This window comes from Methanoregula sp., from assembly GCF_049690535.1.
Taxonomy (GTDB): Archaea; Halobacteriota; Methanomicrobia; order Methanomicrobiales; family Methanospirillaceae; genus Methanoregula.
Genome location: NZ_JBAVMX010000111.1, coordinates 1 through 53354 on the forward strand (window position 1 = coordinate 1; position 53354 = coordinate 53354).

General features: G+C 57.0%; 64 protein-coding genes. 24 read left to right on the forward strand and 40 right to left on the reverse strand.

The genetic code is table 11. From position 1 onward, the window contains the following. Nucleotides 1-347: 347 nt before the first annotated feature. The 3 genes from WCE46_RS08140 (at nucleotide 348) to WCE46_RS08150 (ending at nucleotide 3013) form a co-directional block, all read left to right on the forward strand. Nucleotides 348-1532 carry a M24 family metallopeptidase gene (locus WCE46_RS08140; RefSeq protein WP_424733366.1) on the forward strand — a complete coding sequence of 395 codons (1185 nt, stop codon included), beginning with the start codon at nucleotides 348-350 and terminating at the stop codon, nucleotides 1530-1532. Between the two features lie 67 nt (nucleotides 1533-1599). Then, nucleotides 1600-2310 (forward strand): sugar phosphate isomerase/epimerase family protein, encoded by a 711-nt coding sequence (locus tag WCE46_RS08145; RefSeq protein ID WP_424733196.1) that lies wholly within the window; start codon nucleotides 1600-1602, stop codon nucleotides 2308-2310. Nucleotides 2311-2506: 196 nt separating this feature from the next. Then, nucleotides 2507-3013, forward strand: a complete 507-nt coding sequence (locus WCE46_RS08150) for a hypothetical protein (RefSeq protein ID WP_424733197.1) — start codon at nucleotides 2507-2509, stop codon at nucleotides 3011-3013. 33 nt (nucleotides 3014-3046) lie between these two features. On the opposite strand, the gene WCE46_RS08155 is transcribed toward WCE46_RS08150, so the two are convergent. The 3 genes from WCE46_RS08155 to WCE46_RS08165 form a co-directional block, all read right to left on the reverse strand. Continuing rightward, nucleotides 3047-3886, reverse strand: a complete 840-nt coding sequence (locus WCE46_RS08155) for a methyltransferase domain-containing protein (protein ID WP_424733198.1) — start codon at nucleotides 3884-3886, stop codon at nucleotides 3047-3049. A 266-nt stretch (nucleotides 3887-4152) separates the two neighbouring features. Further along, entirely contained in the window at nucleotides 4153-4755 is a 603-nt protein-coding gene (locus WCE46_RS08160) for an RPA family protein (RefSeq protein ID WP_424733199.1), read from the reverse strand. Beyond that, a complete protein-coding gene (locus WCE46_RS08165; protein ID WP_424733201.1) occupies nucleotides 4752-6008 on the reverse strand; it encodes a nucleotide-binding protein in 1257 nt (418 codons plus the stop codon). Before WCE46_RS08165 ends, WCE46_RS08160 begins: the two co-directional genes overlap by 4 nt. 134 nt (nucleotides 6009-6142) lie before the next feature. Between WCE46_RS08165 and WCE46_RS08170 the strand changes: the two genes are divergently transcribed. Then, on the forward strand, nucleotides 6143-6337 hold the full coding sequence (locus WCE46_RS08170; protein ID WP_424733202.1) for a DUF1858 domain-containing protein: 195 nt from the start codon (nucleotides 6143-6145) through the stop codon (nucleotides 6335-6337). Nucleotide 6338: 1 nt separating this feature from the next. Here the strand turns inward: WCE46_RS08170 and WCE46_RS08175 are convergent, their stop codons facing one another. From WCE46_RS08175 to WCE46_RS08190, 4 genes are all read right to left on the reverse strand, one after another. Continuing rightward, entirely contained in the window at nucleotides 6339-7220 is an 882-nt protein-coding gene (locus tag WCE46_RS08175; RefSeq protein ID WP_424733203.1) for an adenosylcobinamide amidohydrolase, read from the reverse strand. After that, entirely contained in the window at nucleotides 7217-7579 is a 363-nt protein-coding gene (gene nrdD, locus WCE46_RS08180) for an anaerobic ribonucleoside-triphosphate reductase (protein WP_424733204.1), read from the reverse strand. The genes WCE46_RS08175 and nrdD overlap by 4 nt, the downstream gene beginning before the upstream one ends. A 115-nt stretch (nucleotides 7580-7694) precedes the next feature. Continuing rightward, nucleotides 7695-8342, reverse strand: a complete 648-nt coding sequence (gene pyrF, locus WCE46_RS08185) for an orotidine-5'-phosphate decarboxylase (RefSeq protein WP_424733205.1) — start codon at nucleotides 8340-8342, stop codon at nucleotides 7695-7697. Next, nucleotides 8335-9273, reverse strand: a complete 939-nt coding sequence (locus WCE46_RS08190) for a deoxyhypusine synthase (RefSeq protein ID WP_424733206.1) — start codon at nucleotides 9271-9273, stop codon at nucleotides 8335-8337. The genes pyrF and WCE46_RS08190 overlap by 8 nt, the downstream gene beginning before the upstream one ends. Before the next feature lie 166 nt (nucleotides 9274-9439). Here WCE46_RS08190 and WCE46_RS08195 point away from each other — a divergent pair, with 166 nt between their 5' ends. From WCE46_RS08195 to WCE46_RS08225, 7 genes are all read left to right on the forward strand, one after another. After that, nucleotides 9440-9949 (forward strand): hypothetical protein, encoded by a 510-nt coding sequence (locus WCE46_RS08195; RefSeq protein ID WP_424733207.1) that lies wholly within the window; start codon nucleotides 9440-9442, stop codon nucleotides 9947-9949. A gap of 57 nt (nucleotides 9950-10006) precedes the next feature. Then, on the forward strand, nucleotides 10007-10408 hold the full coding sequence (locus WCE46_RS08200; protein WP_424733208.1) for a hypothetical protein: 402 nt from the start codon (nucleotides 10007-10009) through the stop codon (nucleotides 10406-10408). Nucleotides 10409-10411: 3 nt separating this feature from the next. Further along, nucleotides 10412-10729: a hypothetical protein gene (locus tag WCE46_RS08205; RefSeq protein ID WP_424733209.1), complete on the forward strand. Its 318-nt coding sequence runs from the start codon at nucleotides 10412-10414 to the stop codon at nucleotides 10727-10729. Next, the gene (locus tag WCE46_RS08210; protein ID WP_424733210.1) at nucleotides 10726-10947 is read left to right on the forward strand and encodes a hypothetical protein; all 222 of its coding nucleotides are present in this window, start codon (nucleotides 10726-10728) and stop codon (nucleotides 10945-10947) included. The genes WCE46_RS08205 and WCE46_RS08210 overlap by 4 nt, the downstream gene beginning before the upstream one ends. A 1-nt stretch (nucleotide 10948) precedes the next feature. Continuing rightward, a complete protein-coding gene (locus WCE46_RS08215; RefSeq protein ID WP_424733211.1) occupies nucleotides 10949-11305 on the forward strand; it encodes a hypothetical protein in 357 nt (118 codons plus the stop codon). Nucleotides 11306-11348: 43 nt separating this feature from the next. Then, nucleotides 11349-11558, forward strand: coding sequence for a hypothetical protein (locus tag WCE46_RS08220; RefSeq protein ID WP_424733212.1), 210 nt, complete (start codon nucleotides 11349-11351; stop codon nucleotides 11556-11558). A 144-nt stretch (nucleotides 11559-11702) separates the two neighbouring features. Beyond that, nucleotides 11703-12365 carry a VTT domain-containing protein gene (locus tag WCE46_RS08225; protein WP_424733213.1) on the forward strand — a complete coding sequence of 221 codons (663 nt, stop codon included), beginning with the start codon at nucleotides 11703-11705 and terminating at the stop codon, nucleotides 12363-12365. Between the two features lie 103 nt (nucleotides 12366-12468). Here WCE46_RS08225 and WCE46_RS08230 read toward each other — a convergent pair whose 3' ends face one another. Continuing rightward, on the reverse strand, nucleotides 12469-13029 hold the full coding sequence (locus WCE46_RS08230; protein WP_424733214.1) for a hypothetical protein: 561 nt from the start codon (nucleotides 13027-13029) through the stop codon (nucleotides 12469-12471). Nucleotides 13030-13160: 131 nt separating this feature from the next. Here WCE46_RS08230 and WCE46_RS08235 point away from each other — a divergent pair, with 131 nt between their 5' ends. Both WCE46_RS08235 and WCE46_RS08240 read left to right on the forward strand, forming a co-directional pair. Further along, nucleotides 13161-14606, forward strand: coding sequence for an MFS transporter (locus tag WCE46_RS08235; RefSeq protein WP_424733215.1), 1446 nt, complete (start codon nucleotides 13161-13163; stop codon nucleotides 14604-14606). Between the two features lie 119 nt (nucleotides 14607-14725). Beyond that, nucleotides 14726-17107 carry an Eco57I restriction-modification methylase domain-containing protein gene (locus WCE46_RS08240; protein WP_424733216.1) on the forward strand — a complete coding sequence of 794 codons (2382 nt, stop codon included), beginning with the start codon at nucleotides 14726-14728 and terminating at the stop codon, nucleotides 17105-17107. Between the two features lie 226 nt (nucleotides 17108-17333). Here WCE46_RS08240 and WCE46_RS08245 read toward each other — a convergent pair whose 3' ends face one another. Further along, nucleotides 17334-17792, reverse strand: coding sequence for a hypothetical protein (locus WCE46_RS08245; RefSeq protein ID WP_424733217.1), 459 nt, complete (start codon nucleotides 17790-17792; stop codon nucleotides 17334-17336). A 141-nt stretch (nucleotides 17793-17933) separates the two neighbouring features. Then, a complete protein-coding gene (locus WCE46_RS08250; protein ID WP_424733218.1) occupies nucleotides 17934-19160 on the reverse strand; it encodes a TiaS agmantine-binding domain-containing protein in 1227 nt (408 codons plus the stop codon). Nucleotides 19161-19203: 43 nt separating this feature from the next. Between WCE46_RS08250 and WCE46_RS08255 the strand changes: the two genes are divergently transcribed. Continuing rightward, nucleotides 19204-20127: a transcriptional regulator gene (locus WCE46_RS08255; RefSeq protein ID WP_424733219.1), complete on the forward strand. Its 924-nt coding sequence runs from the start codon at nucleotides 19204-19206 to the stop codon at nucleotides 20125-20127. 65 nt (nucleotides 20128-20192) lie between these two features. Next, nucleotides 20193-21851 carry a thermosome subunit alpha gene (thsA, locus tag WCE46_RS08260; protein ID WP_424733220.1) on the forward strand — a complete coding sequence of 553 codons (1659 nt, stop codon included), beginning with the start codon at nucleotides 20193-20195 and terminating at the stop codon, nucleotides 21849-21851. Nucleotides 21852-22192: 341 nt separating this feature from the next. Here thsA and WCE46_RS08265 read toward each other — a convergent pair whose 3' ends face one another. Further along, the gene (locus tag WCE46_RS08265; protein WP_424733221.1) at nucleotides 22193-22756 is read right to left on the reverse strand and encodes a cupredoxin domain-containing protein; all 564 of its coding nucleotides are present in this window, start codon (nucleotides 22754-22756) and stop codon (nucleotides 22193-22195) included. Between the two features lie 197 nt (nucleotides 22757-22953). Here WCE46_RS08265 and WCE46_RS08270 point away from each other — a divergent pair, with 197 nt between their 5' ends. Then, the gene (locus tag WCE46_RS08270) at nucleotides 22954-23358 is read left to right on the forward strand and encodes a hypothetical protein (RefSeq protein ID WP_424733222.1); all 405 of its coding nucleotides are present in this window, start codon (nucleotides 22954-22956) and stop codon (nucleotides 23356-23358) included. Nucleotides 23359-23385: 27 nt separating this feature from the next. On the opposite strand, the gene WCE46_RS08275 is transcribed toward WCE46_RS08270, so the two are convergent. The 6 genes from WCE46_RS08275 to WCE46_RS08300 all read right to left on the reverse strand — a co-directional run bounded on the left by WCE46_RS08275 (nucleotide 23386) and on the right by WCE46_RS08300 (nucleotide 28133). Beyond that, nucleotides 23386-24108 carry a hypothetical protein gene (locus WCE46_RS08275; RefSeq protein ID WP_424733223.1) on the reverse strand — a complete coding sequence of 241 codons (723 nt, stop codon included), beginning with the start codon at nucleotides 24106-24108 and terminating at the stop codon, nucleotides 23386-23388. A 172-nt stretch (nucleotides 24109-24280) separates the two neighbouring features. Continuing rightward, entirely contained in the window at nucleotides 24281-24541 is a 261-nt protein-coding gene (locus tag WCE46_RS08280; RefSeq protein WP_424733224.1) for a 4Fe-4S binding protein, read from the reverse strand. Continuing rightward, nucleotides 24538-25065: a 2-oxoacid:acceptor oxidoreductase family protein gene (locus WCE46_RS08285; protein WP_424733225.1), complete on the reverse strand. Its 528-nt coding sequence runs from the start codon at nucleotides 25063-25065 to the stop codon at nucleotides 24538-24540. The genes WCE46_RS08280 and WCE46_RS08285 overlap by 4 nt, the downstream gene beginning before the upstream one ends. Beyond that, entirely contained in the window at nucleotides 25058-26170 is a 1113-nt protein-coding gene (locus WCE46_RS08290) for a transketolase C-terminal domain-containing protein (protein WP_424733226.1), read from the reverse strand. Before WCE46_RS08290 ends, WCE46_RS08285 begins: the two co-directional genes overlap by 8 nt. Then, nucleotides 26167-27045 carry a thiamine pyrophosphate-dependent enzyme gene (locus tag WCE46_RS08295; RefSeq protein ID WP_424733367.1) on the reverse strand — a complete coding sequence of 293 codons (879 nt, stop codon included), beginning with the start codon at nucleotides 27043-27045 and terminating at the stop codon, nucleotides 26167-26169. Before WCE46_RS08295 ends, WCE46_RS08290 begins: the two co-directional genes overlap by 4 nt. Nucleotides 27046-27488: 443 nt before the next feature. Beyond that, on the reverse strand, nucleotides 27489-28133 hold the full coding sequence (locus WCE46_RS08300; RefSeq protein WP_424733227.1) for a hypothetical protein: 645 nt from the start codon (nucleotides 28131-28133) through the stop codon (nucleotides 27489-27491). 338 nt (nucleotides 28134-28471) lie between these two features. Between WCE46_RS08300 and WCE46_RS08305 the strand changes: the two genes are divergently transcribed. The 3 genes from WCE46_RS08305 to WCE46_RS08315 all read left to right on the forward strand — a co-directional run bounded on the left by WCE46_RS08305 (nucleotide 28472) and on the right by WCE46_RS08315 (nucleotide 30970). Next, entirely contained in the window at nucleotides 28472-28957 is a 486-nt protein-coding gene (locus WCE46_RS08305; RefSeq protein ID WP_424733228.1) for a cation:proton antiporter regulatory subunit, read from the forward strand. Then, entirely contained in the window at nucleotides 28957-30102 is a 1146-nt protein-coding gene (locus WCE46_RS08310; RefSeq protein WP_424733229.1) for a cation:proton antiporter, read from the forward strand. Before WCE46_RS08305 ends, WCE46_RS08310 begins: the two co-directional genes overlap by 1 nt. Nucleotides 30103-30265: 163 nt before the next feature. Beyond that, entirely contained in the window at nucleotides 30266-30970 is a 705-nt protein-coding gene (locus tag WCE46_RS08315; RefSeq protein ID WP_424733230.1) for a DUF5714 domain-containing protein, read from the forward strand. On the opposite strand, the gene WCE46_RS08320 is transcribed toward WCE46_RS08315, so the two are convergent. The 5 genes from WCE46_RS08320 to WCE46_RS08340 form a co-directional block, all read right to left on the reverse strand. Then, nucleotides 30958-31398, reverse strand: a complete 441-nt coding sequence (locus WCE46_RS08320; RefSeq protein ID WP_424733231.1) for an adenylyltransferase/cytidyltransferase family protein — start codon at nucleotides 31396-31398, stop codon at nucleotides 30958-30960. The genes WCE46_RS08315 and WCE46_RS08320 overlap by 13 nt on opposite strands. Beyond that, nucleotides 31395-31766 (reverse strand): Mov34/MPN/PAD-1 family protein, encoded by a 372-nt coding sequence (locus WCE46_RS08325; RefSeq protein WP_424733232.1) that lies wholly within the window; start codon nucleotides 31764-31766, stop codon nucleotides 31395-31397. Before WCE46_RS08325 ends, WCE46_RS08320 begins: the two co-directional genes overlap by 4 nt. A gap of 160 nt (nucleotides 31767-31926) precedes the next feature. Continuing rightward, nucleotides 31927-32628: a hypothetical protein gene (locus WCE46_RS08330; RefSeq protein WP_424733233.1), complete on the reverse strand. Its 702-nt coding sequence runs from the start codon at nucleotides 32626-32628 to the stop codon at nucleotides 31927-31929. 622 nt (nucleotides 32629-33250) lie between these two features. Further along, nucleotides 33251-33532, reverse strand: a complete 282-nt coding sequence (locus WCE46_RS08335) for a peptidylprolyl isomerase (protein WP_424733234.1) — start codon at nucleotides 33530-33532, stop codon at nucleotides 33251-33253. Nucleotides 33533-33611: 79 nt separating this feature from the next. Next, nucleotides 33612-35024, reverse strand: a complete 1413-nt coding sequence (locus WCE46_RS08340) for a dihydropteroate synthase-like protein (RefSeq protein WP_424733235.1) — start codon at nucleotides 35022-35024, stop codon at nucleotides 33612-33614. A gap of 41 nt (nucleotides 35025-35065) precedes the next feature. Between WCE46_RS08340 and WCE46_RS08345 the strand changes: the two genes are divergently transcribed. Continuing rightward, entirely contained in the window at nucleotides 35066-35743 is a 678-nt protein-coding gene (locus WCE46_RS08345; protein WP_424733236.1) for a CehA/McbA family metallohydrolase, read from the forward strand. Continuing rightward, complete coding sequence (truA, locus tag WCE46_RS08350) at nucleotides 35698-36543, forward strand: tRNA pseudouridine(38-40) synthase TruA (protein ID WP_424733237.1); 846 nt, start codon at nucleotides 35698-35700, stop codon at nucleotides 36541-36543. Before WCE46_RS08345 ends, truA begins: the two co-directional genes overlap by 46 nt. A gap of 8 nt (nucleotides 36544-36551) precedes the next feature. Here truA and WCE46_RS08355 read toward each other — a convergent pair whose 3' ends face one another. From WCE46_RS08355 to hgcA, 4 genes are all read right to left on the reverse strand, one after another. Continuing rightward, complete coding sequence (locus tag WCE46_RS08355) at nucleotides 36552-37784, reverse strand: NAD(P)-dependent malic enzyme (protein ID WP_424733238.1); 1233 nt, start codon at nucleotides 37782-37784, stop codon at nucleotides 36552-36554. Nucleotides 37785-37865: 81 nt separating this feature from the next. Next, nucleotides 37866-38294: an arsenate reductase ArsC gene (locus WCE46_RS08360; protein ID WP_424733239.1), complete on the reverse strand. Its 429-nt coding sequence runs from the start codon at nucleotides 38292-38294 to the stop codon at nucleotides 37866-37868. An 84-nt stretch (nucleotides 38295-38378) separates the two neighbouring features. Continuing rightward, on the reverse strand, nucleotides 38379-38729 hold the full coding sequence (hgcB, locus tag WCE46_RS08365; protein WP_424733240.1) for a mercury methylation ferredoxin HgcB: 351 nt from the start codon (nucleotides 38727-38729) through the stop codon (nucleotides 38379-38381). Then, complete coding sequence (gene hgcA, locus WCE46_RS08370) at nucleotides 38729-39793, reverse strand: mercury methylation corrinoid protein HgcA (RefSeq protein WP_424733241.1); 1065 nt, start codon at nucleotides 39791-39793, stop codon at nucleotides 38729-38731. Before hgcA ends, hgcB begins: the two co-directional genes overlap by 1 nt. Before the next feature lie 82 nt (nucleotides 39794-39875). Here hgcA and WCE46_RS08375 point away from each other — a divergent pair, with 82 nt between their 5' ends. After that, nucleotides 39876-40256 carry an ArsR/SmtB family transcription factor gene (locus WCE46_RS08375; protein ID WP_424733242.1) on the forward strand — a complete coding sequence of 127 codons (381 nt, stop codon included), beginning with the start codon at nucleotides 39876-39878 and terminating at the stop codon, nucleotides 40254-40256. Here the strand turns inward: WCE46_RS08375 and WCE46_RS08380 are convergent, their stop codons facing one another. The 11 genes from WCE46_RS08380 to WCE46_RS08430 form a co-directional block, all read right to left on the reverse strand. Beyond that, entirely contained in the window at nucleotides 40257-40508 is a 252-nt protein-coding gene (locus WCE46_RS08380) for an NAC family transcription factor (RefSeq protein ID WP_424733243.1), read from the reverse strand. It abuts the gene before it with no gap. A gap of 3 nt (nucleotides 40509-40511) precedes the next feature. Next, on the reverse strand, nucleotides 40512-41891 hold the full coding sequence (locus WCE46_RS08385) for a cobyrinate a,c-diamide synthase (protein WP_424733244.1): 1380 nt from the start codon (nucleotides 41889-41891) through the stop codon (nucleotides 40512-40514). A 172-nt stretch (nucleotides 41892-42063) separates the two neighbouring features. Next, a complete protein-coding gene (locus tag WCE46_RS08390) occupies nucleotides 42064-42375 on the reverse strand; it encodes a DUF333 domain-containing protein (protein WP_424733245.1) in 312 nt (103 codons plus the stop codon). Nucleotides 42376-42453: 78 nt separating this feature from the next. Further along, nucleotides 42454-43251: a tryptophan synthase subunit alpha gene (gene trpA, locus WCE46_RS08395; protein ID WP_424733246.1), complete on the reverse strand. Its 798-nt coding sequence runs from the start codon at nucleotides 43249-43251 to the stop codon at nucleotides 42454-42456. After that, nucleotides 43248-44420, reverse strand: coding sequence for a tryptophan synthase subunit beta (gene trpB / locus WCE46_RS08400; RefSeq protein WP_424733247.1), 1173 nt, complete (start codon nucleotides 44418-44420; stop codon nucleotides 43248-43250). The genes trpA and trpB overlap by 4 nt, the downstream gene beginning before the upstream one ends. Next, nucleotides 44410-44997, reverse strand: a complete 588-nt coding sequence (locus WCE46_RS08405; RefSeq protein WP_424733248.1) for a phosphoribosylanthranilate isomerase — start codon at nucleotides 44995-44997, stop codon at nucleotides 44410-44412. Before WCE46_RS08405 ends, trpB begins: the two co-directional genes overlap by 11 nt. Continuing rightward, on the reverse strand, nucleotides 44988-45743 hold the full coding sequence (locus WCE46_RS08410; protein ID WP_424733249.1) for an indole-3-glycerol phosphate synthase TrpC: 756 nt from the start codon (nucleotides 45741-45743) through the stop codon (nucleotides 44988-44990). The genes WCE46_RS08405 and WCE46_RS08410 overlap by 10 nt, the downstream gene beginning before the upstream one ends. Beyond that, nucleotides 45740-46759 (reverse strand): anthranilate phosphoribosyltransferase, encoded by a 1020-nt coding sequence (gene trpD / locus WCE46_RS08415; RefSeq protein ID WP_424733250.1) that lies wholly within the window; start codon nucleotides 46757-46759, stop codon nucleotides 45740-45742. Before trpD ends, WCE46_RS08410 begins: the two co-directional genes overlap by 4 nt. Further along, nucleotides 46756-47355 carry an anthranilate synthase component II gene (locus tag WCE46_RS08420; protein ID WP_424733251.1) on the reverse strand — a complete coding sequence of 200 codons (600 nt, stop codon included), beginning with the start codon at nucleotides 47353-47355 and terminating at the stop codon, nucleotides 46756-46758. The genes trpD and WCE46_RS08420 overlap by 4 nt, the downstream gene beginning before the upstream one ends. Then, on the reverse strand, nucleotides 47352-48884 hold the full coding sequence (gene trpE / locus WCE46_RS08425) for an anthranilate synthase component I (RefSeq protein ID WP_424733252.1): 1533 nt from the start codon (nucleotides 48882-48884) through the stop codon (nucleotides 47352-47354). The genes WCE46_RS08420 and trpE overlap by 4 nt, the downstream gene beginning before the upstream one ends. Before the next feature lie 361 nt (nucleotides 48885-49245). Further along, the gene (locus WCE46_RS08430; RefSeq protein WP_424733253.1) at nucleotides 49246-49617 is read right to left on the reverse strand and encodes a hypothetical protein; all 372 of its coding nucleotides are present in this window, start codon (nucleotides 49615-49617) and stop codon (nucleotides 49246-49248) included. A 115-nt stretch (nucleotides 49618-49732) separates the two neighbouring features. Here WCE46_RS08430 and WCE46_RS08435 point away from each other — a divergent pair, with 115 nt between their 5' ends. After that, on the forward strand, nucleotides 49733-50332 hold the full coding sequence (locus WCE46_RS08435) for a hypothetical protein (RefSeq protein WP_424733254.1): 600 nt from the start codon (nucleotides 49733-49735) through the stop codon (nucleotides 50330-50332). A 74-nt stretch (nucleotides 50333-50406) separates the two neighbouring features. Here the strand turns inward: WCE46_RS08435 and WCE46_RS08440 are convergent, their stop codons facing one another. The 3 genes from WCE46_RS08440 to WCE46_RS08450 form a co-directional block, all read right to left on the reverse strand. Next, entirely contained in the window at nucleotides 50407-50640 is a 234-nt protein-coding gene (locus tag WCE46_RS08440) for a hypothetical protein (protein WP_424733255.1), read from the reverse strand. A gap of 99 nt (nucleotides 50641-50739) precedes the next feature. Beyond that, nucleotides 50740-50907: a CxxC-x17-CxxC domain-containing protein gene (locus tag WCE46_RS08445; protein WP_198324438.1), complete on the reverse strand. Its 168-nt coding sequence runs from the start codon at nucleotides 50905-50907 to the stop codon at nucleotides 50740-50742. 102 nt (nucleotides 50908-51009) lie between these two features. Further along, nucleotides 51010-52137, reverse strand: a complete 1128-nt coding sequence (locus WCE46_RS08450; protein WP_424733256.1) for a TIGR04084 family radical SAM/SPASM domain-containing protein — start codon at nucleotides 52135-52137, stop codon at nucleotides 51010-51012. Nucleotides 52138-52597: 460 nt separating this feature from the next. Between WCE46_RS08450 and WCE46_RS08455 the strand changes: the two genes are divergently transcribed. Further along, on the forward strand, nucleotides 52598-52813 hold the full coding sequence (locus tag WCE46_RS08455) for a hypothetical protein (RefSeq protein ID WP_424733257.1): 216 nt from the start codon (nucleotides 52598-52600) through the stop codon (nucleotides 52811-52813). Nucleotides 52814-53354: the final 541 nt, after the last annotated feature.

The following is a 53354-nucleotide window of genomic DNA, read 5'->3' on the forward strand; positions in this document are numbered from 1 at the left end:
TCTGCGAGATGCTGGATGATGAGTCCGGCTATGCCCTTCCCAAATCCGGTGCGAAAGCCTATGCAAAGAAGCACGGTCTGGTCTTCGTCGAAGGGCCCGAAGTGCTCGAACGGTGGGAAGCGGACAAGACCCGGAAATAACGTTTCCGCACTGGAACCAGGGCGAATAAAACTGTCCTCGCCCTGCCATATCTGTGAGCTGCCATGAGGTGGAGCACCCTCATATTTTTCCACCGCCCGTTTTTCTTTTTGTTCATTTTCCTTATTCTCTGATCGTATCCGCCCTCATTCCCGGGCCATTTTTCAGCATCGATAAATACCACGCTCGGCCATTATTATTGACATATGATGAGCGTCCCGTCCAGCGAACTTACCCGCCGCATGGCCCGGTTCCGGGACCGGATGAACCGTGACTGCCCGGACTGGGAGGTTGCGGGAATCACCGGTAAGGTCAACCTCTATTATTTCACCGGTACGATACAGGACGGCCTGCTTACGATCCCGCGGGACCGGGATGCGGTCTTCTGGGTCCGCCGCAGTTTTGAACGTGCAATCGCCGAATCGGCATTCACGGATATCAGGAAAATGTCCAGTTACCGGGACGCAGCGGCAGTCACCGGGAAAGTGAACAAACCCGTGTACCTGGAACTCGACGAGATCTCGCTTGCCCAGTACGGCCGGATGCAGAAACATTTCTCATTTTCCGGTGTGCAGCCGCTCGACGTACAGGTGGCGAAGGTCCGGTCGGTCAAAAGCCCGTATGAATTTTCCCTCATGGAAAAGGCGGGAAAGATCCACCGGCATGTACTGGAAGACTGCGTCCCGGATCTTCTCACGGAAGGCATCGACGAATTGACGCTCACTGCCGATCTCTATTCGGTGATGGTCCGGGAAGGCCACCAGGGGCTCATGCGTTTTGGGATGTTTAACGAGATGCTCCTTGGCCAGATTGGCTTTGGGACCAGTTCGATCGCGCCCATCTGCGTCGACACTCCCGGGGGAATTTCCGGCCTCTCCCCTGCAGTCCCGATGTCCGGGAGCCGTGAGAGAAAACTAAAGAAGGGCGATCTTGTCGTCATCGATATCGGCTGCGGTGTCGAAGGTTACCACACCGACAAGACGCTGTCGTATATGTTCGGGAAAGCAATTCCCGATGAGGCGATACGGGCCCACGAGCGGTGCGTTGAGATCCAGGATGAGATCGCCTCGTTCTTAAAACCGGGTGCGATTCCCTCCGGGATTTATTCCACGATCATGGCCGGGCTCGAGCCGGCATTCCGGGAAAATTTCATGGGCTATGGGCAGAATACGGTAAAATTCCTCGGCCACGGGATCGGCCTTGAGATCGATGAAAGCCCGGTCATCTCGAAAGGATTCGACGAGCCGCTCGAAGAGGGCATGGTCTTTGCCGTTGAGCCAAAGAAAGGGATCAAAGATGTCGGACTTGTCGGGATCGAGAACACGTTTGCCGTGACACCCGGGGGCGGCCGGTCACTGACCGGGACACACTGCGGGCTGCTGCCGGTGTATTGAGGCGGACGTGATCCGGTCCCTATTAAAATCCATATCTATTTATCCCGTCTCACGCTACCGCTCACATATGATCGGCATCTCGACCTACTGCCTCATTGAAGAGCCGCTTTCCGACGCGCTGGACCGGCTTTCAGGGCTCACCGATCGTATTGAGGTCATGGACGAAGGTCTCCATTTTGCAGAAAGCCCGGAGATCTTCGGGAGTTATTCCGCAGATTTTACTATCCATGCCCCGTTTCACGGCCTGAACATTGCCTGCGTCTTTGAGCCGATCCGAACAGCAAGTATTGGGGTGATAACCGATTGTTTTGCGGTAGCCGCAGAGATCGGTGCCCCCGTTGTCCTCCACCCTGGTTATTTTGCGTGGGAAAATGAACGGGAGCTGGCCGACCGGCAGTTCAGGAAATCGCTTGCCGAACTCACCGCTGCTGCACGCGAGTTCTCGGTTGAGTTCTCGTTCGAGAATATGGGGAGCATGAATTTTTTCAACCTGCGGACCCCGGACGATCTCGCGATCATCGGGGATTCAAAATTCACCCTCGACGTCGGGCATGCCAACCTCAATGGCTGCCTGCCGGGATTTCTCAAAACGCTGTTCAGTCACATGCACCTTCACGATAACACCGGAAAACAGGACTCTCACAGTACCGTGGGGGAAGGGAACATCGATTTTCATCAGGTAATTTCTGCGATGAAAAGGAAGAACGCAACCGCGATCATCGAAGTAAAATCGTTTGACGGCGCCGTGAAAAGTCTCCGGGCGCTCGAAGCACTCTGACGGGTTGCGTCTGGTTCCAGCCCAGGACGAATGGCCTCTCCCCCGGGACAGGGATCACGGAATCGGGATCTCGTGTGCCGGGCTGCTGCACCGTTTCTCCGCTGACCGGAGAAGTTGAAACAAATTTCTTGACAATCCCTCTTTTTCAAATTAAATTGAATAATGCTATTAATCCTCGAATATAATGCTGGAGCACATGGCACAGAGAACCAGTCCTCGTTGTGGTGCATCCATCGAAGCCAGCCGGACCGTCTGCTCGAATTGCCGGGCTGTCCTGAAGAAAAAGAATCCCCTGACCCCGTATCTCGTTATCGCCGGTCTTGTCGTGATCGTTGTTGTCGTGGTCGCGGTCGTCATGACGAGCCCGGTGTCCGGCCCGGGGACGGCGATCGCACCGGTTATTACGGTCCTGCCGACAAGTGCCGGTGAGTCAATCCCATCACAGCCGACCTGCACTATTGCGATCGCCGGCGCAAAAGTTCCCCCCTCATCCATACGGCTTGAGTTCATGACCAGCACGTGCAGCGCGGGGGAGGTCACCGGACTTAAGGTTTCTGTCAACGGGGTGCAGGCAGGGACGCTCGGCACCAGCCCGGGGGCAAGCGGGACATTTGCCGCCACTTCAGGCACCAATAATGTCGTCGTCACCGCACACTATGCGAACGGTGCTGAAGCGGTCGTGTACCAGAATGCCGCACTGTGAGGATAAAAAAACTTTTTTTAGGATTATGCCTTTTTAATCCGTCTTCCTTCCCCACACAAGATACGCCGTATACCCTGAAGTGAACGTACCCTCGTTTGCCCGGCGTTCGAGATCAGTTTTGATTGCCGCAATCTCCCCATCGCTGAAGTGCCCGGCCTCTTTCATCCGGCCGAGCAGGGCCGGGATATCGAACACTTTTTCCGCGAGAGCAAGATCGGTGAGCATGAGTGTCTTTGGCTCGGCATGAATATCAGAGAGCCCGGCGCGGCGGAAGATGCCGGCAAGATCCTTCCCGATCCGGCCCGAAGCAAAACTGTCGCTCCAGAACCGGGTGAGCCGGCCTGCAACTTTTGTGGCGCTCACCCCGATGGAAAGTGTGTCCCAGTCGTTGTCGAACGCGACGAGCGTCCCGCCGGGCGCTAAAATACGAGCCAGTTCCCGGATCACCTGTTCCGGATCCGGGATGTGCTGGAGTACCCGGTCGATCCGGCAGGCATCGAACACGCCGCTCCTGCACGGGATATGCGTGAGATCGCCCCGGAGCAGGAAACACCGGTCCCGGTGGGCGGCGATTCGTTCCGTTGCGGTAGAAAGAAGGGCCGCACTCGCATCGAGACCCAGGATACGTGTTGAGGGAGGCAGCAGCGGGGCAAGGGCACAGAGATCGTTTCCCGCACCGCAGCCGGCGTCGAGCACACGTTCCGGTTCTGTGCCGGCAATGATTCGGAAACTCTCCTCTTTTACTGCGTGGAAGAACGGGATGTCAGAAAGCAGGTCGAGGCACCGGGTGCAGGCCGTGGTATCGCCGGAGCGGTCAACGTCGCGGAAGCCGGTCGCGAGGTATTGCTGCGGGGATTTTTTCGGGGCTGGCATGGGATCAGGTATATTCCGGTTGGGTGGTGGAAGATGTAGGGTTTGTTGTGGGTTAGCACAGGACGGGTTTTAACTGAGGATGGAGGGACGGGGTGGTGGCCGGATAGTTTGAAAAAAATTGGAGGGTTCCCACCCCCTGATGGGGGTCGCTCGGCCGCCTCTTCGGGGCGGCGGGGTTAATCGCACCACAGGGAATGATGGGTAATACCTTCCCGATACACAATCCGGAATCATTCAATGAAAAAAAATTCGGTGATGAAAAAAATTTACATCTTAATCTGCGCCAGCGCATCGTAGGCAATCTTCCGGAACACCGACGGATCGACCGTGGGGTACTGCTCCTTTGCCTTGAGGATGTCCGGGCTCGTGCCGGTTGCGAATGCATCGATGCGGTCAAGCGTGCGGGCCGCGGTGTCCAGCGTCCAGATGTCACGGGTCTCTTTATCCACGACACTGATCGATTCGACCCTGACGGAAACGAGGGGTGCACTTGCAGGGTCTTTCTGGTAGATGGAAGCTTTCCCGATGACTGCGACAAACGCAGGCGTCTCGATCTTTGCGAGCTGCTGCATCGCCTCGGGCTGGTAACTCCCTGCCATGATAAAGAAGGTCCCGGTCGGGTCGATGACCCGGCCCCGGTAGAAGATGTTTTGTTCTCCCTGCCGGGTCTTCTCGGTCAGCGTGCCAACAATGAAGATCCGGTTGCTGCGTTCCCCGGTCGGGAGGAGCACGAACGTCGGGCTCTTCTCGTCCTCGCCGTCCTTGAACTGGTACCGGCATTCCCGGAGTTCGCTTGCAAAGACCCTCCGGGCCGGCTCGCGCTCGAAACTGCCGTCGCGTCTGCCCATGTCCGGTGCCGTGGCGCTCATGATACACCCCCGGCCCGGTTCAGGAGCTTTGCATGCTCCCCGCTCTCGAACTTCTGCCACTCGCAGGTATTGACCAGCAGCCGGTTATCGATCTCCCGGCCGGAGCAGACCACGTACCGGCCGAGCACCTTGTCCCGCATCTGCAAAAAGACCTCGTCCATCCCGAGCGGGTTGTTCTCCGCGATCTCCTTTGCCTGGTCAAGCGTCATGCCGGTCAGGGCTTCGACCACGTCGCGCTTCAACAGCATGTTATGCGTCTTCTCGCCGTCATCGAGCCAGCCCTTGATCCGCAGGTCGTAGACGAAGTTCGGCTGGATCTCGTGGATCGGGCAGTAGTTCTGCCGGGAGAGAGCACGGTTGCAACCCTCGACCGGGCAGCGCTTGATGATCCCGGAGCCGGGCGCGATATGCACGATGGCGCCCGTAACGGTCACATCGGTGCTGCCGCCGGCCGTGGCGATATCGCCTTCCTCCTGCATGATCGTCGCGCCCGTGATGTTGAGCGAGAGCCGATCGTTGAACTCGTCGGCTTGTGCGTAGAAGACGGAGTAGACCGAGCCTGGGACGAGTTTCTCCTTTCCCTGCTCTTTCCAGATAATGAACTTGATCGTTCCGGTCTCGTCACCCAGAAGACCGGACTGGAGCATGCGTTCGTGCGTTACGTCCCATTCCTGGATCACTTTCGCCCGCACGCTCGCGACGCCGGCCTTAAGATCTTTTACCGGGACCGGTGCAGGGATGAGCGGGTCGGTCTTCTCGATCTCTTTTATCGTGGTGCCCGAGTGGACCTTGAGGTTCGGGACACCCTTGTACTCGTCAACGACCGCGGATTCGAGTCGGTACCACTTGCCCTCCTCCATCTTCGGCGCGTTACTCTTCGCCCAGACCACAAACCGGATCCCGCCTGATTCGTCCGCGATGATCCCGCTCTGGGCAATAGCCGGGGATGCGGGCGCGGCAAGGGAGACTACTTTTCCCTCAAGGGTCACCCAGTCGCCGGGCTGTGCTGCGGCGATCGGCTTCTGCTCGGTTGCCCCGCCCGTGCCTCCGGCACTCCCGCCAAATCCCGTGGCGGGGGCGATATTGAATTCCTTTGCGAGTTCGTTTGACACGCTGCGCTCAGCCTCGGCAGGCTGGACGCCGAACTCATCGATGAGCCTGCGTAGCTTGCCCTCGACCTTCTGCCGGTCGATCTCATGTCCTGTTTTTGAAAACTTTCGGGAGATTCTTTCAGTAGCTTCGGAATAATCCATTTCTTACATCTCCAACGGTAGATCCATTGTTGCTGGGTATATAGCAGGTACCGTGCGCTGCGAAAGTAAAGAGACTTGCGGATTTGTCGCCGCGATGGTGAGGTTTATGACCCTGCACGGGAACTAAGTGTAGTATGGCTGAATTAACTGCAGACTCTACGATCTACGACCTTCTCCAGGCAAAACCCGAAGCGACCGAGGCACTCTTCAAGTTCGGTATGGGCTGTGTCGGCTGTGCAATTGCCCGCGGCGAGACCATCCGCGAAGCAGCGGAGGCACACGGCATTCCCCTCCCCGAGCTCCTGAACGCACTCGGGATCAAGGAATAAATTACTTTTTTTGTTTTGATTTCAGGCGCATAAGTTCTGCGAGCGGAGCATCGGGGTACTCTTTTAGGTAATCCGCGACCGCAGGCTCGTGCAGCAGGGTGCAGCCCGAACAGTTCCAGACCCGGCCGTTTGTGGAACTCGCTGACCATTCGCCGAGCTCTTCGTTCTTGCACGGGTAGAACGGACAGTAGCAGAAGTCACAAGCCTGCCCCGCGAAATGGCAGGGATAATACGGGCAGTTGTGGGGCAGCCATTCCACCCAGTGCTCCCCCTGGAACCGGCTGTAGATGAAAAACGCCGGATCCGTTATACCTCCGCTTTCGTAGCGGCGGAGGGCCTCGGGCACTCCCTTTAAGATCGCGTCCCGCACCCGCCGGCCCGGTTCCGTGATCCGGCCGGCGTACTTGTGTTGTGTCTCCCCTTCGCATGCGGCAATTACGGCATCGGTGGGCGTGCCGGAGACTCTGCCCGCGGCAAGCAGGGCTTCGGTCTTTGCCTCGGTCGCCACCATGATCGTTTCTAGGAGCGCCGGATCTTCCATCCCCTCGCTGCTGTACGCGATGATATTGATCGTCCCGGCTCTGCTCTCACCGGCCGGCTCCTGCCGTATACCGGCGGTCACAAAGACCGTGATAAAATCGTACTGGAGCACGCAGAGGTTCCGGATCGGGACTGCGGTCAAGAGCCCCAGCACATCGCTGCCGGCACCGGCTGCAGCAGCGATAAGGGCAATCTCTTTTTTCGGCTCCTCGTGGCCCCAGTCTGCCGGGACCGTGTGGTTAAAGAGGGTAGTGGCGTTACGGATACCGCCGGCAATACCGGTGCTTGCGGCGCGGAATGCACCGCGGATAAAAAGAGTATCAGACCCGGTATAATATCTCATGCAACGGAGTATCTGACCCGGTCTTTGAGTTCCTGCTGCTTACCGGCGTTCCACCCGGAGACGTCCTGCAGGTACCCGGTCACCCGGCTGATCTGGACGACATCGTGGGAGCCGCATTCAGGGCAGACGGGCTTGCCGCACAGGGGGCAGTACTCGATCCCGGAGATCATCTCATGGCTGCAGTGGCAGTTGTCGAGCGGGCACATGATCTCAAGTTTGGTCTCCCCGCAGTTCGGGCACGGGTTCTGGTCTACGATGAGATGGCAGGTGTGGCACTTGTATTTTCGCTCGGTTTCCGGAATATCGTCGAGTTTCTTGTATTTTTCTGTAATTTTCCGTTGCTCTGCACTCCAATCCATACTACTACATCGTGCAAGTCCTTAAAAAACTTTTAGGCCGTGCCCTGAAGGTTATATTGCATTCGCGGTACGTACTGGCGCGCACCGGTGGATCGGGTCTCAAAAAAGGATTTGTTTAGGCTTTCCTGTCCCTGCGGAGGTGCGCATAGGACTGCGCTGCGGCCGCAGGATCCGGGGCATCATAGATCGACCGGCCCACGATAATGCCGTCCACGAGTGTGGCGATGGCGTCTGCATCCCCGCCCTGTGTCCCGATCCCCGGCGAGAGGATCTTCTTATCCCCGATAAAGCCCCGCAGGACCCTGACCCGGTCCGGCCGGGTGGCCGGCGCGATGATCCCGTCGGCACCTGCGATGATCGCGTTTCCGGCGATCTGCTCCGGGATCCCCCCTGAGAAAAATTCCTTTCCTCCGGGGTGGCTCATCTCGGCGACCACGAAGCATTCACCCTTGTGCGCATGGGCGGAAGCGACGCAGGCTTTCATCGAGTCCATGCCGGTAAACCCGTGGCAGATGATCCCGCTAAACCCTGCAGCGAAGACCTGATCGCAGATGAGCGTGTCCGTGTTCGGGATATCCGCGACCTTGAAGTCGGCGATGAGCGGCAGGCCCTCTTTCTTGAGCTCGCCGGCGATCGAAAGGCCGGCCGAGAGCACGAGCGGGTACCCGATCTTGATCGCGTCAAGGTGCGGGGCGCAGGCATGGGCTACCGCGAGTGCTTTTTTCTTTTCCTTTATGTCCAGCGCGAGGATCAGGTCAGGCATGGCTGAGCCGCTCCATCACAGCCGCGACGAGGACCGGAAGCGTGATGGTCGCATCGGCGTACACGGTCACGGCCTTTGCCTCCTCGGTGATCTTGCCCCACGAGCGGGCTTCGTCCAAGGTCGCGCCCGAGAGCCCGCCAAGGTCAGGCCGGTCCCCGGTGAGCTGGATCGCGTAATCGAAGCCGTTTGGTGTCATGAGCATGCTCTGGAGGATGAAATTCTTCGGGACGCCGCCGCCCACGAGCAGGGCGCCGGCCTTTTTGGTCGCAAAGCAGGTGTCAAGGAGCGCCGGCATATCGGCAAATGCGTCCACGGTCACCTTGTTCGTCTGCGAGAAGAGCCAGTACTGGAGGCCGACCATCGAGTCCTGGATTGCCGGGCAGTAGACCGGGATCGCTTTCTGTGCGGCAGTCGCAAGGATGCCGGTTTTTAAGTGGAGCCCGATGTGGCGCAGGAGTCCGGAGATCGAGACCGTGGTTCCGGGTTCGAGTTCGCCGTACACGCTCTGCATGAATGTCTCGAAGTGCTCGAAGGCTTCATTCGGGAGATAGACATCGTAGATCCGGTTGATCTCATCGTGCCTGAGCTCGATGTCGTTGCAGAATGCGGTGCCGTGGAAGTGCCGGCAGCCGATTGCCTCGATGATATCGTGCGTGAGGTTTGCACCGGTCGAGACGAGGATGTCGATGTGGCCGTCCCTGATAAGATCGGAAACGATCCCGCCCATGCCGGCCGGCACCATCGCGCCGGCGAGCCCGAAGAATTTTGTCGTATCCTTATCTTTTAGCATCTGCTCGTAGATCTCTGCCGCATGGTAGAGCGAGCCGCCGTTGTACGCCCCGGCTTTTCCCATTGCATTGACCAGTTCGCCGACGGTCATCGCCGGTTTGAGGTGCATCTGGGTGACCGGTTCATCGCATTGATGTGTCATCGCTGTTTTTCCCCGTATGCTGCAAAAGTATTGGCGCTTTGGGCTGATAACAGTGTTTGGAAAAAATGCAGGATACTACCAAAAAAAGGAGGAAAATTGAGGAACAATGATGCATTTTGTGCCCATATCAGAAAGATATTTACCCTTTTAAGGTGGTTTATCGACTATGCAGGAAGTCCGGTTAACTATACGTAAGCGTGCGTTTCCAAGCGAGGGGCGGGTGCGTTTCAATGTCGCACACCTGCCCGCTCTGGGAATACAGGACGGGGAAAAAGTCGATCTCATCAATGAAGAAACAAAAAAATCCGTTACAACCTCCGTGATCGCCGATACCATGGTGCGGGAAGGACAGGTCCGCGTGAGCGAGGAGGACCTCAAGACGCTGGGGCTCAAGGACGACGATGAGGTTCTTGTCAAAAAATCACCGCTCCTCAAAGAAAAACTCTCGAAAGCCGCAGCAGAAGCAAACGTGTCGATTGCAAAAGGTGTTGTCAAACTTGACAAAGCGGTCAGAAAAACAGCCGGCGAAGTAAAGACTGGAGCCACAAAAACTGCGGATACCGTGAAAAAAGAAACAAAGAAAGCATCGGCAAATCTCGGGAAGGCGGCTTCAAAGACCGCGAAAAAAGTGAAAAAAACGGTGAAGAAGGCCACCGGATCCGAGGATGAACTCTGACATGATCTCTCTGTGTGAAGGATGGGACAACAACACCCGTTACGGGGTGATGTAACGTTGGCAGCTGACGCAGTTGTGGCACCGGTACCAGGAATCACCGACACCGTTCTTCTGGGAATTCTTATCGTTCTCGCTCTGGCGCTCGTGTACCTTATCGTCCGTGAGATCCGGATCATGAAGACGGCCAACCGCACGATCGAGCTCGAACTCGAAAAGGATAAACTCAAACTCCTCCAGCAGCACGAAGCGTCAAAAATGTTCCCGTTTACCCGGTTCTCTCCCGAACAAACGGCTGCGATCCGGCAGGTCGAAGATGAGAACACGGCCCTTGAAACCAATATCTTTGCCAGGGAAAACCTCCTTGAAAAGCAGTTGACCCGGCTTGAGAATATGGTGAAAACAAGAAAACTGGATCACCTCCTCAATCATGTCCAGGAACAGGAAAAGAAGGTGAAATAACAGATGTACCCGGTTATCAACCAGAACCCGGACCAGAATGCGACCGGGGAATCCTTCTGGGATCAGTTCTCGCATATCCCCGGGGCGATCGACTCCCGCATGCCGACGTTCGACAAATCGCTCGACGCGTATTTTGACCATAATTTTTCTGCCATTATCGAGGAATGGGACCTGGTGACCGAGGTCGATCTCGAACGGCTCGAAAACCGGCTGGCGCACGTGAGCGAGGAGATCGACCAGCTCTACGCAAAAAGAACGGCCATCGAAGCACGGGCACAACGGCTGGAAGACCTCGTCGCCTCCCTGGAGAAATCATTATGATCGGCATGAACTCGTATCTCAATGCCTACGTGGACCGCCGGATGAAATATATCGTTGAAGAATGGGATCTCGCAACAAAGGCAGATCTTGTGGATTTCACCAGCCGGCTTGCGGCACTGGAACAGGAGATCCCCCGGCTGAAATCCTTTGACAAGACCGCATCGGACAAACTGACCGGGCTCGAAACCCGGGCGGCTGAACTCAAAGGGAGGATCTGACATGGACCTCCTCACCTTTGTTCTCCTCGTCATCATCCTCTGTGTCGTCCTGTTCCTCGTGTATTATTTTTTCCGGGGCGCACAGGGGAATATTTCGCTTACCCGCCCGGTGGAGAGCCGGGTGGACGAGTACCTCGACCGCCGGTTCCAGAGCATGGTGGAGGAGTGGGAACTCGTTTCCCACCCGAGACTTGCGAGCTTTAAAGAGCAGAGTACACCGGAGATTGAGCAGAACGAAGACCGGCTTTCTGACCTGAAGAACTATGAGTCCGGCATGCAGACTCACCTGGCGTCACTGGAGGCGCGACTTGACTCTCTGGAAAAAGAACTGGCCCGGCGCGACAACCCAAAAAAGTAAGGAATCTCCCGGCCTTCGTGAGATCAAAAAAGAGATCTCGGTGATGCGAAAACAGGGGGAGCCTCCAGCGAAGGACCCCGGCAGTTTTGCGCAGTACATGTGCGATCTCTGCAACACGCCCCACCCGATATCCGAGCTCCGCCAGTGCGTGCTCTGCGGGCGCTGGGGGTGCGAGGCCTGCTGGAAGGATGAATATTATACCTGCAAATCCTGTGCCGGCCTCATCAAAATCCATCAGATTAAACGGGAATAACTCAAAAATCCCCGGGAACTTATTTTTTTATCAGCCTTTTGCCTCCCCGTTGTTTCGAGCGAGCACTTCCGGGATGCCTGCTGAAAAGTGTCGTTTGGGGAATCCCCAATCCATTTATCGCATCCGTTCCCATGATCTGATATCATGGTTCTCCCGTTCAATATTCTAGACGTGGTACTCCATTTTGACAAGTACCTCCCGGTGATCCTCCAGCAGTACGGGATGTGGACGTACGTGATCCTCTTTTTGATCCTGTTCTGCGAGACTGGTCTCGTGGTCATGCCCTACCTGCCCGGCGACTCCCTCCTTTTTGTCGCGGGCGCCGTTGCAGCTGTCGGGATGCTCAACATCTGGATCCTGCTCGGTACCCTGATTGTCGCCGTGATACTTGGGGATACGCTCAATTACTGGATCGGCTACACGTTTGAGATGAAAGTGCTTGAATGGAAATATTCCCTCGTAAAAAAAGAGCACCTCGATGAGACGCAGAAATATTTTGAGAAGTACGGTGGCTTTACCATCGTCATTGCACGGTTTATGCCTTTTATCCGGACCTTTGCACCGTTCCTTGCCGGTGTCGGGAAGATGCGGTATTCATGGTTCCTGGGCTACAATGTCCTTGGCGGCGTGATGTGGTCAAGCCTCTTCCTCCTTGTCGGGTACTTTGTGGGCAACCTCCCGATTGTGCAGGCAAACTTTACACTCATTACGTACGCGATCATTGCGGTCTCATTTGTGGCGCTCGCCTCGGTCTTCGTGAGTATCTATGTCGCGATGAAGAAGGGGAAGGAGAACAAGGGGGCATAGGCCCTGCCGTGTCCCGAAGATGAGTGCGGGTTGGGGTGTGGCCACCCGGTGTCATACCCGTTTCAACCGTGCTATAATATTTTTTTAGGGAATTTCTCGCTTCTTATTCCGCGGGCAGAACGCGGACGGGCATTTCCGCAATCTTCCGGTAAACCTTCGCGGTTTCGCTTTGTGTCCACCGGTCGAACACGAGCGACTGGAACGGCTGCCAGATGGTGACCCAGCAGAAGATAACAAGGATGTTCTCCACGACTTCTGCGAGGGCGTCTCCCTTGAACTGGGAGCAGACCGCGATGCCGGCAAACGACGGTATGCAGACTGCGGCAGTGAGCCGGATCTCCCGGAGGCCGACTCTCTGGATCAGTTTCATGTCCCGCTGCACCTCGTCTGCCCGGAGCCGGAAGTGCGACCTGACTGCGGAGATAATTGCGGTACTGCGTTCCTGTGTCAATTCCGACGCCGGTACCCTGATGACAAGGTCCGTGCACAGGCCGGCCCGGAATCCTTTCGGGACGGCAAGTAATGCGTGGAAGATTCGGTCTTCGGCCCGGTCCGAGAGATCGCGGCTTTCCTCCGGCGACGGGTCGTCCCCATCGAAGATCTGGGCAACGGACTTGAACGACGCCGTGCCGCTTGCGTCTTTTACATCGCTGGTGTGTGTCATGGCAGTGATCCCGTTTGTTTAGGATTTCTGTTGGAGCAGGACTGGATTAAAGTGTGTCCTTTCTCCCGGACTACAATCTGAAACAATTATCAGGGCAGGAGAGTATCACTCATACCACAGGAACAGGAATTATGGCTGAATGTTCACCCGACAGGAAGATGTCCACGAAGGATCTCCTGATTGTCATCGTGATCGCGCTCGGTTCGTTCATGGCCGGTCTCGATGCGACGATCGTCAATATCGCCCTTCCTGACATTGCAAAAGCACTCGATGTCTCGACCGTGACCGTCTCGTGGGTACTCAACGCGTACCTGATCATCCTCGTCAGTCTTCTCCTCGCCGCATCCAAACTCGGTGATATGAAGGGGTACCGGAATATTTTTCTTGGCGGCTTTGCCCTGTTTACCTTCGGCTCGGCGCTCTGCGGCCTCTCCCCAAATATTGATGTGCTGATCGTCTCGCGGATGATTCAGGCGGTGGGTGGAGCGGTCATCTCCGCTCTCGGTGCAGTCATGGTCACCTCCTACCTGTCCGCATCGGTCAGAGGCCAGGCCTTGGGGATCGTCGCGATGTTCACGATGCTCGGCGCCGCACTGGGGCCGGTGGTGGGAGGTTTTCTCACGAGCGCGTTCTCGTGGCAGTATATCTTCTACGTGAACCTGCCGGTCGGGATTATCGCGATCATTCTCGGGATGCGCATCCTGCCACAGCGTGACCCGGTCGCCCCGGGGGCGAAGCTCGATGTCCCCGGGGTCGCGCTCATCTTTGTCGCCCTTGGCACGCTGATTGTCGGTCTGACCACCATTCAGGGCAGCAGTGCAGTGGCCGGCCTCGCGGCACTTGTGCTCTCTGTGATATTCTGGGCGCTCTTTGTTGCATGGGAACGGAAAACAAAAGAGCCGTTGATCAAACTGAACCTCCTGTCCAACGACGCATTCACGCTCCAGAACGTGAATGTCATGCTGATCCAGATGGCGATGGCCGGCGTCATGGTCATCATGCCTTTTTACCTCGAGCTGGTCAAGCATATCGCAACCGACAATGCCGGGACGATCCTCTTGGCTCTCCCGGTCGGCATGATCATGACCGCGCCCATTGCAGGAAAATTCTCCGATGTGATCGGGACAAAAAAACCGATCATTTTCGGGTTTCTGGTCTGCGCCGTGGCGCTCCTTCTCCTCTCGACGCTGTCGGTCCGCACAAGCGTGGGCCATGTCTGCATCTACCTCTTCCTTCTTGGCGCCGGTACCGGTATCGCCTTCTCGCCGCTCAACAGCGCGGTGATGGGAGAATCCCCGGCGCAGGAATGGGGGATGTCATCCGGCCTTGTCAGGATGATGACCAACCTTGGCTCGTCCCTCGGTGTCGCTTCCGTGATGCTCGTTGCAACCGTTGTTGTCGGCCCGAAGCTGGCCGAGATTTCCGCCCACCAGCTGCCCTCTATGGATCTTGCCGGTGCCTTTGATGCCGCGTTCCTGTTCTGCATGGTGCTCGAAGTGATCGGGATCATCCTGATGCTCAAAGTCCCGGCAAAAGAGTCATCGGGGGAGCCTGAAGAGGCCATTATGGGATTCTGAGATCCGGCACCGGATTTTTGTCCCGGTGTCTGCCGGGCATTCTTTTTTGTTTTCCGCCCCGGATGTCTCATCCGTTCAGTCAACAACATTATTGTCCCGTTCGCGCCGAATACTACATCATGCGGTGTCCTGTTGCAGATCCGGGCAAAGAAACAGACACATCCGCTCTTCCCGATGCAGCGTCTGCCTTCTTTCACGACATTTGTGCATGGCGCGAACAGCTTGCCCGGAGCGTCGCCCGGAACAATATCGGGATGCATAGCGGCGAGATCTCGCTCGCGGTGCACCGTATCCTGTTCCGGCTCTGTCTCCTTGCCATCGCAGAAGACCGGCATCTCATCTCCCCCGGTAGCCTCAACCGGATCCTTGATGCAAAAGAGAGCGACATTCAACTGGCGGAATTTTTCGCAGATGCTAGCGATCTCTGGGCTGAGCCGGAGGGCTATTCGGAAACTCCCTCCCGACACAAACCCTCCGCCGGAAAACGTCCCACGATCGATGACCCGGTGATAAAAGCAATAACTGCCCGGCTCCTGTCCGCGGACCGGCCGTACGATTTTTCCCTGCTCTCCCTTGAGGAGTGCGCCGGGGTTTTCGACCAGTACCTTGCCCGCACAATCCGGCGGTCTGCCGCCCACCAGGTGATCATTGTCGACCGGCCGGATGCCGACGTCGGGCGCGTAATGCCATCTCCCGCACTCATGGATTACGCGGTGGAACAGACCCTTGCAGCTGCACGCGCCGGCCGGTCCAACGATGAGCCGCTTCCGCTGCGCATCATTGATCCCGCGTGCGGGGCCGGGGCATTTTTGGTCCGGGCATACCACGGGCTCATCCCGTCACCATCGGGCATGCAGTACACTTTTGTGGAGAGGACCGATCTTCTGCGGCACACCCTTCATGGCCTCGATATTGATCCCCATGCAGTCGCAGCCGCCCGGATGCTGCTTGCTCTTGCGGCCCTGGAAGGAGATGACGCCGGGACGCTGCCCGTTGGTTTTTTCCCGGTGTTTCGTGATCTTCTGCGGATCCTCTCCGATACGATACGGTGCGGGAACGCGCTTGTCGGACCTGAAATTGCAGACGATGAATCGTGGGCGTTCTGCCCGGCCCGGGAACGCCATGCCCTCCGGCTCTTCAACTGGCGGGAAGGCTTTTTTGAAATTCTCGCGCCTGGCGGTTTCGATGCGGTGATCAGCTGCCCACCCGAAAGCCCGGTGCCGGCGCGTGAATGTCTCCAGCAGTATGTCCAGCGGCATTTTGCCACCTGTGATCCCGGGGCCCGTCTCTCCGCATTTTTTATCGAAAAAGGCCTTTCACTCCTGCGGCCCCGGGGCGTGCTCGGGTACGTGATCGGCGATCGCTGGCTCCATGGGAAGTCCGGTTCACCCTTACGGGAACTGCTGCTCTGCAGGCAGATCGATGAGATCGTGATTACCGGTGATGCCGGTGACGGCACTTGTTTTCTTCGGCTTGAAAATTTTCCGTCATCGCATCCTTTCATCGTCCGGCTCACAGGGTCAACCCCGACTTCACCCGGGGACAGCCCGGGATTCCTGATTGACCAGCAGGTACTTTCGGTGGGGGGCTGGACGCTCCGCGACACGAGAAAGGAACAGTTGCTCGAAAAAATCTCCCGGGCTGGAATACCGCTTGAGGAGTACGTGCTCGGGGAGATCCGGTCCGGTATTGCGGTTGAACCAGCATTTGTCATCAGTGCAGCGCAACGAAAAGAACTGGTCCGTGCCGACCCGCGCTGCAAAACCCTGCTGCGTCCGTATGTTGCCGGGGAAATGATCGGGAATTACAGTGTTTCGTCTCCAGAACAGTACTGTATAGTTATCCCGCAGGGGTGGACCGACCGGCATCCCTCGGCCACCGGCCATGCGTGGCGGTGGCTGAAGAAGAGGTACCCGGGTATCACCCAGCACCTCAAAGAGCACGCGGAATCACTGAAAGACCGGCCATCGCAGGGAGATTACTGGCGGGAGGTTGCGAGCGAGTCTGACGCGTGGCAGGAAGAAAAAAACCGTATTATTTTTCCGGCCCGGATCTTCCCGCCCCATTTCACGCTCGGCAGCGACCGGACCGTGTTCGGCCGCAAGATTAGTCTCCTCCCATCCGGGAGCCAGTACCTGCTTGGTATTCTCAACAGCCGGCTCGCCGCGTTCGTGCTTTGCAATCTCGCCGAGGATGCGGGTGTACCCGCTGACATTCGGCTGGGGGATATCCTCAGCCGGTTCCCGGTCGCCACCCCGGATTTTGACGACCCGGATGATGCAGCCCGGCACGGCCGGATGGAGGCGCTCGTGACCGAAATGCTGAACCTGCACCGGCACCTGAGTCTGGCAGCGTACGAAAAGGAAAAAGGGATCATCGCACAGGAGATCGACTCGACCGACCGGCAGATCGATTCGCTCGTATACGGAATCTACGGGCTCTCGGTCGATGAAATTGCCGTCGTGGAGGAAACCCTCACGATGACAAAATCACCGTCGTAAAAAAGATGTCCGAAAAGGGCCTCCGGACAGAGATCATTAAGGAAAACGACCTGAATTATTACCCCAAAAATGGGGATGAAGGAACGCGTCTGTATTGCAGGTTTAAAAACCTTAATTCTGCGCTTATTTTAAAAAAGAGTTCCATTCGTCAGACTTTTACATGCGCGTGGACACCATTTCCACTCCGGCTGGAAATGCGGGTCGTCATTTTGGCAAACGGAGCGTTTTACGGGGTTTCCCGGTCCCGATTCCCAACCCCCTCAACCTTCCGGAGGGGTATTACAATCTGGTATGGTGCCTTTTTCCAGTATGCCTCCCGGTAATGGGTGTTCCGGTACCCTTCTTTTGTATTCTCCTGGATCTCCGCAGTAGTGTCCGGCAGGATATAGAACCGGCGGTACGCCCGCTCGTTCTGGGTCCGGATCCAGAACTCGCGGAGTATGTACGGCGGCAAGGGAAGTGAACGGATTGCCGCCACCTCTTCCGGATATTTCCATTCGATAATGCAGTCCTCACCGATCCCATACCTGACCTTTTTTAATTTCACTGCCACCATCACATTTCCGTGGTACATCAGCCCGTCAAACGGCAGCGTCGGATCGGTATTTCCTGCCCAGTGGTAACCCATTTGTTCTGCACATGCTTTCCCGCTGGCGCGGAGATTCTCCGGTTGTTTTCCTTTCATGTATTCTCCCGGGGAAATCCTGCATTGAAACGTTCCCGGATTTAAAAAAAGAATGAACCGGCAGGCAATATGCTTTACTGATACCGAGATCTTTTACGGGGCACTGTTACAGGTGTGCAGAGATTCGTGCACCTGCCTGAATCACGAGATCTCCGGAAACCCTCTGCACAATGGTTTTGCGAGATGTCTTCGGGCAGTCGGCGGAACTTCGTACCACCCGGCAGTGAGTTTTCTGGGGATCTCATCCACCTCCGGATCCATTGCATGCCCACCACATTTGCGGCACTTGTAGCCTTTGTCTTTCCCGGCGCTTGTCATGCGTTTGCTACACACGGTGCAGAGCGGGGCCTGTGTACGGAGATCCCGGGCCGGTGAGACAAGGCACATCTTCTCAAGGTTGATGCTACCCTTCTTGTAACTCCCAACCGCGATTATCGCATCACCCGGCACCAGCTCCCGTACGGTGTCCCGGAAATTCTTGGTCGGCTCGTATGCCATGCACCGGACTTCCGCATCGCCGTCCCGGATCTCAAATGAGACATGCCCCCCGGCCCCGGTCGCCGGTCGGCCGGCAACAACGCCCCGCACCCGGTACGAGATTCCTTCGCGCAATGCTCCACACGTTCCGGGGACAAGGTGGGCGTCGGTTCCCTGGTTTGTCACCCAGATCTGTTCGAGCGCCGGTTTCTCGGATTCGATGAATGAACGGGCCGACATCACCCATGCCGGGCTCTCGCCCCGGATACCAAAGAGGACCGGGTCCGGCGTGTGCGGCACGCAGACCACGACCTGATTTGCAAAGTCCACGGTATCCCATGTGTGGGGGAATGTCGCCTCCTCTGCTGCAAAGAGGCTCTCCCTGTCCACCTCCCGCTGCGTACCCCACCGGGACGGCTCGCGGTACGCGAGGACCTCGTAGGTCGCATCGGGAAAGACGCTTGCGACCGCTGCGGTCGCACCGACAAGGCCGCGCCGGTTCTTCCAGCCCCGGTACCGGGCGCCTGCTGCTTCGAGAACGGCAATCGCCTCATCGATCTCGCAGAAATCCGTCACCGCCCGCTGGTAGAAGGCCGGGTCCGGCCGTTTTTCTGCCACGACCACGCCGGGGTTTGTCTTCTCGCAGGAAAAATCCGCAAGTTCCTCCACGATGGCGCACGCGAGCTCGAACCCCCGGTCCGGGTCGCCTTCCACATCGAGCGCGATCGCTGCGTTCCCCCGGGTCTTGAACGTCACGTTCGGGTTGAGCCGGGCGAGGCGTGCCTCCCTGACCCGCATGTGCTCACGGATCAGCCTGCGGGCCAGCACCGCGCCGAGATACGTGGTGCACATCCCCCCCGGAGAGTCCGTGTCATCGATACCGATCAGCATGTCTATATTAATATATGGGCACGCTCCATCCATTTGTAACTACATGTCCCAGGAACGCCAGCTCCAACTGGTAACGAGTGTGATGATATCGGCGGGGTTTGAGGTATCCGAGAAGTTTACCCTACGGCCGAGGAGTTTTGATCTCATCGCACGCGACAACGGGACCCTGCTTGTCATGAAAGTCGTGACCCATATCGACTCGGTAAGCGAGGAAGCCGCGTTCGATCTGGATGCGATCGCGGAGCACCTGGGTGGCGTGCCCCTGATCGTGGGCGAACGCGCCCGCGAGGCCGAGCTCGAACGGGGGGCAGTCTATGTCAGGTACGGCATCTACGCGATCAGCATCGCAACGCTGTACGATTATTTTGTGGAGAAGATTCCGCCACTCGTCTACGCCTCTCCTGGAGGTCTGTACGTGAATATCAACGGTGACGCCCTGCGGGAACTTCGGGAGCGGCGCAGCATGTCGCTTGGCGATCTCGGGCAGGTGCTCGGGGTGTCCCGGCGCACGATCAGCAAGTACGAGAGTGGGATGGGCACGACACTTGAAGTCGCGATCAGGATCGAGGAGTACTTCAATACCGGCGTGGTCGAGTCCATAGATATTGTGAAGCGCGAACCGGCAGAATCCGGGCCGGAAACATCAAAGAAACGGTCGGTCCCGGGCATCCCCATAGAATTCCTCGAACAGCTCGGGGTGCAACTCCACACGCTCCGGGGCGCACCGTTCCAGGCGCTCCTCACGTTCGAAAAGCACACGATCCTCACCGGCTACGGAACGGCACAGAAAGTAGTGAAAAGGGCCGCGCTCATCAGCAACCTCTCAAAGATCGCAAAGAAGCACGCGATGTGTATCATCACCGATTACCATCACGAAAAAAAGATCGGGCGGACGCTCGTGATCGGCGAGGACCGCCTCCATGCAATCGAGGACGGGTTCGAGCTCCTCGACATGCTGGGCGACTGATTTTTTTAGAGAACTTTTATATAGAACCACAAACCACTTTTACTGCTAAAAGTGGTGATAATTTAATGTCTCAACAACTTGGAGGACAACAGATCCTTATTCTCAAGGAAGGCACCAACCGCACCCGCGGCCGCGATGCACAGGGTATGAACATTACCGCTGCAATTGCAGTGGCAAATGCAGTCAGAACCACGCTCGGCCCCAAGGGTATGGACAAGATGCTTGTCGACACCATCGGCGATGTCGTCATCACGAACGATGGCGTTACCATCTTAAAAGAGATGGACATCGAGCACCCGGCTGCAAAGATGATGGTCGAGGTCGCAAAGACCCAGGATGACGAGGTCGGCGATGGAACTACCACCGCAGTCGTCATTGGCGGGGAACTTTTAAAGAAGGCCGAGGCACTCCTCGAACAGGATGTCCACCCGACCATCATCGCCGCAGGATACCGGCAGGCCGCAGAGAAGGCCCAGGAATTCTTAAAGGACATCGCGTTCGACGTCAAGGCAACCGACAAGGCGATGCTCAAGAAGATCGCCGAGACCGCGATGACCGGCAAGAGCGCAGAGGCTTCAAAGGACAAGCTCTGTGACCTCGTTGTCAAGGCAGTCACCATGGTCGCTGATGAAGACGGCACCGTTGACACCGACAACATCAAAGTCGAGAAGAAGACCGGCGGCAGCATCGACGACTCCGAGATCGTCGAGGGTGTACTCATCGACAAGGAGCGTGTCCACCCGGCGATGCCAAAGAAGGTAACAAACGCCAAGCTGCTTCTCTTAAACGCAGCCGTCGAGTTCAAGAAGACCGAAGTCGACGCCGAGATCAACATCACCCACCCCGACCAGTTACAGGCATTCCTCGATGAAGAGGAGCGCATGGTCAAGGGCATTGTGGACAAGATTGTCAAAAGCGGCGCAAATGTCCTCTTCTGCCAGAAGGGTATCGACGACATTGCACAGCACTACCTTGCAAAGGCCGGCATCTTCGCCGCCCGCCGTGTCAAGAAGAGCGACATGGAGAAGCTTGCCCGGGCAACCGGTGGCAGCCTCGTCTCCTCGATTGACGCGATAGGGAAGGACGAGCTCGGCCATGCCGGACTCGTCGAAGAGCGCAAGGTCTCCGGAGAAGAGATGACCTTTGTCGAGCAGTGCAAGAACCCGAAGGCGGTCTCCATCATCGTCCGCGGCGGCACAGAGCACGTCGTTGACGAGCTCGAGCGTGCGATCAACGATGCACTCCGCGTTGTTGCGGTCGTTGTCGAGGACAAGAAGGTTGTCGCCGGCGGCGGTGCACCCGAGACCGAGCTCTCGCTCCGGCTTCGCGAGTACGCGGCAAGTGTCGGCGGCAGGGCCCAGCTCGCCATCGAGGCATTTGCAGGAGCCCTTGAGATCATCCCGCGCACCCTTGCAGAGAACGCAGGACTTGACCCCATCGACATGCTTGTCGAGATCCGTGCAGCGCACGAGAAGGGCAAGAAGACCTACGGCCTTAATGTCTACGAAGGCAAGGTCATTGACATGAAGGCAGCTGGCGTTGTCGAGCCGCTCCGTGTCAAGACCCAGGCAATCTCATCTGCCGCCGAAGCAGCCATCATGATCCTGCGCATTGACGATGTCATTGCATCCCAGAAGAGCGCAGCACCCGAAGGTGGCATGCCCCCGGGTGGAATGGGCGGCATGGGTGGAATGGGCGGTATGCCTGGCATGGGCGACTACTAAGTCCCCCCTTTTTTATTTTCCCGACATTTTTTCCGTTTTGAGTTTTTTTGCATTTCCGAAGAGTCGCGTACAATCCTGCGAACAAATTTTCTGCTACGCGATCCGGCCGTTATTTCTGACCTTTACGTTAGGCACCTCGGGAGGATGTGGCCCCCCTCGTTACCGCTGCTGCCGGAGTCCGGCATTGGTGTTCAGCCACACGGATTTACAAAAAAACGGGGCATCCCAATCCGTATCAGGATAGTATTGGAAAACAGAAACACATGGCTTTACGTGCGACATTCTTACAAAGACTTTGTGTGGTGGGGGTACTTCCCGAAAAAAAGAGAAAATAAGAAGATTTAACAGCCGGTAAGGGTGCAACCTGCCTTGACGATGATCGTTCCCGTGATGGTCGCGTTATCTGCAAAGGCATAGGTATACGTACCTGTGTTTTCACCGAAGTTAAACTGGAACGATGCGGTTGGGATTATATCCCCGGAGTTGAACATGCCGGTGTTATTCCCGATCATCTTGATCGAGTGGGTGACGTTGTCGTCATTTACCCAGCTGATGCCAGTACCCGGGAGCACGACATCGGTCTGAGGGGTAAAGCCGGTGCTGGTGATATGGACCTTTGTAACTCCTGAAGCGGCAGTGACCGTTGGCGTGACATTTACGGGGGCGACAGTTGCCACGGTAGTTACGTTTGCCGCTGGTGCAGTCACATTTGCAACAATGGTTTCGTTTGTGACCGGTACTGTGGTCTCCACTGTGGTAGCAACAGGGGTAGCTATCGTGGTGACTTCAGTGGCCGGAGCCGTTGTTTCCGTCGTGGTCTGTGCAGAAGATGATGCGGTCTGTGTACAGCCGGTGATCGCCACCAGTGCAACCAGAAGGATAATAAATCCCATGAGTAACTTCATATGGTGTACACATGAAATGTCCATAATTAAATAAATTTACCTTTTTTACGGCTGAATCTTATTCAGATCCAAAAATTACCTTCAATGTATGGTGCATGGAATGTTCTCGCTGCATTTATCCGGGATCTGATTTGGTGACTGGTCAGCCGGGTTTTCTCTTGCGACAGGTTAATGATACCCGGGATGCACCATCTTTCATGAGCGACCGGTTCATCAGCACGAATTACCGCACCGACTGTTACCACTGCAGGCAGGTGGCAGATCAGCACATCCAGGCGATGCCCAACCGGGCCGATGTCACCTGCGAGGCCTGCGGAGCGACCCGGGTTTTTGTGCCCCGGATTGAAGATGTGGATGAAGCCGGGAGGTTGGCCGGGCCCGGAGCCTGGCCGGTCTGGTCTCTTGCTGTTGCGGCAGCGTGCCGGAACTGCGGCGTGTCAGGCCCTCATGATATCACGGTCAGCTGCCGTTCCATCACGGTAAAGTGCCGGAACTGCCGGTTCACGCATCTCTACCGGTTCGATCTTGAATATATGGCAGGCGATCCGACCGATGGCAGGTCAGCGGGTGTTGTCACGGGCCATTCAGGTACCTGCCCGTAACCTCTCTAAAAAAAAAGTCACGAAAATTTATGCATCGCAGTACGTGCTGAGCCCCGGGTACGTGTCGGCATAGCACTCAAGCGTATTTTTAAGCCGGTGTTCGAGTTTCTGGCTTTTTGCGAGCAGGAAAAAAACGATCTCATTGTCGGTGATGGTGACCGGATCTGAACCGGCACGTTCTTTTAACTGCATGCAGTGGCGCTCGACATACTTATCATGGTTTACCCGGGGAAAATGCTGGTAGATCATCAGAACCGATCCCATGTCCATGCGGTCGCGGATCTTTTTTACCTCTTGCAGGAGCACGTGATTCTGGTCGGCCCTGGTATCCGAGATGCCGGTGTCCGGGTCTAAAAATATCAGGGAGTTTTTGGGAAACGCATCAAAGATGGACTTGAAATAAGAGTCATGGTTCCTGCTGGTGAATTTCTGCCTGCCGGAAATATCGATCCGGATCTTTTCCCTGGTAAAATAGGTCCCGATTTCGTCGAGATACTCAACATCATCCGAGATCTCCTGGAGCCGCTCTAAATGGTCTTTGAGTTCCCGGTTCTGGCTGCCGGCTTTTCCGGAGCGATATGCAGTGTCCAGATCGTTATACCCGGCGCTCTTCCGGTTTTTGGTATCATTCGTTTCGGTCAGCATCGGGACGAAGGTAAAGCCTTCCAGTTCGGGCAATGACTTCATGATATGGCGCACCAGATCGAACTTGAAGAGATCCCGTGTGTCTCCGAAATATCTGTGGTTCATGTACTCTCATTCCTGACAGGGGATATTCGGTCAGGGGATGAAAAAAGTTTCGGCTTGAATCTAAGTAAACATCGTAACACGGTTTGACAACCGGGAAAATTTATGGGTTGTCTCCTGTTTTTTGCACAGGGTGCCGGGTTGCCCCCCAAAGAAATAAAATCTGTTTGCGGAATTACTTCTCTTCCCGCACCATGGTAATGGCTTTTTTCGGGCACTCGTTTGCGCAGATCCCGCAGCCCTTGCAGAACCTGAGGTCGACCATGAGTTCGTCATCGATCGCCCCGTCCGGGCAGTACATCGAACAGAGCCCGCATTCGTTGCACTTCTCCTTGTCGACCACGGGCTTGAACACCCGCCACGACCCGGTCTGTCCCGCGGCCCCTTCGGTCGGTGTGCTTATTGCAAGCCGGTCGTGTTTTTTCGCGCTGCTCATATCTTCATCTCCTGGTACGCAGATTCCGCAGCTTTGACGTTGCGTTCATCGGTAAACATTCCCCGGATTGCGGTCTTTGCTGAGTCAACCGTGACGATCCCCATCTTTGCGAGCGCCCCGAGCACCGGCGTGTTGAGGATCGGGCTTCCCGCGACCACGAGTTTTTCTTTAAGGGCGATCCCCGTCAGATCAACATTGAACGTCGTGTACCCGGCAAACTCCGGCGTATGGGCGCTGTTAATGAGCACCCGTCCGCCTTTTTTGAGCCCGTGCAGGACATCAACCGTCTCCATGACGCTCGCATCGAGCACCACGACAAGGTCAGGGTCCCGGATCTGGCTGTAGACCTTGATCGGGTGGTCGTCGATCCTGACAAACGAGACAACCGGCGCCCCCCGACGCTCGGCGCCGTAGAACGGGCAGGCGGTCGCGTACTTGCCGTCATGGAGCGCCGCAGTCGCAAGGAGCCGTGCAGCGGTGACGCCACCCTGCCCGCCCCGGGAATGGATACGGATCTCAAACATGGGTCGTCACCCCGAACCAGAACTCATGGCCGATACGACGCTTACGGACAAACTCCGCGATGTCGTCGTACGTAACCTCCTGGCCGCCAAGGCCGGCGATCACACTATAGACATCAATATGGCATTTTGCCATGATCTCGTGGGCGACGATGCCGCCGTAGCCAAACGAGTAGTCCCGGTCGATCACGACGACCTCTTTTCCCGCAAGGTCGAGATTCGGGAAGGGACGGAACCAGCGCAGGCGCATCGAGCCGGCCTTTATCCCCTCTTTTCTCAGGATATCGATGGCGACCTCGGCCTCTTTCCCGAGCGTCCCCATCGCAATGAGGATCACGTCCGCGTCTTCGCACCGGTAATTATCAGTCTGCCCGTAGCTCCGCCCGAACCGCTTCGCGAAGTCCTTCTCGGTCGCGGTGATCACTTTTTCGGAGTCACGCATCGAGCGCTCGATCTCCCACCGGAATTTGAAGTGCTGGTCGGGCCCGGTCAGGCCGCCATAGCTGGTCGGGTGCTTCGGGTCGATCGCGTGGGGCAGGTGAATCGGCGGGATAAAGTCCCCGGGATCCACGGTGTCCAGCGGCTGCATGATATGGGAGAGGACAAATCCGTCGAGGTTCACCATCACCGGCAGCAGCACATCGTTATGTTCCGCGATCCGGAACGCCATGAGGGTCGTATCGTAAGCTTCCTGCACGGTTGAGACATAGACCTGCAGCCAGCCGGTGTCACGCTCCTGCATCGCATCGGTATGCTCGGCCCAGATGTTCCAGCCGGGGCCAAGCGACCGGTTCACGTTTGCCATCACAATGGGGAGCCGTGCGCCCGCCGCCCAGTTGGTCATCTCGTGCATGTACAGGAGGCCGTGTGCGCTCGTCGCAGTAAACGTCCGCACGCCCGTGATGCTCGCGCCAATGCAGGCTGCCATCGCCGAGTGTTCGCTCTCGACCGGGATGTATCGGCTCTTCATCTGGCCGCTTGTCACGTAATCCGCAATCGTCTCGACGATCTCGGTCTGGGGAGTGATCGGGTACGCGGCGACGACATCCGGCAGTGCCTGCTTGACGGCTTTTGCGACCGCCTTGTTCCCCGTTGCTATCTCCTTCATGCCTGCGCCTCCTCGGCGGCAAGTTTTTTGAGGTTATCAGAAAGGCGCTGTTTGAGGATTGCAAGCGACTTTGCATCGATACCCTTGAACCGTCCCTGCGGGGCGAGATAATCTTCGAGTGGCAGTGGTTTTTTCATTGCGGCTTTTGAAGGGGCGCTGATGGAAAGCTTCCCGTGCTCGCGCTCGTAGAGCACCCACATCCCGGACTTCACCGCGAGTTTTCCCATCTCGATTGTCTTCTCGGTCGGGTACCGCCAGCCGGGCGGGCAGGGGGCGAGGATGTGGATAAAGGTCGGGCCCCTGAATGTGAGCGCCTTTGCGACTTTCTTGTAGATATCCTGCGGGTACGCGCTGCATGCGGTTGCCATGTATTCAAGGTGGTGGGCAGCCGCGATCGCATCGATATCTTTCTTCTCCACTGTCTTGCCGGTCGGGGTGGTCGTTGTCTTTGCACCGAGAGGTGTCGCGCCCGAGCGCTGCATACCGGTGTTCCCGTAGGCCTCGTTGTCGTAGCAGATATACAGGAAATCGGTGCCCCGTTCAAAGGCGCCCGACATCGACTGGATCCCAATATCGAGCGTCCCACCGTCCCCGGCATACACGATCACGTGGGTTTTTTTGCCCTGTGCCTGGAACGCTTCGGTCATACCCGACGCACATGCAGCAGCCGCGGCAAACGCGACGTTGTAGACCGGCACGTTCATCGCGGTGTTGGGGTAGATCCCCTGGATGACGCTCGTACAGCACGCGGGCACCACGAGCACGGTGTCATGCCCGGCAGCTTTTAATACGTAGCGCAGCGTCAGGGACGAACTGCACCCGGCGCACGCGGACGTGCATTTTTTTATGTACTCTTCCTTTGGGATTTCAGCGATGATCACCAACTCCTCTGACCCGTTCCCGGGTTGTTACGGACGAGCGCGAAAAGAGATCGCGGATCTATCATTATTTATCATCATGGATAGGCAAAAAAGGATCTGTTCTGCTGATCGTTGTTTACCATCGATGGAACTCGACTGACAATCACTTTCACCCCGCCCGGTCCGGGGTTTAAACCCCGGGTCTTTCAACAGTAGGTACAGGGAGGGCAGAAAAACCCCTAAAAAGAAGTTCATGCGCCTGGAATCAGTCCGGCACGAACCGTAGTCCTCCCGGCCTCTCAAAAGAAAACCCTTGAATGATATCTGTGTCAGATGCATGAGCGGGATCCTCTCACCCCTCCTCACGCCCACACAATTTTCGTTTTTATAACATTTCCCGTTCTGTCGATAAAAATAGTTATCCGAAGGGAACGAGCCCCGTTTCATGTTCCCGGATTTTATTCCTGACGTCCTTTCAACGTACCAGAAACTTTAGCGTTAAATTTTTTTAAGATATCAGAATGCTCTGCCAGTGCCTGCAACGCCCTCTGCTTATGGACGTATGCCGGATACCACACGGTAAAGACGATAGCGATTACCATGAAGACCCATTTTAAGTTGTCCCAGAACATAAGGCCCGGGTCAGGCCGGAGCAGCAGGAAAGCATCAATAGCCGTGCTGAGGGTAAATGCAATTCCCCATACTGCGGTGATGATATAATTTACCCGCATGAATGGTGCACTCTTGACACGTTCGGGGTCCACGCCTTCCCGTGAATACTGGAGGGTGAAGGGGAACCTGAACAGCATCGTCGCCCAGCAGACGAGCGTTAGGATCAGCATCGAGAGAACCGAAATGTAACTCGCGAGAGGGTACATCTTCAATCCGATGATCAGGATGAAGAACACAACGAAAAAAACAAGCGTTACCACAGAAAGGATATACCCCTGGAGCAGTTGCCGGTAACTCGTCAGGAGAGTGAGCACGATACCGACAACAAAGGCGAGGGTCAGACCCATCAGGGGACTACCCAGGGGAGCTTCAGCGACAAGGGTGAACGCTATCCATGGCACAAATGCTGTGAGAAGGGATATCAGGTTCATTGCGTTTTTGAAGAAGGATTCTCGGAATGATAACTCTTTTGTTTTATATGCCTGTTCCCTTTCGTTTCACAAAAGATCTGTCCTACCGCAAGGAGCGGTGGGTGCATGTTGTGGCGTGATGAGTGTGTCGGTTCATGAGCCCTTTCCACCGTTTCGATCATTGTTGGAACATATGGGATGTTTTCCTGGCCGGTTTTGCGATGGAAGATCTTGGCATTTTTCAGGATCCGGCCGCCCCCTCGTTCCACTGGGGGTGAGTGCAGGAGAGAGAAGGAGAATGTCAGTGGTGTGCCGGCAAAGGAGTAATATATTTTAGGATCATTTCTCTAATGTCTCCTATGGCTCTTCGATCCCTCAATCTTCCCGGTGTCGGCACAAAATACGAATTCGAGACTGATAAGGGCGATACGGTCGCGATATTTTTCACGAAGACCGGCACCATCCAGATGTATACCCTCCAGAAAGGCTGCCACACGCCAAGCGCTGCCGAGATGACCCCGGTGGAAGCGCGGAGGCTCGGGAATATTCTTACGGGGGCTATTATCGAGGCCGATCAGGAGAGTGTCGAGATCGCATTTTCTGCGCTTGCCGATCTCCGGGTCACCATCCACACGTACATTGTCCCCGCTGCTGTCGCAGGAAAGACGATCGAAGACCTTGAGATCCGGGCAAAGACCGGGACGACTGTTATTGCCGTCTCAAGAAATGACAAAAATATTATCAATCCCCCGCCATCGTTCGTGTTTGAGCGCGGCGATGCCGTGCTGGTCATCGGGGAAACCGACCAGCTCAGGTTATTCGAACACGAGATCATGGTGGATTGATGGAAGGCATCGTACTCGCACTTTTTGTCTGCCTCATACTTGCGCTCGTGAGCAAGTACCTGACCCTCCCGGCGATCCCGTTCTACATTATTGCCGGTGTTGTCATGGGACAGGCCGGCCTCGGGCTTGTTGCCTCCGACCAGATCAGCAGTTTTTTTTCAGATATGGGGCTGATCTTTTTACTCTTCTTCGTGGGCCTCGGTCTCCGGGTCGACAAGATCTCGGAGAACCGGTCTGCCGTCCTTACAAGCGGGATTATCGATCTCAACGTCAACATGCTCATCGGTTTTGTGGCCGCGTACCTGCTTGGCTTTTCGTTTACCGAGGCGCTCATTGTCGCCGCAGCTTTTTATATTTCCAGCACCGCGATGGCAGTTACCTCGCTTGTAGAGAACCGCAAACTCATGATGCGGGAATCGGAGACCATTATCTGGCTGATGGTCTTTGAGGATATCGCGATGATCATCGTCCTTGCTCTCCTCTCGGCTGGCGACCAGAACCTGCTCTTCTTTGCCGCAAAGATCATCTTTGCGCTGGCGATACTCTACATGCTTGCCCATTACGGCAAGGAATTTCTGGTCTCTATCCTCGACCGCGACGATGAACTGCCGGTCCTCTTTACGTTTGTTGCCGTGCTCGCGACTGCGGGATTTGCCGTTTTTTTCGGGGTTCCCGACACCATGATGGTGATCGGCCTTGGTGCCGTGTTTGCGACGACCGACCCGGATGCGTTTGAGCAGCATGCCCGCCCGTTCAAGGATGTATTTATTGTGATCTTCTTTGTCTTTTTCGGGATCACCATCAACCTCTCCGGCAATGTGAGTCTCTATGTGCTTACGGTTATCTGTCTCCTTGCCATCGTCAGCAAACTTATTTCCGGTGTGCTGACCGGCCTCTACCTCTATGGATCGGCAAAATCCGGTCTTGAGATCTGGGCAAACACGATCGGCCGTGGCGAGTTCTCCATCGCGCTTGCCGTGCTGTACGGCTCTCCCCCGGTCGCGGTTACCATTGCCGTGATGGTGATCGTGACCTCCCTCGTGGGATCGTTTGCGGCAAAGTACTCCGGTACGCTCCTGCACGGGTTTTCCGGGAGAAGCCGCCATCACGGGCCGCCACCGCACCGCATGCGTGCGGGCCATTGATCATTTCGCGCGACAAGGACGAGCCAGATCGCGTGCAGATCGCAGTGCACGATCTTCCCCCCCTGAAGTTCTGCATGCTTGCCACCTTATGCAGAGGATACCTGCCAGGATCAACAAAGTTTTTCCTTAAAGGGCCCCTCTCTTTTGACAACAGAGATTTTCCATGACTGACTTCCGTACCGGGTGCATGGTCTGCGGCAAACCGCTCCGTTACCTTGAGTCCCCGGAGCAGCACGAGTGCGCGTACTGCCATCAGGTCCAGACGGCGAATGCTCTCTGTGTGGACGGGCACTTTGTCTGCGATCGCTGCCACCAGCTCGGAGCTGACGACGCGATAGAGCAGTACTGCACAAAGACAACGGAGACCGATCCGATCCGGATGGCGATCACCTTAATGCAGAACCCGGTCGTGAATATGCACGGCCCCGAGCACCACTTCCTCGTGCCTGCCGTGCTCCTCGCGGCATACTGCAACGTTGTCGGGCAACCGGATAAAAAGGCAAACCTGCTCGCGGTGGCACGGGATCGTGCCGGGATGATCCGGGGCGGGGCATGCGGGTTTATGGGCGACTGCGGCGCCGCGGTGGGCACCGGGATCTTCATCTCGCTTGTGACCGGCGCAACGCCGCTCTCGCGCCACGAATGGCAGCAGGCAAACCTCGTGGTTGCACAGAGTCTCACGACCATCGCCCTGCACGGCGGCCCGCGCTGCTGCAAGCGCAACACATTCCTTGCACTGCAGGGAGCGGTTGCGTTTGCTGAGAAAAGCCTTGGCGTGAAGATCCCAATCGACCCGAACGTTACCTGTACGTTTTATGACATGAACAACGAGTGCAGGACCACGGACTGCCCGTTCTATCCCCGCTGATCGCTGCCGCGTGCTTCGATGATCCGCTGGACGATCAAGCGAGAACTGGCGAGGTCGCCGTCCTCGTACCTTCCGATCCTGACAACCTCTGCACAAAGTTCCCGTTCTGCTAGCTGGCGTTTGAGATTATCTTCGTTAAAGTACTGGTTAAACCCGATCGTGATAACATCGGGGTGGATCTCTTCGATGGGCCGGAACATGTCGGTCGGGTCGCCGAGGATCGCGTGGTCCACCGGTTTGAGCGCAGCGATCATCGCCCGGCGCTGCTCCTCCGGGACGATGGGGTGGGGCTTGTGCTTCACGTTTGCATCCCGGGCCACGATCACAAAGAGTTCGTCGCCGAGTTTCTTTGACTCAAGAAGGTAGTAAAGGTGCCCCGGGTGGAGGATGTCGAAGGTACCGGTGGCAACGACACGCCGGGGGGTCATGGGATCACCGCAAGTTCGCAGGGCTCGCCGTCAGCAGTAAAACATTTCCAGTCGCCTTCGCGGTACGGTGCGCCGATGATGAGGTGATATTTTCCCGCCCGGGGAAAGAAGTTCACGTCCGCATTGGAGGGCCGGATCACGCCGTTCGGGTGGGAGTGGGCGCTTCCCGCGTTGTGGGTGCCAAGCGGCATCATGTCAAAGAATATGGAAGCAGACGAACTCCCGGCAATTGTCCCGGGAAGGAGGTTGAGTTCGCTTATCACCCCATCCTCTTCTTTGAGGAGTGCGGCAAACTCGTTTGGGTGGCTGTTTTTGCCCAGTTCAAGCAGCAGTGAAAGAAGTTCTTTTTTGATCCCGCGGATGGTCATGGTGGTTCACTATTAAAAAAGCGTTCCGGCGCTTGTACCGATCCATTCGTTCTGGTATGAGAAAAATTGCTCGCAAAACACCGTAATAAGGAACAGTCCCGGTAGATCCGGGAAACTTTCCTCTGATATCACACGGGGAAAAAAGATTTTTAAAAGGGTATTATGTGCCGGTCTGGCCTTTGAGCCATTTTAAGAAAGCCGCAATCAGGTCGCTGTCCTTCTGGTCCTGGCTCTGAGTCTGACTTGCGCTGATCCCCTGCTGCTGTCCCGACTGGGTGCCCGCCCCGGCATTGTTCCCGTTCTGGTCCTGGGGCCCGTTTATGGTACCGTTATCCGATGGGACCTGGGGGGGCGTCACGTTCCCGTCCGCCGGGTTGGGTGCAGTCATATTACCACTGGAAATGGACGAGTTTTCCCCGTCGGGCTGGCACAGCGTCGTGTTATCTGGTGCTGTCCAGTTACCGGTGGCGGTTGTGTTGCCGTCACCTGGAGGGTGGCAGAACGTCATGTTGCCTGCGGTCATTCTGTCCTTTTTGTGCCAGGCCATGTTCCAGTATGCAGTCGTGTTCGCATCACCTGGGCCGGGCATGGTGCCGGTCATGTTCCCGAAATTTCTGTCCGGGGGACCGCTTGGCGCTGTCATATTTCCCGGGTTCTGATCTGACCCGGAGTTTGTGTTCTGCCCGTTTTCCGGCAGCATCATATCGCCCTGATTTCCTCCCTGGCCGCCTTGGCTGTTGCCCTGGTTCGTACCCTGCTGAGAACCCTGGCCGGGTCCCGCTGCGGCGACCATAGGTACCATGACCATGGCTGCACACAACAGGATCGCGGTGATGAGTCCGAATTTTCGCAAATTCTTCATTGTGCATTACTCCTTTTCGGGCAACTGCTTTTTCCCGGCAGTTGTCATACGCGGCCTTTTTTTAACGGTCATGGTATAAATTGAAACCACGCGAGGGGTCAAATACTTGCAAAAACAGGTCAATGATCATACCTGTGAGTTAGCAGTATCACTGGTGCGGTTATCCCGCGGCTGAAATAAAAAACCGGGGGGTTCGCAGGTTCCTTTCGGGACGAGCGGGAACGGTCAATCTCCCTTCAGGACTATTCCGGAACCATTTTCCGTACGGGTTTATGTAAGGTTATGAACGATTTTTGCACCCTGCCGGTCCATGTGCCCCTGCGGTCCCGGTCACCAGCGACCCCGCCGGAAAGACTTGTTGCGGCAGGGAACAGGTCAGGGCGCGCGGGATTATTCCCTGAATGGTGGGTGCCCTGCATGCGGTGCCGCACAACAGCACCCGCGTGAAAATTCTCACGTGGTCTGCTAAAACAAAAGGGAAAACCATCAAATAAAAAAGTTCACGGATCTTCTCTTGCGGGAATTGCAGAGCAGGGACTGCCGCCCCGCCAAAAATGATCGCGGCCGCGACTCAGAGAAAAAAATTTGTAATTTGTGTATTGCATCAGCCACGTGATCCGGGTTATTTCTTCCCGGTCACCTTGATGACATGGTACCCGAACTGGGTCTTTACCGGCCCGATGACTGCGCCCTGTTCGGCGGCAAATGCGGCCTCTTCGAACTCGGGAACCATCTGTCCTTTGCCGAACCAGCCGAGATCCCCGCCACTCTTTTTCGACGGGCAGGAGGAGAATCGCTTTGCGACTGCGGCAAAGTCCTCGCCGTCCTTGATCCTTTTCAAGATCTTGTTTGCATCGTCCTCATTGGTCACGAGGATGTGGGATGCGCGAATCTGTGTGGTCATGTATAGTGATGGGGAGGTTTTGGGATAAAAGGGTTGATGGGGGCAGTGGGTGCCAATGCAGCCCACGACATAATCCCCCTTAAAACTCCCCGTCCTGCTCGAAGCTCCTGCCGTACCGTATTGCCAGTTCCGCTTTGTACAGTTCCCGTCCAAGATATCCTGCATGGTCGAGAAGCGAGACATGCCCCTCTGAAAGCAGCGTAAAGAGCACGTCCTGCCACCGGCTTCCCTTCACCGCCTTTCCGTTGATCACCGCAACGATCTGGTTACCTTCGATCCCGATCCGGAAGTTGCCTTTCGGGTCATAGGTTATCTCGTCCGGCATCAGTTTTGCCACCGTTGCCGTTTCATATTCGAGCGGCGGTTCGCGTCGGCGCCGTTTTTCTTTGAGCACCAGCAGATCGATACCGAGATCTTTGGGATACGGCCGGTCCCGGGTCAGCACCATCATTTCCGTCGCCTTCCGCATCTCCCGGATCGAGCCCTGGGTCTTGTCCGAGTGCTCGCTTGAGAAGATGACAGACGCCCCGACTTCTTTTGCCATGCCGGCAAGGAGGGCGTTTGCCCCGACCGAGTCCGCATCGAGGAGTTCGACCACGTTTCCCGCGCCAAAGAAGAGTGGGCAGCCATAGTCTCTGAACTGCCGGAGCGAAGCGACCAGCCCCGAGCCGATCGGCTGGAGGAGCGGATCGGCGACGATGCAGCTGATGCCAGTCCCGCGAGCCTTTGCGATGTTTTCCCTGAGTGTTTTTGTGCCCGGCACCACGACCGCCGCCGCCCCGGCCCGGGCCACGTCCTTTCCCACAGTTGGGATATTGATATCCTGGAGCGAGAGCACGAGGTCGGCCCGGAAGAGTGCCGCCCGGATCAGGTCAGGGTCCTGCGTGTCCACCGCGAGCGGGCCATCAATCTCCTCAAGTCCGGAGAACACCCGTTTCACGTCAGCCGGGGTCGCATCGAAGCCAAAACCGAGGTCGACGATGTCGGCACCGTGGGAAAAATACGCTTCGACAAGACCCGCGATCCCCTCCACGCGGTGGGCATCCATGATCTCGGCGAGCACTTTTATCCGGGAATTCCCGCCGATCTTCGTGCCCCGGATCACAAACTCCGGTTCTGCGTTTTTCTCTGCTGAAGTGACACGGGCCATCGCATCTTTTGCTTTTCCTGCCGCAAGGAAATCTTCCGCAGGAACGGTGCGCGAGAGCGGGATCTTCCCGACCAGCGGGAGGATCCATGCGAGGTCTGCCGCGTGCCGGGGCCCCCGGTACACCGGCACCCCGGTCTCGCGCTCAACCTGCTCAAAGGAGACGGTAGACATCCCCGAAACAACCACGGCGTCGTACGCGCCCTTCGCGATCAGCTCCCGGAGCGCCCGGGGTGTAAGAAACGAGGCGATCTTCCCTGTCACCACCACATCGGCGTCGAAGCCGGTCGCCGCCCGGCGGACCGTTTCTGCGGTTGCCGCGCCGGTGGGGAGGAGGATGCGCATAAGTTTCCTTAATACCTGAGAGATAAAAACACTATGATCAGATGCTGACCTGCGATCTGCACGTGCATACCAATTTTTCCAAAGACGGCGAGAGCAGTGTGGAGGAGATCCTACGGCAGGCCGAGGTGGTCGGGCTCGATGCTATCGCGATCACCGACCACGACTGCGTCGACGGCGCAAAACGGGCGCTCACGATCCAGACGTCGGTGCTTGTGATCCCCGGGATCGAGGTCTCAACCCTTCAGGGGCACCTGCTGGTGCTGGGCGTGACCGAGATTATTCCTGCAGGGCTCGATGTGCGCGAAACGGTCAGGATCGCCCGGCGCATGGGGGCGCTTGTGATCCTTCCCCACCCGTACCACATGTGGCGGCACGGGGTTGCCCGGAGGATACGAGCTGCGATGACCATCGTGGACGCAGTCGAGGCTTTCAACAGCCGGTACATCGTCGGTTCGGCCAACCGGAAGGCAGGGCGGATCGCACAACGACTGGACAAGCCCTGTGTCGGAGGAAGCGATGCGCACAACGTACGTTTCGTGGGATACGGAAGGACGTTTGTCGAAGCAGAGCCGGATATGCAGGCCATCTTTACAGCCATCCGGACGGGGCGGGTTTCCTGCGGCGGGAGAAAGACGCCCCTGCGCACCTACACCCGCCAGTCGCTGAACAACACATGGAGAAAAATCAAACGGCTGACCCGGCGGTTCCGCGTCCGGTAAGGCTTGCATTCCGGGTATCGTACCTCGGCACCCGGTTCTATGGCTCCCAGCAGCAGGAGTCCAGCCGCACGGTCGAAGGCGAGTTTATTGCCGCGTGCCGGCGCCTCGATCTTTTTTCAGACTGGCGGACCGCAGGTTTCTGCTCTGCCGGCCGGACCGATCGCGGGGTGCATGCCTGCGGGCAGGTTGTCGCATTCTCCACATCGTATCCGGGCCGGGCACGAAGCGCGATCAACCAGCAGCTCCCGCTTGATCTCTGGTGCACGGCCTCCGCTGAAGTCGGGGAGACGTTCCACCCCCGGTATGATGCCCGGTCGCGCACGTACCGGTACTACTATTCCGAACCACCGGAAGATTTACAGGCAATGGAAGCGGCTGCTACCCAGTTCCTTGGCGAGCACAACTTCTCGAACCTTGCCCGGGTGGGCGACAAGAACCCGTGGCGGAAGATTCTTGAAATCCGGATCGGGAACGAAGGCCGGTTTGTGTATCTCGAAGTGAAGGCCGAAAGTTTCCTCTGGCACCAGGTGCGGTGCATGGCGGCGGCACTTTTTTCCGTTGGCATGGGCGACGAGGACGCAGACGGGATCCGGCTGCTGCTCAACGAAGCGGTGAGCCGGCCGATCCAGCCGGCGCCGGCGGAAGGGCTCGTGCTCTGGGATACGGACTGCGGGCTCTCGTGGGTGCATATTGAAAAAAGCGACCGCAGCGGCACGTACTGCGCCGAGCTCCGGCGCCACCATGCGCTCATGGAGCAGGTGTGTCGGGTGCTCCGGCCCGAGCCAAGAGAGCAATCATAGATTAGCGATCAGTCGGGTGTGTCTTTGAATTCCCGTGCGCATCCGCTGGCGACCGCCGCCTCACTCACGGCCCCGGCAACAGCCTTGACCACGCCCCGGTTGAGCACCTTGGGCAGGATGCAGTCCTTTCTGGGGCGCTTCACGTACCTGGCAAGGGCGTGGGCAGCCGCGAATTTCATCTCATCGGAGATCCGGGTCGCAGACACATCGAGGGCACCGCGGAAGATGCCCGGGAAAGCGAGCGCGTAGTTGATCTGGTTGGGGAAATCGCTCCGTGCCGTGCCGACCACGGCCGCCCCGGCGAGCAGGGCATCTTTTGGCAGAATCTCGGGCATGGGGCTCGCGAGCGCAAAGATGATCGGGTCGTCTGCCATCGTGCGGATCATCGCCGGCGTCACAATCCCCGGCACAGAAACGCCGATGCAGACATCCGCGCCTTCCATCGCATCGGCAAGCGTACCGATCCGCCCGGTTTTATTTGTCTCGTCCCCGATGATGAACTTGTACTTGTTCGCGTACAGCCCCTCCCGGTCCCGGTGGACGATCCCCTGCGTATCGCATACAATAATATCGTTCACGCTCGGGAACAGCCCGGGGTCGTAGCCGATGTGCCGGAGCATGCGGGTGATGGCAAAGCCGGCCGCCCCGGCCCCGCAGATGACGATATCCAAATCTCCGAACCGCTTTTTTGTCACCCGGCAGGCGTTTAAGAGTGCAGCGAGCACGACCACAGCAGTCCCGTGCTGGTCGTCGTGCATCACCGGGATCCCGATGCCCTGCAGCGCCTCTTCGAGTTCGAAGCACTTGGGCGCCGCGATGTCTTCGAGCGCGATCCCGCCAAAGACCGGCGCGATGTTTTTAATGTCGTCGGCAAATCCCGTGTGGTAACTCTTAAAACAGATGGGAAATGCATCGATGCCGGCGAGTTTCTTAAAGAGGAGGGCCTTTCCTTCCATCACGGGGATCGCGGCGTATCCTCCGATGTTCCCGAGCGAGAGGACGCGGGAGCCGTCCGAGACGATCGCGATTGTGTTTGCCTTGAGCGTGTACTTCCAGGCCAGTTCTTTGTCTTTTGCGATCTCCCGTGAGACTGCTCCGACCCCAGGGGTATAGGCAAGCGAGAGGTCGTGCCTGTTTTTAAGCCGGACTTTTGAATGAATCTCGATCTTGCCGCGATATTTTTCATGGAACGCGAGCGAGTCTGCGTAGATGTTCTCCCGCTTCTTTTTTGGTCCGGTCATAAAAAGCCACGCTTCGGGATAGTTCAATGGTGGGAGCGGAGCATGATGAATGTTTTGAAAAAAAAAGCGGGCGGTTGGCTTTTATCCCGGCAACCCGTGTGCAAACGCCTCATCGATCCACGCACAGATCGCGTCCCGCACCCGCCGGTACCCATCAAGGATCTCCTCATCGGTCCCGGGTGTCAGGTGCGGATCGGGGAAACCGTGGTGGATCGTTCTTTTCGCGGACGGGACGACCGGGCAGACCGCATGGGCGTTGTCACAGAGCGTTACCGCGAGGTCGAGCGTGACACCGGCAAACGTATCAAGTGACTTCGGCTGGTGGCCGGAGATATCGATCCCGATCTCTTTCATCACGTCAATCGCACGGGTACTCACCCGGCCGGCGGGCCGGAACCCGGCCGAGAACGCCTCGTATTTATCGTCGTACTTCGCCCACAGGTAGCCCTCCGCCATCTGGGAGCGGGCTGCATTTGCGGTGCAGACAAAAAGGATGCGGGGCCTGTTCATGTTCTTCACTCTGAAGATGGACTGCCGTCTTTATACCATTTCTCTTTTAGGTAAAGGACTACGTTTATGAGGTCAGACTGATCGTCACTTCACCCTGTTTTCGGCTCCGCACGAACACGGTTCCTCCGGTGGGTCTCCTCCGCAGCACGAGCCATCAGGTCCTCCGCAGCTGCATTCCGTGTCCATATCCTTTCCCCGGAGCGCCGCACCGATCATTGCCCATGCGCACCCGACGCCGCTCTGGACTTCGATTGCCTGCACCGGGCAGTTCTTCGCACACGCTCCGCACTCCATGCAGTCCCAGGGATGAACGAGCTCTGCCCGGTTTTTTCCTTCGGCAAAGACCCGGTGGGGGCAGACCTGCGTGCAGCGCCGGCAGTTGATGCATTTTTCCGGGAAATACCGGAGCGTGTTATCAGTGTACGCGTCAAACATCAGGCCACCCCCGTGAGCCGGAGGACACCAAGCGCGATTCCGAGAATTGTCCCGGCGCCGACCATGAGTACCATCGCCGGCACGTACCGGAAGATCTCTTTTTTCACACCCGTCCGCGAGGTGAACGTGGTCGAGCCCGTGAAGTTAAGGGCGAGGTACGCGACAACGGACGGGATGATGAGGAACGGGACGAGTACCGCGATGACCTGTGCAATGCCGGAGAGGCCGGGCGCCTCAACGAATCCGGCCGCAAACGGGATTGCGACAAGGACCCCGAGGAAAAATCCCTTCATGGAGAAGTCATGCGTCGGGATAACTGGGAGCAGCGCCGGGAAGAGTACTGTCCCTGCGAGCACGGCGGCAACTGCGGCGAGCCCCGCGACAGGGCCGGCAAGGAAGTACAGCACGACTGCCGCTGCGATCATCGGCAGGAGTACATGCGTCAGTTCCATGGGGCAGAGGACGAGCCTGTCGGCAAGGGGGAACCTGACGGTTCGCATCTCCTGCGTTGCCGTATGGGTGGCGATGTACGCAGGGAGATCCCGGGCCCGGACCGGGCCGTACTCGACCGAGAAGCCGGACCTGCGGGCGACCTCATGTGCCGAAACCCCGGGTGCCGAAAGTTGGGGGAGGATAATTTTACGGTGCGAGACGACCCCGGAGAGACCGGTGAAGCCGATGCGCCGGACCAGTTCATCCGTGCCGAACGTGCCTTTCCCGGCAGCGCACCAGACATTGATGCCCTTTGTATCGAGGACCAGGATCCATGCGTCCCTACCGGCAAGCGCCGACCGGAGCGCATCGAAACTGAGCGTGTAATTCGCGGAGGCAAAGACCGAGGACTCGTTTGTCGGGCTGCCGAGCCGGTACAGGCCCGGGGGGACGATCCGGCCCATCCGGTTGACTCCCCACCGGGCAAGGAAGTGATCCCACCGGTCTTTTCCGGTGATTATGGAGTTGGTAGTGCGGATCGTTGGAGCTGGGCCGGAAGTCCCGGAGTAGCAGCATTGAACAGCCGTTTTTTGTGGGGTATTGCCGGAGCAGGCATTTTCTGGTAGTTCCATGTCTGTCACTTCATTTCAAATTTTGTTGAAACTGTATCTGCAGGTCAATGGTATATATGTTGGCATTTTATAATAATTTGAAATGAAGTCTTCCGGTATATCCTGCTGCGGTACGGGAAAACCCCGCAATAAGAAACGGGCGGCATCCGATATCGGCCTCGAAACTATCGAGCACCTCGGCGGCGAGGAAGTGCTCTCCCGGGCAGTTCCGGCTGGAACCGAGCTGGCCGCAATGAGCCGACGGTATCATGCCCTTTCAGACCCCCTGCGGCTCACGATCCTCTACATTCTCCGCGACCAGCCGCTCTGCGTCTGTGTCATCAACCGGTTCATGCAGATTTCCGATTCAAAACTTTCCTACCATCTCACGGTCTTAAAAGAGAGCGGGCTTATCGAAGGCGAGTGCCGCGGGAACTGGATCATTTACTCGCTCACCGATACCGGGAAAAAATTCGCAGCGTAATTATTTTGTTGGGGCCTTTTTGTACTCGGCCAGCACCGCTGCGGCGTACTCGTCCACAAAGGCCGGCGGGATGTAATTGCTCTCACGGAGACGGCGGATGAGTTCCGCACTGATCTTTGCATCCCCGTCAAGCCCCCGGGCCTGAACGGCTGCATCAAGGCTGGTGATGCCGACCTGTTTTCCTGCGACCGTGAGCTGCCGGGTGTTAAAGAGTGCGTCGGCCGCACAGGGAGAGAGCGAATCTTTCGCCATCGCTTACCTCCGTCCCCCGTTTTTCCTGAACGCTGCCGCAGCCGCCACGAATTTTTTGCAGAACGCGTCGGTGAAATACGCGTGGGTATACTCCCCGAGCGTTGCGTGCTCCACGAGGCCATCGTTACCTCCTCCGATGCCGGCCCCATGCGAGAGCCGGATCGCAAAGCGTGCGTCGCTGCTGCACTCGACCCGTGAGTAATGGAACTCGTGGCCCCGGATCGCGACGGATCCTGTCCAGAGGCCGGGCCGGTTCCCGAATGTGCCCTTCACGTACCCGAGCGCCTGGAATTTTTTTGTCATGACCGCCCGGCCCGGGAGGATATCTGCCATCGCGTATGTCCGGCCATCGGTTTCAAGCGAGCCGCAGAGGTACATGAGCCCGCCGCACTCGCCATAGACCGGCATGCCGGCTTCCGCACGATCCCGGATTGCCGCCCGGCACCGCGATCGTTCGAGCGCGTCCGCGTGCAGTTCGGGGTATCCCCCTCCGATATAGATTGCATCCATATCGGGGAGGGTATCCGAGAGTGGCGAGAAGGGGCGGACCTCCGCACCGGCCCGGGCGAGCCGGTCGAGATTATCCTGGTAGTAGAAACAGAACGCATCGTCACGTGCGACCCCGATGATCGGCCGGTGCCGGGCCGCAGGAATTTTTTGCGCGACAGGCGCCGGAACATTGAGTGGCGGGGCTGCCCGGGCAACATCGAGGATCCGGTCGAGGTCGCACCTTTCGGCGATCACCCGTCCATAGGTTTTCATCGCCGGCGACTCGCGAGCCATCACAAGTCCGAGGTGCCGGCTCTTTACCTCGCTCTCCGGCTGCCTGGGCACCCAGCCGAGCGCCGGGACAAATTCCTCATCTGCGATCATCTGCCGGTGCCGGTCGCTCCCGATCCGGTTGTAGATGATGCCGGTGATCTTCACCCGGGGATCAAAGTCCCGGAACCCCTTTACCACCGCGTGGATGCTGCGCGAGACCGCGTGTACATCGACGACAAGGATAACAGGCGCCTTGAGGATCCTTGCCACGTGTGCGGCGCTTGCGGTATCGGACCCCCCCCTTCCGTCAAAGAGGCCCATCGCCCCTTCGATCACCGCGATATCAGCGCCGGCGGAAGCGTCGGCAAAAGTACGGTGGATCCCTGTCTCTCCCATCATGCAGAAATCAAGGTTCCGGGACGGCCGGCCGCAGATGAGCGTGTGGTGGGAGGGGTCGATGAAGTCCGGGCCGGTCTTGTACGGCTGGACGATACATCCGCGTGCCACAAGAGCGGCCATCAGTCCGCTTGCGATCGTGGTCTTGCCACAACCGCTGTGCGTGCCGGCGATCACGACCCTGGGGATCTCTGCCTGCATGATGATGTTGTTTGCCGGCTTCATGGGTATAATTTATCGTGTCCTCCAACGGGGATGCTCACTTACGGGATGCCGGGCCTCTGGTTAATGACAGGTACGCCTCGCTCTTTACCTGTGTTGCAGGACCCGGAAGATTCAGGGACGTGTCCATTAATCTTATACCGAAAAAGTTCCTGAAAAAAGAATTTTGATCTGTTTATGCGGTCACGTTTGCGGCCTTGCAGCCCTCTCCCCGGAACAGCGCCCATTCTTCGCAGGAGGTGCCGTTGGTAAACGTGCACATGCCGTACTGGCTCCCGTCAGCGTTTGTCTTGATCTCGGTGGTGCCACCGATGTTCCCGCAGTTGACTGAGGCCGGGTTTGCCATACCGGACTGACCTGACACGGTTGCCTGCGGTTCAGGTGTGGTGGTTGCCGATGCCTGTGCAGGCTGCTGGGTACACCCGGCGCATATGATGCCGGCGACGAGACAGAGACCCAGAATGAGAAATACATAGGTTCTTGACATATTATTGACCGGATAGTTTTTTACCGGCCCCTCTTAAAAAAAGATTGGACTGGTTTTTGTCCGTGACCGTGTCGCGGGTCAGGTTCCTGCCGCATTTTTCATGCTGGTAACATACTGCCTGAGTACTATTTCCATTGCAGCGGGATCGCGGAGATTCCTCTCCACAATGTCCACAATTGCGCTCCCGACAATCACGCCATCGGCTCCGGCGTCCCGGCAGGTTTTCACATGTGCAGGCGTCGAGATCCCAAACCCGATGGCAAGCGGGAGATCCGTGTGCGAGCGGACCCGGTGCAGGAGTGCGAGGGCCTCGGGCGAGACAGTCTTTCTGGCACCGGTGACCCCAAGCACCGAGACGAGGTACAGGTAACCGCGTGCCCGGCTCACGATCGTGTCCATGCGGTCGCCAGTCGTGGTCTGCGTGACAAGGAAGATCGGGTCGATCCCGTACTTCTGTGCGACAGCGACGACCTCATCTGATTCTTCGACCGGCATATCGGCCACGAGGATACCGTCAACGCCGGCCTCGTGGGCCTCGCGGTAGAACCGGTCGATCCCTCTCCGGTAGACCGTGTTGTAATATGTGAGGAACACGATCGGGACTTTGGAATACGCCCGAACTTCCCGGACTATTTCAAAGATCGTATCGGGCGTGGTGCCGGCGGCAAGCGCCCGGTCGTCCGCCCGCTGGATAGTGGGACCGTCTGCCACCGGGTCCGAGAACGGCACGCCGAATTCGAGAATGTCGGTCCCGCCATCGATGAGCGCCTTTGCGATCCTGACCGATGTCTCCTTGTCCGGATCGCCGGCCACGGCAAACCCGATGAACGCGGTTGTGCCCTTTTTCTCAAACACGGATTCGATGCGTTCCATCATGCCGCCTCCGGAGCCGGTGCAATTCCCGCAACATCCTTGTCGCCCCGTCCCGAGAGGTTGATGATCACGACGTCACCTTTATCGAACCGCTCCGCGTTTTTCAGGACGTACGCGACCGCGTGGGAGGATTCGAGCGCCGGGATGATCCCTTCCGTCCGCGAGAGGTACCGGAACGCGTCCAGCACGTCAGTGTCCTGTACTGCTTCGTAAGTGACCCGGTGGGAGTCCTTAAGCATCGCATGCTCGGGGCCGACGCCCGGGTAATCAAGGCCGGCCGCAATACTGTGCGTGGGAAGTACCTGGCCGTCTTTGTCCTGCAGCAGGTACGAGAGTGTGCCGTGCAGCACACCGGGGTCCCCGGCACAGAGCGTTGCCGAGTGCTCTCCCGTTTCAAGGCCCTTTCCCGCCGCCTCGATGCCGATCAATTCCACATCATCGGCAAGGAACGGATGGAAGATCCCGATCGCGTTCGATCCGCCGCCCACGCAGGCAACGATGGCGTCCGGCATCGTTCCCTCTTTTCTCTGGATCTGTTCCCGGGCCTCGCGCCCGATCACTGACTGGAAATCACGGACGAGTGTGGGGAACGGGTGCGGGCCGACGACCGATCCGATCAGGTAGTGCGTGTCGTCCACGTTGGCTACCCAATTGCGGAGCGCCTCGTTTGTCGCGTCCTTGAGTGTCTTTGTCCCGCACGTCACCGGGTGGACGGTCGCGCCCATTAGTTCCATGCGGAAAACGTTGAGGGACTGTCGTTTTGTATCGACTTCGCCCATGAAGACCTCGACCTTAAAGCCGAGCGCCGCCCCGACAATCGCGGTCGCGACCCCGTGCTGGCCGGCGCCGGTCTCGGCGATCAGCCGTTTCTTTCCCATCCGTTTTGCGAGGAGCGCCTGCCCGAGCGTGTTGTTGAGCTTGTGCGAACCGCCGTGCACGAGGTCTTCGCGCTTCAGGTAGACTTTGAAGCCGAGGTTCCGTGACATATTTTCGCAGAACGTAAGCGGCGTCGGGCGCCCCGCATATTCCGACTGGTACGCGGCAAGCTCACGCCCGAATGCCGGGTCATGCGTTGCTTTCGCGTACGCGTCTTCGAGTTCGATCAATGCGTTCATCAGGGTTTCCGGGACATACTGCCCGCCGTACTTCCCGAACCGTCCTTTACTTCCCATGCTCTGGCTCCTGTGCAGCGGCAATGAATGCCGTAATTTTCTTGTGATCTTTTATTCCCGGTTTTGTCTCGACGCCGCTTGCGACATCGACCGCGTAGGGCCGGACCTCCCGGATCGCATCCCCCACGTTTTCCGGGGTCAGCCCGCCGGCTAAAATGACCGGCACCGCCGATGTTTTGACAACCTTGCGGGCGAAGTCCCGGTCGAACTTTTTACCCGCCCCCATGCTCTCGTCCACGATCACCGCGTCGCAGTCCGCGGGCACGTTGTCGCCGCGTCCGATCACCCGAAGTACCCGGGCGCCCGGGTCGGATGCAAAGACAAACGGGTGCGAGATCTGGATCGCATCAGGCCGGAGTGCGAGGATCTTTTTGAGATCGTCATTTGATTGCGTGTGCGTGACAACGACCCGGGTCACAAACGGCCCGAGCGCACCAAAAATGTCCCGGGCCCGGGATTCTGAGACCGAGCGGCGCGAGGTTGGCGAGAACATGACGACCCCAATTGCGTCGGCCCCGGCATGTTCCGCAAATACTGCATCTTCAACGCAGGTGATCCCGCAGATCTTTACGCGCACACGAATTCCTCCAGTTTTTTCCCGGGTGCCTGGTGGGCCATGAGAGAAGAACCGATCAAGAACGCATCGCAGTACGGCCGCATCTCCCGGATATCGTCCGCGGAACGCATCCCGCTTTCGGAAACGACCAGCCTTTTATTGGCCCGCAATTTTTCCGAAAGGTTCCGGGTCGTGGACCGGTCGATGGTCATGGTCGTCAGATCCCGGTTATTGATCCCGATAAGCTGCGCACGTGTCAGGAGGGCGCAGTCGATCTCATTCGCGGTTCTCACTTCCACGAGCGGTTCGAGGCCGGCACCGTACACGGCATCGACAAATGCCGGGAGCCGGTCACCAAGGACGCCTGCGATGAGGAGCACCGCGTCCGCCCCGAGCGCCTTTGTCTCGGCAATCTGGCGCATGTCAATGACAAAATCCTTCCGCAGCACCGGCACGCTGACCGCTTTTTTGACCCGGGCAATATCCGCGCCCGACCCGCCAAAGAAGTACGGCTCGGTAAGAACGGAGATCCCGACACAACCCCCATCCGCAAGAACGCCGGCCATCATTGCCATGTCCACGTTCCTGCGGATAACTCCTCCTGATGGCGAGGCGCATTTGATCTCGGCGATCACCGGGTTCTTTTTCTGTGCCGAACAGATGGCCGCTTCAAGACTTGCGTGTCGGAACCCGTCAGGCTCCGGGAAGGTGAAGGGCAATTTCTCCACCCGTTTTTTTGTCCGTTCAATAATCTCGTCAAGGATCATGCTGCACCCTGTGTTGCCGTAACCAGGGCATCCAGTTTCCCGTTTGCTTTCCCGGAATCGATCGAGCCGGCTGCGAGCCGGATCCCTTCTGCAAGTGTCCCGGCCCGGCCGCCAACATAGATCGCGGCGCCGGCGTTCATGAGCACGACATTGCGTGCGGCTCCCTTTTTCCCGGCAAGAACGGAACGGATGATGCGTGCGTTCTCATCAGGGTCGCCGCCCAGGATATCGACCCGTGCGGCACGGGCAAGCCCGAACTGTTCCGGAGACAATGTGTAGTTCTTCAGGTGTCCCCCGTCAAGTTCCGTAACGGTCGTCTCGCCCGTGACTGTGATCTCGTCAAGCCCGCTGCCAAAAACGACCATTGCCCGGGAAACGCCCAGCAGGTGCAGCACCTCCGCGACCGGGTTGGTGAGGTTTTCCGCATAAACGCCAAGCACCTGGGCTTCTGCCCCGGCCGGGTTTGCAAGCGGTCCCAGAAGGTTAAAGACGGTCCGGCACCCGAGGTCCTGGCGTGCGGCCATCACGTGTTTCATGGCCGGGTGGTGGCTGGGCGCAAAGAGAAAGACGATGCCGGTATCATGGATAATTTTTGCCTGGGCCTCGGGAGGAATCCCGATGGTGACCCCGAGAGCCGCGAGTACATCCGCCGACCCGCACCGGCTGCTCACACCCCGGTTGCCGTGCTTGACGACCGGGACACCGGCTCCTGCGGCGACAAATGCGGCGGCAGTGCTGATGTTGAATGTCTGTGAGCCATCGCCCCCGGTCCCGCAGGTATCAACGAGCGTCCCGGAGACGTCCGGACTGACCCGGACCGCGTGCGCCCTCATCACCCGGGCAAACGCGGCGATCTCTTCCGGGGTCTCGCCTTTCATCCGGAGCCCGGCAAGGAACCCCCCGATCTGTGCCTGCGTTGCCAGTCCGGTCATAATTTCATCCATCACCGCTTCTGCTTCGGCAGGGGCAAGGTCGCGCTTTTCCAAAATGGTGGCAATCGCCTCTTTCATGATCATGCCCCAACCTTCCGCGGTCCGAACAGGAAATTTTTCATGAGCGCATCGCCATCGTGCGAGAGGATGCTCTCCGGGTGGAACTGCACGCCTTCAATCGGGTATCTCTTGTGCCGTACACCCATCACAAAACCGTCATCAACACTTTCTGCGGTGACCACGAGTTCCGGCGGGAGCGTGTCCCGTTGTGCCACGAGCGAATGGTAGCGTGTAGCGGTAAACGGCGATGGCAGTCCTTCATACACGCCTTTCCCGTCGCTGTTAATTTCCGAAGTCTTGCCGTGCATCAGGTGCCCGGACCGGATGACCCGACCGCCAAACGCGGTGCAGATGGCCTGATGGCCGAGGCAGACGCCAAGGGTTGGGATCGTTTTGCTCATCGTGTCGAGGACTTCAAGGCAGACACCGGAATTCTCCGGTGTCCCGGGCCCGGGCGAGAGGATGATCAGGTCGCAATTGGTTTTTTCGAGTTCTGCAAGCGGTGTGTCGCATGTTGCAACAACCGGCCGGGCGCCGAGTTTACCCACCTGCTGGTACAAGTTGAACGTGAAACTGTCGTAGCAGTCCACGATAAGAACGGTCGGGACGTTCGCGCTCATCGCACGACCCCTGCCCGTTCGATCGCCCGCATCATCGCCGCGGCCTTGTTCTCGATCTCGGTCCATTCGTTCTCGGGCACCGAGTCTGCCACGATGCCCGCACCGACTTGGATGCCCGCCCTACCATTCTTTACGCTCACAGTCCGGATGGCGATGGCAAACTCAAGGTTCCGGTCAAAGCCGATATACCCGACTGCGCCCGCGTAGAGCCCGCGTGCGTCCGGTTCGGTCTCGCTGATGATCTGCATCGCCCGGATCTTCGGTGCACCTGAGACGGTCCCGGCCGGGAAGCAGGACTTGAGCGCGTCGTAGCAGTCAAGGTGGTCCATGAGCGTTCCGGTGACGGTCGAGACCATGTGCTGGACGTGGGAGAATTTCTCGATGCCCATGAACCCGGTAACATCGACCGATCCGAACTTGCAGACTCTCCCAACATCGTTTCGCGCGAGATCGACGAGCATCGTGTGTTCGGCCCGCTCTTTTTTATCGATAAGCAGTTCCTGCGCGAGCCGTTTGTCCTCGCTTTTATCCTGTCCCCGGGGCCGGGTGCCGGCGATCGGGACCGTGGTCACGTGCCGTTTCTCCACCCGCACAAGCATTTCGGGGCTTGCGCCGATTACCTGCTCGTCCCCGAAATCGAAGAAGTACATGTATGGACTCGGGTTGATCGCCCGCAGTGCAGCGTAGATCGGAAACGGGTCAGCACCCACATCGCATTCCATTCTCCGGGAGAGTACAGCCTGGAAGATATCCCCGGCCACAATATGTTCTTTTATTGTTTTGACCGCACGCGTGAATTCCTCCCTGTCCGTGTTGTCCGAAATCTCCAGCGGCTTTTGCGGGCTCATCATTGGGGAGATGGGTGATACCGGTGGCTTTTCTGCGATCGTTGCGATCTGCTTTTCCAGTGCCTCGATATGTGCAGCACAGCGCCGGTATTCGGCAGCCGGGTCCGTGTCGTAGGTCAAAAACGGGCTTGAGAAAATAAACAGCCGCCGGTCCCGGTGATCGAAGACAATGCAGTCTTTTGTGAGCATAAAGCGGGCGTCGGGCGTTTCACCGGCTGCCTGTTTCCTGTTGTTTTTTACCTGGGAAAAAAGCGAGTTGACGATATCATACGCGAAGTACCCGACCATCCCTCCGAAGAACCGCGGGGCCCGGAGGTTTACGTAGTTGAACCGCGAGAGGATGGAACGGATCCGGTCGACCGGATTCTCTCCATCAGGTTCGCGTGCAATAGCGACAAACGCGTCGCTGCCGGTTACCGTTACGTCACGACCCAGCGTGATCACGCACGCGGGATCGATCCCGACGTACGAGTACCGGGCGATCTTCTCGCTTCCTTCCATCGATTCAAGAAGGAATCCGTTTCCTTTTCGGGTGTTCAGGAACACATCCAGCGGTGAGCACCGTGGAAGTGGTATCTCGGCACAGAGCGGGATCACCAGCGGTTTTGGCTGGTCGCTTACTGCGGTCAGGTATTCATCGGGTCCAAGGTTCAGTCTGTTTTGAATAGTGTCAGTCTCCATCCCATCGGCATCACCAGCCACTGAATTTTGTAAACTGTATCCCGGGCAGGAACGAGGTGTGTGAAAGGTCTTGCCCGGTTACCGGCACTGGCACGGGAATCCTTGCGAGGATCCGGAATGATCCTGCTGATTGCCCATTCAAATGCTTAGTTTTGGTTGTTATTGTGCATACTTATACATTACTGTTTATTTACGCAATCCAATGTGCATGAAAAAACAATGCCTTAAACACATTATTGAAAAAGAGAAGAATGCGTCCTGAACACAAGGGTGTAAAAATACCGTAATTCCCGGAATCCTAAAAAACGAAAACCGGTCTGTAGCCGTGGACCGGTTTTTCTGGTTTACACCGGTGCCCTGTTCACTCCACTTTTATGCCCTTGCTGCGAAGTGCATCGGTCTTCTTCTTCGAACACTCCTCGCACCGGAACTCGGGTGCTGCATCTTCACTCTTATCGTAGTCCCCGGACCTGACGAGCCGGTAGCCTCTTGCAACTTTACCGCAGTCCACGCAGGTGATGTTCTCTCTGACCTCCCACTGTGCCGCAAGCGACTGGGATGTGAAGATGTACTGGTCGACCCAGAAGAAGATGAGGCCGCCAATAAGGTTTGCAACAATGGCGGCCACGATCTGTCCCATTGTGGCAAGGAGGATGCCGACTCCGGCCAGGATCGGCGTGCTTGCCTGCCACCGGAGCAGGTAGAGTGCGTATCGTTTGAAATTTATCCGCATATCCTATCCATCGGGCAGGAACGTTAAAAGGGATTTCTGGCCGGTCCATGCACTGCACGAGGACTTTATACTCTGCAGGACAAATACTAGAAAGTACACTTGACGTGAGTATCCTATGTGGCCGAACAAGCAGCACTCGCTCGGGTGGGTTTTTGTCTCGCGGATGATCGGGGTCATCTGTTTTCTGATCGTGGTCGTGCTGGCAAATATCCTGACGTTTTATGTAGCGAGCCCGCTCTATCATTCGGGTGTTGACTTTCTTAACCTGAACTTCTGGCTGCTGCTCCTGATTGCGATTATCATCTTTATTGGCGATATCTTCGGGGCGTTTCCGTTTCCGCTGAACCTGCCGGCCCCGGTGATCAAGGCTATTGGCAGCGTCTTTATCATTGCATTTGTGCTCCGGGTTTTTGATTGGGTTGATACGACAACCGGGAATAACATCTATCATTACTTCTGGCTGCTTTCGTTTGTGATCGTGCCGATTGTCTTCATCATCGTACTTCTGGCCGGGTACTACGAGATTCTCTGCGACCTCTGGGCAAAGGCAAAGATCCGCGAGCACTCTGAAGAAGTCGTTGCCGGGGAGGCTGATCATTCAACCGTCCTGCCCACCTCCACCTCCCCCAAGTCCTGGGAAGAGGTGGGTGCCGAGTTACGGCTGATGCTGTACGATCTTTTCCACCGGTTCCGCGAAGAGATCCGGAAAAATTAGCATTTGTGTGCAGCTCTGTTGCGGGAGGGCCCGTGCCGCATACCCAAAGAGGGTATTTCTGTTATGATGTGATCTTACCAGTCCGGGTTTTCCACCCGGAATTTTTTCTCTTTTGCCGCGAGTTCCTCATTCGTGAGATGGGCCGGCATACAGATGCAGCGGTGTTCGATAAAGGCACCGTTCTTAAAACAGCCCTGCGGTTCACCGGTGCGGCAGGCACCATAGGTGTCAGTGTCGCAGTCATGGTAGACCTGCGGGAGATTCTTCTCTTTAGCCAATGCGAGTGCCTCGTGCCACGATGCTACCATGTGCAGTATTGCTGCGGCACCTATATTTGGCGTGCGGTTACGGCATCCGCTCTAAAGAAGAATCTAACAAAAAGAAAAAAATAAACAGGATTAATGTAATTAGAACCGGGGTTTCCGGTGTTTGGGCAGGCAGTCCCTGCAGTAAACCGGCCTACCCTCAGTTGGCTTGAAGGGGACTTCGCACTCTTTTCCGCAGTCTGAACAGACTGTCTTTGTCATTTCTCTGGGACCGAAATTTCTCGGGCCGCCAAATCCTTTTCTTTCCATTGTATTACTCATGCAGTTTTAGATCTGCATATATTCATCTTACCATTGAGTATAAATACATCTGCATACGACCTGGCCGGCCGGCCAATCATTTCTACGGCGTCAGGGAATGATTTCGCAGCCGTTGAACTTTTCGTGGGCAAAGTCTGCGAGGCTGATACGCCTTGCGGCAATAAGAGCCCGGATCCGGGGGAGTTCACCTGTGAGTGCGTCGCGCAGGTTTTCCACGGTACCGCACACGAGCTGCCGGCCGGCCAGGTTCCAAGGCTGTACGATGCTTGAGTACAGGCACCGGCCCCCGCAGAACGTGCGGATGTGGCAGGCTTCGCATTCGCCCCCGACTGGGATCCGGCGGAGGTGCTGCGGGTCTGCGTCCGCGATGTGGCCGAGATAATACTGTTTCATGCCGATCATAATTGGGCATGGTGCGATGTGGCCATCGGTCATGATCGCGTAGTTTGCGTGTCCCGCACCGCACCGGAGGGGACTCGCTCTCCCGTTCAGGAGATCTTCCACGGGATCGATAAAAGGATACCAGCACAAAACCCGGCTGGACGTTTCCATCTCGTCCACCCATGCGGTGACAAGTGCACGGATGCCGGGATTATACTTTTTCTCTGCCCACTCGGCAAACGTCCGGTGGCTGAAATCCCCGGTGAAATTTGCATCCATCTGCCAGTGGATAGAAGAAAAGGAGTAGTCCGTGTTCTCCGCGAGGTAACGGACGGCATCGAAGATTTCGGTGCGCTCGGTCACGGTCATCCTTGCTATCAGTTCGCCGTGATAGCCGTTTGCCCGGATTTTTTTCACGTTTGCCATTACCCGGGAAAAAACACCGATCCCCCGGTTTTCATCGGTGAGGGCTTCGCGCCCGTCCAGCGATACAAGGATCGTGGAGAACCGGTTGACAATATATGAGGGGAGCCGGTCGAGCAGGAGGCCGTTTGTCTGGATCATGAACCGTTGTACCGGCGCCTCACGGATGATCCGTTCCACAAGATCTGACCGCATAAGCGGTTCGCCGCCATAGAATGTCACGGTGGGCGAGGGGTCCCGTGCGAGGAAACGGTAGAGCAGCTCCGGATCGTAACTCAGGTCCGGCGGGAGATCCCCGTCGATCTCGACCGGCACTGTGTCAATGCCCTCCGCATCCTCCTCCTCAAACGCCTTCGCCCGGCAGTATCGGCAGCAGAGGTTGCAGTCGTCGGTGAGGATGAGGTGGAAGTACATGGGCCAATTCTTATTATCATGGGAAGCGACAGACAATAAATCTGGGGGCACTGCGGCACGAAACAAGACGGGATAAAACTGATTGTGTTTATTCTCTGTCTGAGTCACTACATTTCCCCGCTTTGATGTTCTGTAAGATACCGGCAATTGAGATCTGGCGTACGAATTTACCTGTTCTGTTATGGGCCGACGGCGGGCACGGTTGTGCGCTTGCCGGTCTTTTCGCATTGCAGAACCTCCGATGGCGCACTGGCTAACGCGCCTCTTTAATGTCATATTTTGACAAACCGGCCGATATAATTCTTTTTTTAATCGGAGGTAATTGTGCGGCACAATGCCGAAAATACCAGTGAAAATATGGCCGAATTTGGTATTTCGACGTGCTTTCGACGGAAACCTTTTATATTATCAGGCGTTAATTCTCATTATCAAAACCCAAACGGGGTTTTGAGGTGTTTAAATGGGACAGAAAATTGGAAAGGAAAAAATCGTACGGGAAAAGGGATTCCTGTACTTCATCGGTAAGGATGGATATGTATGGGCAGCCCCGATGAAGCACAACAAGACCGGCAAGAAGAAGAAAGTCGGTACTGAAAAGATTGCCAAGGAAAAGGGCTACATGTATTACATTGGCAAAGACGGATTCGTCGCAAAAGCCAAGATGAAAAACGCATAATTCAAAAACATTTTTGTTTATTCGCAGTCAGGAGGTACCGGAGCAATCCGGTACTGCCAGATTGCACAAAAGTTTTTCTTAAGACGGGCTCGTCTCCAGTATGATTCCTGATCATCTAAACATATGAGGGGCTATTTGGTGGGAAAAGCCCTTGCAGGATCCGGGGCTGATTATTGCGGACTCTTCCTCGCTTGAATGCTCACCGCTCACTTTCCTGTGTTCATATCCTTGCTTTGTATGTACCTGCAAAAACAAATGTCTGTGCAATGCCCGTTCAATCTATTGTGTAATCAGATGTCAATATTTATACCCCTTTGTTTCCACTGGAATCTCTTTAAAATATGGTTAATTTTGGCAGATGGCGGTTATACGCATTATTCTGACAGTTCCCCGAAATGGGGAAAATGAAAAGAAAACAGATCTGTTTTATATGGCGTACCATCATTATGGCAATCGGGAAACGGTAAGATCCTTCTTCAGGACACTTCATGAAATGCACCTGCAGAGTGATCATACTGTCACTGATCTGGGTGAGCCGGAC

Bases quoted from the DNA above. Each gene is read 5' to 3' on its own strand.
- truA (WP_424733237.1), top strand. From the start codon at position 35,698: ATGGAGAAAAATCAAACGGCTGACCCGGCGGTTCCGCGTCCGGTAAGG.
- WCE46_RS08225 (WP_424733213.1), top strand. From the start codon at position 11,703: ATGGTTCTCCCGTTCAATATTCTAGACGTGGTACTCCATTTTGACAAG.
- WCE46_RS08275 (WP_424733223.1), bottom strand. From the start codon at position 24,108: ATGAACCACAGATATTTCGGAGACACACGGGATCTCTTCAAGTTCGAT.
- WCE46_RS08165 (WP_424733201.1), bottom strand. From the start codon at position 6,008: ATGGATTATTCCGAAGCTACTGAAAGAATCTCCCGAAAGTTTTCAAAA.
- trpB (WP_424733247.1), bottom strand. From the start codon at position 44,420: ATGGGAAGTAAAGGACGGTTCGGGAAGTACGGCGGGCAGTATGTCCCG.
- WCE46_RS08445 (WP_198324438.1), bottom strand. From the start codon at position 50,907: ATGGAAAGAAAAGGATTTGGCGGCCCGAGAAATTTCGGTCCCAGAGAA.
- WCE46_RS08340 (WP_424733235.1), bottom strand. From the start codon at position 35,024: ATGCGCATCCTCCTCCCCACCGGCGCGGCAACCGCAGAAACGGTCCGC.
- thsA (WP_424733220.1), top strand. From the start codon at position 20,193: ATGTCTCAACAACTTGGAGGACAACAGATCCTTATTCTCAAGGAAGGC.
- WCE46_RS08320 (WP_424733231.1), bottom strand. From the start codon at position 31,398: ATGACCCCCCGGCGTGTCGTTGCCACCGGTACCTTCGACATCCTCCAC.
- WCE46_RS08150 (WP_424733197.1), top strand. From the start codon at position 2,507: ATGGCACAGAGAACCAGTCCTCGTTGTGGTGCATCCATCGAAGCCAGC.
- WCE46_RS08280 (WP_424733224.1), bottom strand. From the start codon at position 24,541: ATGAGCAGCGCGAAAAAACACGACCGGCTTGCAATAAGCACACCGACC.
- WCE46_RS08285 (WP_424733225.1), bottom strand. From the start codon at position 25,065: ATGTTTGAGATCCGTATCCATTCCCGGGGCGGGCAGGGTGGCGTCACC.
- WCE46_RS08335 (WP_424733234.1), bottom strand. From the start codon at position 33,532: ATGACCACACAGATTCGCGCATCCCACATCCTCGTGACCAATGAGGAC.
- trpE (WP_424733252.1), bottom strand. From the start codon at position 48,884: ATGGAGACTGACACTATTCAAAACAGACTGAACCTTGGACCCGATGAA.
- WCE46_RS08190 (WP_424733206.1), bottom strand. From the start codon at position 9,273: ATGACACATCAATGCGATGAACCGGTCACCCAGATGCACCTCAAACCG.
- WCE46_RS08355 (WP_424733238.1), bottom strand. From the start codon at position 37,784: ATGACCGGACCAAAAAAGAAGCGGGAGAACATCTACGCAGACTCGCTC.
- WCE46_RS08145 (WP_424733196.1), top strand. From the start codon at position 1,600: ATGATCGGCATCTCGACCTACTGCCTCATTGAAGAGCCGCTTTCCGAC.
- WCE46_RS08250 (WP_424733218.1), bottom strand. From the start codon at position 19,160: ATGCTGATCGGTATCGATGACACGGACTCTCCGGGGGGGATGTGCACC.
- WCE46_RS08420 (WP_424733251.1), bottom strand. From the start codon at position 47,355: ATGAGCGCGAACGTCCCGACCGTTCTTATCGTGGACTGCTACGACAGT.
- WCE46_RS08310 (WP_424733229.1), top strand. From the start codon at position 28,957: ATGGAAGGCATCGTACTCGCACTTTTTGTCTGCCTCATACTTGCGCTC.
- hgcA (WP_424733241.1), bottom strand. From the start codon at position 39,793: ATGGAACTACCAGAAAATGCCTGCTCCGGCAATACCCCACAAAAAACG.
- WCE46_RS08155 (WP_424733198.1), bottom strand. From the start codon at position 3,886: ATGCCAGCCCCGAAAAAATCCCCGCAGCAATACCTCGCGACCGGCTTC.
- trpA (WP_424733246.1), bottom strand. From the start codon at position 43,251: ATGATGGAACGCATCGAATCCGTGTTTGAGAAAAAGGGCACAACCGCG.
- WCE46_RS08220 (WP_424733212.1), top strand. From the start codon at position 11,349: ATGCGAAAACAGGGGGAGCCTCCAGCGAAGGACCCCGGCAGTTTTGCG.
- WCE46_RS08380 (WP_424733243.1), bottom strand. From the start codon at position 40,508: ATGGCGAAAGATTCGCTCTCTCCCTGTGCGGCCGACGCACTCTTTAAC.
- WCE46_RS08305 (WP_424733228.1), top strand. From the start codon at position 28,472: ATGGCTCTTCGATCCCTCAATCTTCCCGGTGTCGGCACAAAATACGAA.
- WCE46_RS08230 (WP_424733214.1), bottom strand. From the start codon at position 13,029: ATGACACACACCAGCGATGTAAAAGACGCAAGCGGCACGGCGTCGTTC.
- hgcB (WP_424733240.1), bottom strand. From the start codon at position 38,729: ATGTTTGACGCGTACACTGATAACACGCTCCGGTATTTCCCGGAAAAA.
- trpD (WP_424733250.1), bottom strand. From the start codon at position 46,759: ATGATCATGAAAGAGGCGATTGCCACCATTTTGGAAAAGCGCGACCTT.
- WCE46_RS08205 (WP_424733209.1), top strand. From the start codon at position 10,412: ATGTACCCGGTTATCAACCAGAACCCGGACCAGAATGCGACCGGGGAA.
- WCE46_RS08435 (WP_424733254.1), top strand. From the start codon at position 49,733: ATGTGGCCGAACAAGCAGCACTCGCTCGGGTGGGTTTTTGTCTCGCGG.
- WCE46_RS08265 (WP_424733221.1), bottom strand. From the start codon at position 22,756: ATGAAGTTACTCATGGGATTTATTATCCTTCTGGTTGCACTGGTGGCG.
- WCE46_RS08255 (WP_424733219.1), top strand. From the start codon at position 19,204: ATGTCCCAGGAACGCCAGCTCCAACTGGTAACGAGTGTGATGATATCG.
- WCE46_RS08450 (WP_424733256.1), bottom strand. From the start codon at position 52,137: ATGTACTTCCACCTCATCCTCACCGACGACTGCAACCTCTGCTGCCGA.
- WCE46_RS08210 (WP_424733210.1), top strand. From the start codon at position 10,726: ATGATCGGCATGAACTCGTATCTCAATGCCTACGTGGACCGCCGGATG.
- WCE46_RS08290 (WP_424733226.1), bottom strand. From the start codon at position 26,170: ATGAAGGAGATAGCAACGGGGAACAAGGCGGTCGCAAAAGCCGTCAAG.
- WCE46_RS08195 (WP_424733207.1), top strand. From the start codon at position 9,440: ATGCAGGAAGTCCGGTTAACTATACGTAAGCGTGCGTTTCCAAGCGAG.
- WCE46_RS08270 (WP_424733222.1), top strand. From the start codon at position 22,954: ATGAGCGACCGGTTCATCAGCACGAATTACCGCACCGACTGTTACCAC.
- WCE46_RS08430 (WP_424733253.1), bottom strand. From the start codon at position 49,617: ATGCGGATAAATTTCAAACGATACGCACTCTACCTGCTCCGGTGGCAG.
- WCE46_RS08385 (WP_424733244.1), bottom strand. From the start codon at position 41,891: ATGAAGCCGGCAAACAACATCATCATGCAGGCAGAGATCCCCAGGGTC.
- WCE46_RS08240 (WP_424733216.1), top strand. From the start codon at position 14,726: ATGCGGTGTCCTGTTGCAGATCCGGGCAAAGAAACAGACACATCCGCT.
- WCE46_RS08215 (WP_424733211.1), top strand. From the start codon at position 10,949: ATGGACCTCCTCACCTTTGTTCTCCTCGTCATCATCCTCTGTGTCGTC.
- WCE46_RS08235 (WP_424733215.1), top strand. From the start codon at position 13,161: ATGGCTGAATGTTCACCCGACAGGAAGATGTCCACGAAGGATCTCCTG.
- WCE46_RS08245 (WP_424733217.1), bottom strand. From the start codon at position 17,792: ATGAAAGGAAAACAACCGGAGAATCTCCGCGCCAGCGGGAAAGCATGT.
- WCE46_RS08455 (WP_424733257.1), top strand. From the start codon at position 52,598: ATGGGACAGAAAATTGGAAAGGAAAAAATCGTACGGGAAAAGGGATTC.
- WCE46_RS08175 (WP_424733203.1), bottom strand. From the start codon at position 7,220: ATGAGATATTATACCGGGTCTGATACTCTTTTTATCCGCGGTGCATTC.
- WCE46_RS08315 (WP_424733230.1), top strand. From the start codon at position 30,266: ATGACTGACTTCCGTACCGGGTGCATGGTCTGCGGCAAACCGCTCCGT.
- WCE46_RS08375 (WP_424733242.1), top strand. From the start codon at position 39,876: ATGAAGTCTTCCGGTATATCCTGCTGCGGTACGGGAAAACCCCGCAAT.
- WCE46_RS08410 (WP_424733249.1), bottom strand. From the start codon at position 45,743: ATGATCCTTGACGAGATTATTGAACGGACAAAAAAACGGGTGGAGAAA.
- WCE46_RS08440 (WP_424733255.1), bottom strand. From the start codon at position 50,640: ATGGTAGCATCGTGGCACGAGGCACTCGCATTGGCTAAAGAGAAGAAT.
- WCE46_RS08330 (WP_424733233.1), bottom strand. From the start codon at position 32,628: ATGAAGAATTTGCGAAAATTCGGACTCATCACCGCGATCCTGTTGTGT.
- WCE46_RS08140 (WP_424733366.1), top strand. From the start codon at position 348: ATGAGCGTCCCGTCCAGCGAACTTACCCGCCGCATGGCCCGGTTCCGG.
- WCE46_RS08170 (WP_424733202.1), top strand. From the start codon at position 6,143: ATGGCTGAATTAACTGCAGACTCTACGATCTACGACCTTCTCCAGGCA.
- WCE46_RS08300 (WP_424733227.1), bottom strand. From the start codon at position 28,133: ATGAACCTGATATCCCTTCTCACAGCATTTGTGCCATGGATAGCGTTC.
- WCE46_RS08360 (WP_424733239.1), bottom strand. From the start codon at position 38,294: ATGAACAGGCCCCGCATCCTTTTTGTCTGCACCGCAAATGCAGCCCGC.
- WCE46_RS08325 (WP_424733232.1), bottom strand. From the start codon at position 31,766: ATGACCATCCGCGGGATCAAAAAAGAACTTCTTTCACTGCTGCTTGAA.
- WCE46_RS08390 (WP_424733245.1), bottom strand. From the start codon at position 42,375: ATGTCAAGAACCTATGTATTTCTCATTCTGGGTCTCTGTCTCGTCGCC.
- nrdD (WP_424733204.1), bottom strand. From the start codon at position 7,579: ATGGATTGGAGTGCAGAGCAACGGAAAATTACAGAAAAATACAAGAAA.
- WCE46_RS08345 (WP_424733236.1), top strand. From the start codon at position 35,066: ATGCTGACCTGCGATCTGCACGTGCATACCAATTTTTCCAAAGACGGC.
- pyrF (WP_424733205.1), bottom strand. From the start codon at position 8,342: ATGCCTGACCTGATCCTCGCGCTGGACATAAAGGAAAAGAAAAAAGCA.
- WCE46_RS08160 (WP_424733199.1), bottom strand. From the start codon at position 4,755: ATGAGCGCCACGGCACCGGACATGGGCAGACGCGACGGCAGTTTCGAG.